37 protein-coding genes and 1 rRNA gene (1 of these 38 only partly in view) are annotated in these 48516 nt (G+C 46.8%); 25 read left to right on the top strand and 13 right to left on the bottom strand.

The features are described from left to right. From rrf to glgP, 11 genes are all read left to right on the top strand, one after another. Positions 1–111: ribosomal RNA gene (rrf, locus tag WB308_RS10065) — 5S ribosomal RNA — on the top strand; the annotation flags it as partial. Between the two features lie 148 nt (positions 112–259). Beyond that, complete coding sequence (locus WB308_RS10060) at positions 260–943, top strand: tRNA-uridine aminocarboxypropyltransferase (protein WP_424191120.1); 684 nt, start codon at positions 260–262, stop codon at positions 941–943. A 115-nt stretch (positions 944–1058) separates the two neighbouring features. Continuing rightward, a complete protein-coding gene (locus tag WB308_RS10055; protein ID WP_424191119.1) occupies positions 1059–3566 on the top strand; it encodes a sugar phosphate nucleotidyltransferase in 2508 nt (835 codons plus the stop codon). Further along, positions 3551–5590 carry a glycoside hydrolase gene (locus tag WB308_RS10050; protein WP_424191118.1) on the top strand — a complete coding sequence of 680 codons (2040 nt, stop codon included), beginning with the start codon at positions 3551–3553 and terminating at the stop codon, positions 5588–5590. Before WB308_RS10055 ends, WB308_RS10050 begins: the two co-directional genes overlap by 16 nt. A gap of 10 nt (positions 5591–5600) precedes the next feature. Further along, complete coding sequence (locus WB308_RS10045) at positions 5601–7640, top strand: alpha-amylase/4-alpha-glucanotransferase domain-containing protein (protein ID WP_424191117.1); 2040 nt, start codon at positions 5601–5603, stop codon at positions 7638–7640. Continuing rightward, entirely contained in the window at positions 7633–8655 is a 1023-nt protein-coding gene (locus WB308_RS10040) for a galactose-1-phosphate uridylyltransferase (protein ID WP_424191116.1), read from the top strand. The genes WB308_RS10045 and WB308_RS10040 overlap by 8 nt, the downstream gene beginning before the upstream one ends. Then, entirely contained in the window at positions 8648–10072 is a 1425-nt protein-coding gene (locus WB308_RS10035) for a glycogen synthase (RefSeq protein WP_424191115.1), read from the top strand. The genes WB308_RS10040 and WB308_RS10035 overlap by 8 nt, the downstream gene beginning before the upstream one ends. Continuing rightward, on the top strand, positions 10069–10911 hold the full coding sequence (locus WB308_RS10030) for an ROK family protein (protein WP_424191114.1): 843 nt from the start codon (positions 10069–10071) through the stop codon (positions 10909–10911). The genes WB308_RS10035 and WB308_RS10030 overlap by 4 nt, the downstream gene beginning before the upstream one ends. Beyond that, positions 10904–12382 carry a glycogen synthase GlgA gene (gene glgA / locus WB308_RS10025; RefSeq protein ID WP_424191113.1) on the top strand — a complete coding sequence of 493 codons (1479 nt, stop codon included), beginning with the start codon at positions 10904–10906 and terminating at the stop codon, positions 12380–12382. Before WB308_RS10030 ends, glgA begins: the two co-directional genes overlap by 8 nt. After that, entirely contained in the window at positions 12379–14340 is a 1962-nt protein-coding gene (gene glgB, locus WB308_RS10020; RefSeq protein WP_424191112.1) for a 1,4-alpha-glucan branching protein GlgB, read from the top strand. Before glgA ends, glgB begins: the two co-directional genes overlap by 4 nt. A 16-nt stretch (positions 14341–14356) precedes the next feature. Next, positions 14357–16027 (top strand): alpha-glucan family phosphorylase, encoded by a 1671-nt coding sequence (glgP, locus tag WB308_RS10015; RefSeq protein ID WP_424191111.1) that lies wholly within the window; start codon positions 14357–14359, stop codon positions 16025–16027. Here glgP and WB308_RS10010 read toward each other — a convergent pair. From WB308_RS10010 to WB308_RS09990, 5 genes are all read right to left on the bottom strand, one after another. After that, a complete protein-coding gene (locus tag WB308_RS10010; protein ID WP_424191110.1) occupies positions 16016–16519 on the bottom strand; it encodes a SixA phosphatase family protein in 504 nt (167 codons plus the stop codon). The two genes, glgP and WB308_RS10010, sit on opposite strands and share 12 nt — an antisense overlap. A gap of 12 nt (positions 16520–16531) precedes the next feature. Further along, a complete protein-coding gene (locus tag WB308_RS10005; RefSeq protein WP_424191109.1) occupies positions 16532–16942 on the bottom strand; it encodes a rhodanese-like domain-containing protein in 411 nt (136 codons plus the stop codon). Between the two features lie 46 nt (positions 16943–16988). Beyond that, positions 16989–20027: an efflux RND transporter permease subunit gene (locus tag WB308_RS10000; protein WP_424191108.1), complete on the bottom strand. Its 3039-nt coding sequence runs from the start codon at positions 20025–20027 to the stop codon at positions 16989–16991. A 70-nt stretch (positions 20028–20097) separates the two neighbouring features. After that, positions 20098–20835: an efflux RND transporter periplasmic adaptor subunit gene (locus WB308_RS09995; protein WP_424191107.1), complete on the bottom strand. Its 738-nt coding sequence runs from the start codon at positions 20833–20835 to the stop codon at positions 20098–20100. Beyond that, complete coding sequence (locus WB308_RS09990) at positions 20832–22055, bottom strand: TolC family protein (protein WP_424191106.1); 1224 nt, start codon at positions 22053–22055, stop codon at positions 20832–20834. Before WB308_RS09990 ends, WB308_RS09995 begins: the two co-directional genes overlap by 4 nt. A 339-nt stretch (positions 22056–22394) precedes the next feature. Here WB308_RS09990 and WB308_RS09985 point away from each other — a divergent pair, with 339 nt between their 5' ends. From WB308_RS09985 to WB308_RS09960, 6 genes are all read left to right on the top strand, one after another. Then, positions 22395–22826: a MarR family winged helix-turn-helix transcriptional regulator gene (locus WB308_RS09985; protein ID WP_424191105.1), complete on the top strand. Its 432-nt coding sequence runs from the start codon at positions 22395–22397 to the stop codon at positions 22824–22826. After that, positions 22823–24253 (top strand): efflux transporter outer membrane subunit, encoded by a 1431-nt coding sequence (locus WB308_RS09980; RefSeq protein ID WP_424191104.1) that lies wholly within the window; start codon positions 22823–22825, stop codon positions 24251–24253. Before WB308_RS09985 ends, WB308_RS09980 begins: the two co-directional genes overlap by 4 nt. After that, positions 24240–26399 (top strand): FUSC family protein, encoded by a 2160-nt coding sequence (locus tag WB308_RS09975; RefSeq protein WP_424191103.1) that lies wholly within the window; start codon positions 24240–24242, stop codon positions 26397–26399. The genes WB308_RS09980 and WB308_RS09975 overlap by 14 nt, the downstream gene beginning before the upstream one ends. Beyond that, the gene (locus WB308_RS09970) at positions 26390–26590 is read left to right on the top strand and encodes a DUF1656 domain-containing protein (RefSeq protein WP_424191102.1); all 201 of its coding nucleotides are present in this window, start codon (positions 26390–26392) and stop codon (positions 26588–26590) included. Before WB308_RS09975 ends, WB308_RS09970 begins: the two co-directional genes overlap by 10 nt. A gap of 10 nt (positions 26591–26600) precedes the next feature. Beyond that, positions 26601–27512, top strand: coding sequence for an efflux RND transporter periplasmic adaptor subunit (locus tag WB308_RS09965; RefSeq protein WP_424191101.1), 912 nt, complete (start codon positions 26601–26603; stop codon positions 27510–27512). Between the two features lie 111 nt (positions 27513–27623). Then, a complete protein-coding gene (locus tag WB308_RS09960) occupies positions 27624–27920 on the top strand; it encodes a hypothetical protein (protein ID WP_424191100.1) in 297 nt (98 codons plus the stop codon). Positions 27921–27966: 46 nt separating this feature from the next. Here the strand turns inward: WB308_RS09960 and WB308_RS09955 are convergent, their stop codons facing one another. Genes WB308_RS09955 through WB308_RS09945 form a run of 3 tightly spaced genes read right to left on the bottom strand, consistent with a single transcriptional unit; the run spans position 27967 to position 32286 of the window. After that, the gene (locus WB308_RS09955) at positions 27967–30516 is read right to left on the bottom strand and encodes a cation-translocating P-type ATPase (protein ID WP_424191099.1); all 2550 of its coding nucleotides are present in this window, start codon (positions 30514–30516) and stop codon (positions 27967–27969) included. A gap of 14 nt (positions 30517–30530) precedes the next feature. Continuing rightward, a complete protein-coding gene (locus WB308_RS09950; RefSeq protein WP_424191098.1) occupies positions 30531–31676 on the bottom strand; it encodes an iron-containing alcohol dehydrogenase in 1146 nt (381 codons plus the stop codon). A 10-nt stretch (positions 31677–31686) separates the two neighbouring features. Next, on the bottom strand, positions 31687–32286 hold the full coding sequence (locus WB308_RS09945) for an NAD(P)H-dependent oxidoreductase (protein WP_424191097.1): 600 nt from the start codon (positions 32284–32286) through the stop codon (positions 31687–31689). Between the two features lie 206 nt (positions 32287–32492). Here WB308_RS09945 and WB308_RS09940 point away from each other — a divergent pair, with 206 nt between their 5' ends. Continuing rightward, entirely contained in the window at positions 32493–35282 is a 2790-nt protein-coding gene (locus WB308_RS09940) for an EAL domain-containing protein (RefSeq protein ID WP_424191096.1), read from the top strand. An 11-nt stretch (positions 35283–35293) separates the two neighbouring features. Here the strand turns inward: WB308_RS09940 and WB308_RS09935 are convergent, their stop codons facing one another. Next, positions 35294–35524, bottom strand: a complete 231-nt coding sequence (locus WB308_RS09935; RefSeq protein ID WP_424191095.1) for a hypothetical protein — start codon at positions 35522–35524, stop codon at positions 35294–35296. 346 nt (positions 35525–35870) lie between these two features. Between WB308_RS09935 and WB308_RS09930 the strand changes: the two genes are divergently transcribed. From WB308_RS09930 to WB308_RS09910, 5 genes are read left to right on the top strand one after another with little or no spacing between them, the layout of a single operon-like run. Then, a complete protein-coding gene (locus WB308_RS09930; RefSeq protein WP_424191094.1) occupies positions 35871–36596 on the top strand; it encodes an outer membrane lipoprotein-sorting protein in 726 nt (241 codons plus the stop codon). Further along, a complete protein-coding gene (locus WB308_RS09925; protein ID WP_424191093.1) occupies positions 36593–37834 on the top strand; it encodes an ABC transporter permease in 1242 nt (413 codons plus the stop codon). Before WB308_RS09930 ends, WB308_RS09925 begins: the two co-directional genes overlap by 4 nt. Continuing rightward, positions 37827–39068: an ABC transporter permease gene (locus WB308_RS09920; protein WP_424191092.1), complete on the top strand. Its 1242-nt coding sequence runs from the start codon at positions 37827–37829 to the stop codon at positions 39066–39068. Before WB308_RS09925 ends, WB308_RS09920 begins: the two co-directional genes overlap by 8 nt. After that, on the top strand, positions 39065–39757 hold the full coding sequence (locus tag WB308_RS09915; RefSeq protein WP_424191091.1) for an ABC transporter ATP-binding protein: 693 nt from the start codon (positions 39065–39067) through the stop codon (positions 39755–39757). The genes WB308_RS09920 and WB308_RS09915 overlap by 4 nt, the downstream gene beginning before the upstream one ends. Beyond that, positions 39754–40875, top strand: coding sequence for a hypothetical protein (locus WB308_RS09910; protein ID WP_424191090.1), 1122 nt, complete (start codon positions 39754–39756; stop codon positions 40873–40875). The genes WB308_RS09915 and WB308_RS09910 overlap by 4 nt, the downstream gene beginning before the upstream one ends. A 16-nt stretch (positions 40876–40891) precedes the next feature. Here the strand turns inward: WB308_RS09910 and WB308_RS09905 are convergent, their stop codons facing one another. The 4 genes from WB308_RS09905 to WB308_RS09890 all read right to left on the bottom strand — a co-directional run bounded on the left by WB308_RS09905 (position 40892) and on the right by WB308_RS09890 (position 45519). After that, entirely contained in the window at positions 40892–41806 is a 915-nt protein-coding gene (locus tag WB308_RS09905; RefSeq protein ID WP_424191089.1) for a class I SAM-dependent methyltransferase, read from the bottom strand. A gap of 57 nt (positions 41807–41863) precedes the next feature. Continuing rightward, on the bottom strand, positions 41864–42745 hold the full coding sequence (locus WB308_RS09900) for a diguanylate cyclase domain-containing protein (protein ID WP_424191088.1): 882 nt from the start codon (positions 42743–42745) through the stop codon (positions 41864–41866). A gap of 55 nt (positions 42746–42800) precedes the next feature. Further along, positions 42801–43967 carry a Na+/H+ antiporter NhaA gene (nhaA, locus tag WB308_RS09895; RefSeq protein ID WP_424191087.1) on the bottom strand — a complete coding sequence of 389 codons (1167 nt, stop codon included), beginning with the start codon at positions 43965–43967 and terminating at the stop codon, positions 42801–42803. A 190-nt stretch (positions 43968–44157) separates the two neighbouring features. Then, a complete protein-coding gene (locus WB308_RS09890; RefSeq protein ID WP_424191086.1) occupies positions 44158–45519 on the bottom strand; it encodes a TIGR00341 family protein in 1362 nt (453 codons plus the stop codon). Positions 45520–45731: 212 nt separating this feature from the next. Between WB308_RS09890 and WB308_RS09885 the strand changes: the two genes are divergently transcribed. Then, complete coding sequence (locus WB308_RS09885; RefSeq protein WP_424191085.1) at positions 45732–47225, top strand: SulP family inorganic anion transporter; 1494 nt, start codon at positions 45732–45734, stop codon at positions 47223–47225. A gap of 65 nt (positions 47226–47290) precedes the next feature. After that, positions 47291–48516: the beginning of a cation-translocating P-type ATPase gene (locus WB308_RS09880; protein WP_424191084.1), read on the top strand. Its footprint extends 1294 nt past the window's final position; 1226 of the gene's 2520 nt are visible here — the first part of the coding sequence; it begins with the start codon at positions 47291–47293; its stop codon lies off the right edge, out of view.

Raw genomic sequence — 48516 nt, 5'->3', positions numbered from 1 at the left:
TGGCTATAGAGAGGGGGAAACGCCCGGCCCCATTCCGAACCCGGAAGCTAAGACCCTCATCGCTCATAATACTGCATCTTTCAGGTGTGGAAACGTAGGTCGCCGCCTGGCTCTCAGATTTTTACTCCGTCTTCTTCTGATACAACTCTTATTTAATAAAATAATACTTAATTAAACCCTTATATATCGTTATAACTAATACACTTATTTGTAATAAATGATCAAAAAATCGATTAAGAATAAGGAATAAATCAACATAATGAATGATTTTAATGCTAATTCGGATGCAGAAATACGGCAAAAGTGCTACAAATGCTACCGTCCAATCACTTCTTGCATGTGTGCTTATGTTCATCCGATCCATACCAAGACAAAATTTGTTATTTTGATGCACCCCAAAGAGTTTAAAAAGACTAAAAACGGCACTGGGCATCTCACTCATCTTTCCCTTCCCAATTCAGAACTTTACATCGATGTTGATTTCACTGCACACCGTGCTGTGAATGCTTTAATCCATGATAATAATAATCTTTGCTATGTTTTGTATCCCGGAAAAGAGAGTGTGAATCTCAATACTCAACAGATTGACGCGAACAAGAAGCAAGTTGTCATTTTCATTATTGATTCGACGTGGCCATGTTCGGTCAAGATGCTTCGCCTTAGTACCAATCTTCAATCTCTGCCTCGACTCAGTTTTACACACTCCAAATGTTCCCAATTTTCTATCAAAGAGCAGCCGAAAGATTTTTGCCTCTCAACTATTGAATCTACATTGACAATTTTAGAGTTACTTCATAGACAGGGGATGGAGGAGATCGGAGCCGAAGACTTCGAACATTTTCTTGATCCATTTATATCTATGGTCTCATATCAAATAAAGTGTGCCTCATCCTCTGAAAGTAACCCCAGTGCTTCGGTACGTTTTAAAAAGAGAAGAGAATAGGGCATATTTTACCCTTCATGTCGTGAAAACAGCACTACTGAAATGCTTCTGTGATATTTTATGATATTTTTTGGTATAAAGTGTAATATAATTAACTTTTTTCTAAAGGAGTGCAATGAAAGCTGTGGTTATGGCAGGTGGGTTTGGAACACGAATTCAGCCCCTTACTAATTCTATTCCCAAACCTATGTTACCGATTATGAACAAGCCGATGATGGAACACACAATTATGTCTCTCAAAGATTTGGGGATAAAAGAATTCATTGTTCTACTCTATTTTAAACCGGATATTATTAAAAACTATTTTAAAGACGGAAGCCAGTTTGGGATTAATATCACCTATGTAGTCCCCGATGATGACTACGGTACAGCCGGGGCGGTAAAGCTGGCTCAGGATCTGATCGGTAATGAAAATTTTATTGTTATAAGCGGGGACCTGGTTACCGATTTTGACTTTCAAAAGATTTTTGATTACCACGCGCTCAAGCAATCTAAGCTTACAATTACTCTCACATCGGTCGAGAATCCGCTGGAATTTGGGGTTGTCATTGCCAATGCAGAAGGAAGAATCGAAAAATTTCTCGAAAAACCGAGTTGGGGAGAAGTGTTCAGCGATACGATCAATACCGGTATTTATATCATAGAACCGGAGATTTTAAATTATATTCCTAACAATGAAAATTTCGATTTTGCCAAAGATCTTTTTCCTTTGTTGATGCGTAAAGGGATAGAATTGACAGCTGGGTATGCGCAGGGGTATTGGCGTGATGTCGGAAATCCTGAGAGCTATCGTGATGTGTATGAAGATATTTTAAGCGGCAAGATAAAATTTACATTGGGCGGAGAAGCTATCAAATATCCTGATGGTGTTTTGATTGCTGAAGATGATTTTATTATTGACGAAAGTGTTGATATTGTCGGTATTGTTGTGATCGGTAAAAATGTAATCCTCAAAAAAGGGGCAAAACTCTGCAATGTTGTCATCGGGGACAATGTGGTAATCGGCTCTTCTTCGAAAATACGAAATACAGTCATTTGGAATGATGTCGTAATCGGAAAAAATGTGAAATTGGATGGGTGCGTTATCTGTAACGACAATCAGATCAGTAAAAATGTTACCGTAAAAGCGGGACTGATTCTGGCGGAAGGGTGTGAAATCGGTGAGCTGGTAAGCATCGAAAAAGATGTGACAATATGGCCGAATAAAGTGATCGAAGATGCATCGATTGTGAGTCATAGCCTTATACTTGGGAATAAATACAAAAATTCTATTTTAGAAAACGGGATGGTTATCGGACAATCCAATGTTGAACTCTCTTGTGAAATGGCAACCAAACTGGCTGAGGCATTTGGTGCTCAGCTTCCGGTAGGATCGACTGTATTGGTTTCCCGAGATAATGATAAAAGTTCACGGATGCTCAAGCGTGCCTTTCTGGGGGGGCTCCTCTCTTCGGGTATTGATGTTGTCGACTGCAATGCCATCCCTTCTGCGGTAATGCGATGCAGCCTCTCATCGAATGATGAGTATGCGGGGGGTGTTCATTTCCATTTAAAAATTGATGATCCTACCAGTACGGTTATCACCTTCTTTAATCATGAAGCGCTTAGGGTTAACAATGATACGGCCAAAAAAATTGAGAAAGCATTTTTCAAAGAAGCATTCCGGCGTGTCGATTATTCACGAATCGGGCAAATTTATGCATCGGATCATAAAAAAGAGTTCCGTCAATATAAAGAAGGGATGGAATCCGTACTCAAATCTCATATGTTTAAATGTTTGGACTCCCGTATAGCGGTAGATATGATGCATGGGATGGCCTCTGAAGTTTTTCCAGATATCCTGAACGATATGGGTGTCGATAACATTATGTTTAATGCTTATTCGGATGAGCAAAGACTCTCTAATATCAATACATTAATTAAACGTTCCCATGAGGACATGAGTGCGGTGATCAAAGCGCTCAAACTGGATGCGGGATTTATGCTGTATCCTCATGGTCAGCGTCTGGATATCATGTGTGACAAAGGGATGATGCTCTCAAAACAGACCGCTTTGTATGCCGTATTGACACTGTTTAATATGGAAGCGAAAGCCAGCGGAGAGAAAAAGATGGTGTTTTTGCCGACGTGGGCGGCCGATATGGTCTCTTTTGATTCTCTTGATATCGAACATGGTCAGTATGCAAATTTTAAAGCATCACAAATCAAAGGGTATGATTTGGTGGCAACGGGGGAGGGGAATTTCGCCTTTACCGAGTTTTCAACCCATCGTGATTCGATGTACGCTACCTTGAAAATTTTGGAGATGATGGTGAATCACAATGTCAAACTTTCACAACTTATTGATGCGATTCCCCGCTTTTTTTACCACACAATTCAGATTCCGTGTACCCAAGCGCTGAAGGGGAAAATGATGCGTATGTTTCTTGAAGATGCCAAAGGGAAAGAGTCTTCCACCCTTGACGGAGTCAAAATATGGCTGGATAAAAACGACTGGATATTGATGATACCTGATCAATACAGTGACCATCTTAACCTTTATGTTCAAGCTGCAACCATAGAGAGCGGCAATACGATTTGTGAGAGTTACATTGCTAAAATTCAGGAGTGGTCACAATTGTGATGCGTTCTTTATCGCTGAAGCTCTCATTTTTTTGGCATATGCATCAGCCCGATTACCGTCGTAATGACGGGATGATGAGTATGCCATGGGTCTTTTTGCACGCCATAAAAGATTATTACGATATGCCCTGGCTGCTGAGCCTCTATCCTGGGCTGAAGGGGACGTTTAACATTACCCCCTCCTTGATTGAGCAACTTTCCCTCTACCGTGAGCCTCTTCGAAACGATTATTTTCTCTCCCTTTGGGAACGCCATCCTTCAATGCTTGATGAACATCAAAAAGAGTGGGTGATCAAGCTTTGCAAAGCGACGCAGTATGAGACGATGGTCAAAAAAATGGAGCGGTTTGAAGCCCTTTTCCATCGTACAAAATACAGTGATGCCGATTTTATTGATCTCGAAACGGTTTTTATTCTGGCGTGGTGCGGAAACTATCTGCGTCGGGAAAATGATGTGGTCCGAGAACTGATCGATAAAAAATCGGGGTATACCCAACTCGACAAAACCCGTCTTCTCGAGACATTATGCATTTTCATCGAAACGATTTTGCCATTTTATGCATCGTTGCAGGATCAGGGGATCATATCCGTATCGACAACCCCATACTACCATCCGATTATGCCGTTACTGATTGACATGAAAAATGCGATCCGTGCCAATGATAACACGTCTCTTCCGGAGAGGATATTTTCTTTGAAAGAAGATGCGCTGCTACATGTTGAACGTTCCATTGAACTCTATACAAAAACATTCGGCAAGATTCCGAGCGGGTTTTGGCCGGCTGAGGGGGCGGTCGACGAAGCAAGCCTAAAAATCTATAAAGAGCGCGGGATCAAATGGATTGCTACCGATGAAGCGGTACTGTTCCACTCCCATCCGGATTTGGAACGCAAGGATCTTTATCAATCGTATCTTTATGATGGGGTGACCATCGGATTTCGGGATCATGAGTTGAGTGATTTGATTGGATTTACCTACCGATTTAAACCTCCGCGCGACGCTGCAGAACATTTTATCCGGATGGTGGAGAAAATCGGTGCGGAACAGAACGATCCTACGATATTTGTGATCGTAGACGGTGAGAACGCTTGGGAGTTTTTTGAAGGGAACGGATTTGATTTTTTTAGCGCTCTCTACACAGATTTGACCGACTCTTCTTGGTGCCATACGGTTACCTTCGATGAGGTGAGTCTCTTCCCCTCCCGTCCTCTGAAGAGTATCCTTCCGGGGAGCTGGATTAACGGTAATTTTGACACCTGGGTCGGTCATTCTCAGAAAAATCGTGCCTGGGAACTGATTTATCAAACCCATAGAGACGTTGAGAATTTTTCCGGAAAGATCAGTGAGGAGGCGGCACAAAAAATAGACGACCATTTTCTAAAAGCCGAATGCAGCGACTGGTTTTGGTGGTACGGGGATGATCATCCGACCGAATTCGGGTATGAGTTCGATCTCCTTTTCCGGGAAAATCTGATCGCCATATACCGTTTTTTGGAGATGCCACCCCCTTCAAATCTGTTTGAATCGATCATTGTCCGCCGGAACCTCACCCCTTTCTGGGTTAAACCTCAAAATGCCATCTCCCCGGTCATTGACGGTCAATACCGCTCTTTTTTTGAATGGGCCGGGTGCGGAAGCATCAATGAACAGATCATCTATTCAACGATGGAAGGGATGCGCGGACCGATCGAGATGATTTTGTACGGGTATGATGAGAAGAGACTGTATCTGGCATTCGACGGAGATTTCTCGAACCGATCGGAACTGGCATTGGTTATGATCATCGAAGAGATAGGAGAGCAGTTCACGTTTTCATTGGAGGATCCCGACAGCACGGAAGAGATGCAAATCGCACTGGATGAACGGTTGGAGATCGGGCTCTCACGCCTCTATTTTAAGACCTATACAGCGGTCCATCTCCGATTTGAACTGATACGGGGTGAACGGATCATTCAAACGATGCCCGGAAGTGGTCCCCTTTTGGTCGATTTGGACGAGAATTACGCAGGCAACTGGTTTATTTAGAGGAGATACGATGGAGAAAACAGCACTTTTATTCGGTATCCATATGCATCAGCCTGTTGATAATTTTGGGTGGGTGGTCGATCATGCGATTGATGTGTGTTATCGCCCTTTTTTTGAGGTGATGAGCCGATATCCTGAATTTCGCTTTAGCCTTCATTGCAGCGGGTGGCTGATGGAGCAGATCGAGGAGCGTTCCCCGGGGCTCTACCGTCAGATTGAGGAAATGGCTGAGCGTGGAACCCTTGAGCTCTTCAGTGCCGGCTATTATGAACCGGTTCTAAGCGCGATTCCATCACAAGACCGGATCGAACAGATCGAGAAACTGAACCGATCGATCGTGTCACGCTTTAATCAAACCCCCAAAGGACTTTGGCTCACCGAACGGGTCTGGGAATCTTCCCTGATTCCTGATTTGAACCGATGCAAGATCCGTTATACCGTTATGGATGACTATCATTTCCAGTGTGCAGGGTTTGATGAAGCGGGGTTGGACGGGTATTACCTGAGTGAAGAGGGGGGAGAGACGATTGCCCTGTTTCCGATCAGTAAAAAGCTCCGCTATGCTTTGCCGTTTTTCACCGTCAAGGACGCTATTGACGCCGTCAAATCGTATCATCGAGAAAGTGACTCGGCAGCCATTATTTTTGACGATGCCGAGAAATTCGGCATGTGGCCGGGGACGTATGCGTGGGTTTATGAGAAAGGATGGCTTGAAGAATTTGTTCAGGCAGTTTTGGCTGATAGTTCGATCGAGACGCTCCAGTATGGCGAGTATCTGGCACGAAACCGCTCTCGGGGGATCGCCTATCTTCCGAATGTTTCGTATTTTGAAATGGGGGAGTGGAGCCTGCGCGCCGACGATGCCCTTGCTCTGGAACGGCTTAAGGAAGAGATGGGGGATGAGCGGTTTGATTTGGAGGGGATCAAGTTTCTAAAGGGGGGGATATGGAAAAACTTTTTCGTCAAATATCCCGAAAGCAACCGTATCCATAAACGGATGATGGAGCTCTCTTTGGTACGTTACCGTCTTGCCGATCCGGTATTCGATACCGCTTTTTTCAAATTGCAGACGAATGATCCCCTCTGGCATGGGGTCTTCGGCGGACTTTACCTGCCGAATCTGAGGGACAACGCATATCGGTATTTGATTGAGTGCGAAAACCTTCGCTACAAGGAGGAGAGTCGAGTCGTATCCGATCAAAACGAGCTTGATGGCTATGATAAGATAAAAGGGGTCACTCCGTCGTTGATTTTTCGGTTTGATTCGGCATGCGGCGGACAAATGGTCGAATTTGACCTGCGTGAGAGATGCTTTAACTGGCAAAATACCCTCACACGTCGAAAAGAAGCTTACCATCAAAAACTGTTTGAGATACGGGAACCTCAGCTCCAAACAGAAGAGAAAAAGGGAATCGATACGATCCATGCCGCCGTTGTACATGTTGATGAAACGTTGAGTGATGCGATCGTGTATGACTGGTATCTGAAAAACTCGTTTATTGATCATATCAGCGACGCATCGTTTTCTTTGGAGCAGTTTATTCGATGCAGCTTCAGGGAATATGGTGATTTCGCCAATCAGCCGTTTTCGTCGGCGGTTAATGGAAAAAAAATCGTTTTTAGCCGCGAAGGGGGGCTTTATTTTCCGGATAAATCGGAGGCATTTTTGGAAAAAGGATACCTCCCCTCTGAGGGGGAAATGACGTTTGATATCACCTTCAGGACCGAAGCGGAAGGGGAATTCTGGTATATTCTCGAACACAACTTCCATTTTGCCGATTATGACAAAGTCTTGGTGAACGGACGGGCGTTGGAGGAGAGGGGAGAGGAGGGTCGGAGCAATACTCTGGAAATCATCGACCTTTATCTGAAAAAGCGGATGGTATTTCAGCTGGATCGGCCGTTTGAACTCTTTTATTTTCAGCTTAAAACCCTTTCTCAAAGTGAAAAAGGGTTTGAGCTGACAACACAGGGGGTTAGTTTGGCGATGGCTCTGCCGTTTCAAAAAGAGTTGATGATCAAAGGGAGATTAGAGGTGAGCGATGTCTGAGATCCGGTATGACAAACTCCACGATACGCATGTCATTATTGCACCTGAGCGACTTCGCCGACCCGATTGTAATCTGGGACATGATCCTCTCCATACGCAGAGAACATGCCCGTTTTGCGAAGGGAACGAAGGGATAACCCCGCCTGAAATTTTTGCGATTCGCTCTGTACCCAGCACGGAAAATACTCCAGGATGGCAAACACGGGTGGTCCCGAATCTGTACAAGGCTGTCCAGATTGAGACACCCGATACCCACCATCTTGGGATTTTCGAATATTGGGAGGGATTCGGCGCACATGAGATCATCATCGATACCCCTTCCCACCATACGTCGATGGTCGAATGGAGTCTTGCGGATACGGTTGCGTGGCTGAAAACACTGCGTCAGCGTATCGGCGACTTGCGACGCGACAACCGGATCGCCTATATCTCTTTGTTCAAGAACGAAGGGTTTCAGGCAGGATCGACGCAGTCCCATTCGCATACCCAGCTGATCGGTTTGCCGATCATCCCCCGGGTGCAAGAGGAGCGGTACCGCCGTACCTTGCACCATTTTTTGACGACTCAGCAGGCGTTGGTGGAAACGGTTTTGACCCATGAAACCGATGCATCGGTTCGGATTGTTGCCCGAGAGGGGGATTTTACCGCTTTTTGTCCGTATGCCAGCGGATATCCTTTTGAAGTGATGATTACCTCTTCTAAAGCGATTGGGCAGATCGATACCCTTCAAGAGGGGGCAATCAATGATTTGTCAATCCTGCTGATGGTAATCCTCCAAAAACTCAAACGGCAGCTTGGGTGCCTCCATTTTAATCTCTGGATCGATACGCCGCCGCTTTATCCCGTTATGTGGGACGGGCGGGTGATCGAAGTGGACGCGGCGTACCGCTTTTCGATACGGATCATGCCGCGTGTTTTTCGTTCCGGCGGATTTGAGAGCGGGACGGGGATGATGATCAACCCGGTTTTACCCGAATTGGCGGCTAAATTATTACGGGGAGGGGAGAATGGTTAAAGAGTCTGTATTGTTCGCATCGAGCGAAGTTTATCCGTTTGCCAAAAGTGGCGGGCTTGCGGATGTTTCCCATTCGCTTCCCTGCGCGTTGGCAGAGGAGTGCGACGTCTGCGTTGTGATGCCGCTGTACCGTTTTATCGATCGGGAGAAATTCGGAATCAAACCTTCCGGAAAAGCGTTTGAAATCCTCATAGGATCAACGGAGTATCCTATCCAATGGTATGAGTGCAGGATGGAGGGGATGAGGTACCGATTTGTCTATTCGCCCCTGCTGTGTGAAAAAGAGTATCTCTATGGCCCCCCTGAAGCGGGATATGAAGACAATGCGATCCGATTCGGGATATTCAATTATGCGATTATAGAACTCCTCAAGAAAGAGAGGTTCTCTATTGCCCACCTGAATGATTGGCAGTGCGCATTGGTTCCGCTTTTGATCCAATCGGATCCCTCGATACGAACAAAAACCCTTTATACGATTCATAATCTGGCTTATCAGGGGACATTTGAACCCTCGGTTTTGGAACTTCTGGGTCTGGATAAGGGGTGTTATACTCTGGATGGAATTGAGTTTTACGGACAGGTTAGTTTTATGAAAGCGGGGATTGCCTATAGCGATCGCATCAATACGGTAAGCCCGACCTACGCCAAAGAGATAGTGACTCCGGAGTTCGGATGCGGGCTGGAAGGTTTTTTGCAGCTACACCGTGACAAATTGAGCGGTATCGTCAACGGGATTGATACGGACCATTTCTCTCCGGCCAACGACGATACCTTGAAGGTTCCCTATAGCGACCTAAAAGGGAAACGGGCGAATAAAAGCGGCTATCTCAAGGAGAACAGACTCAAGGGGATCGATAAAGCGTTGGTTGTTTTTATCGGCCGTTTGACATGGCAAAAAGGGATGGATCTGTTGATTTCGATCCTCCCTGAATTGGCTCAGCTGGAGTGTAATGTCGCCGTGTTGGGAGAGGGGGAAAGTCGCTACATTGAGTCGCTCGAATCGATAGCGTCGGAGTATCCCAACCTCCGGTTGCATTGCGGCTATGACGAAACTCTCGCACATCGTCTGTACTCTGCCGCTGATTTTGTATTCATCCCCTCCTTGTTTGAACCGTGCGGGCTGAACCAGCTGATCGCGTTTAGCTACGGCGCTCTTCCGGTCGTTCGTAAGGTGGGAGGACTGGCAGATACGGTTCAGCCGATTGATGCGTTTGATCCAAAATCCGACGGAGGATTCGGAATAACCTTTGAGGGTTCGGATGAGCGGGAAGTTTTGAATGCCATCCACCGCGCATTCGAACTGTACGCTCATAAAAGAGTCTTGAACCCAATCCTCCGTCACAATATGGGGTGTGATTTTTCCTGGAAGGAAAGTGCGAAAGGGTATCTGAACCTCTACCGGATGTGCCGCGAATGAGCAAGCTCTTTATCGATATCGGCGGAACCCATCTGCGCAGCGTCCTTGAGACCCGTATGGGTCCCTCATCCGAGAAACACGCCTCACAGGGGATCGGTTTGTTCGCGTACATTGAACGACAAATGGCGGAACACAGCGATATTTCTTTCATAGGCATCTCTTATGCAGGGCAGGTTGATAACGGATACATCCTTTCGTCTCCGAACATCGATGTGGACGAACATGCGATTAAAACGGCGGTTGAACAGCGATACGGAATCCGGCTCGAGATCGATAACGATCTCAATTGCGCGGCACGGGCCGAAGCGGCCTATTGGAATTCGACACATCTGGCGTCACTGTATGTGGGGACGGGGATCGGTGCTGCTGTAATCGAGAACGCCCGTCTGATTCGGGGAAGCCGAAATTTGTCGTATGAGATCGGTCATATCCCTTACCGCAATGCCCCGTTTGTGTGCGGATGCGGCCGATCCAATTGTCTGGAACTGTACGCATCGGGTTCGGGAATGGCAAAATGGCTGGAGTATCACGGCAAGGGGGGAAAGGTGGATTTGAACCGGTTCCGCTATTCGGAAAACCCATTCGAACAGACGATCGTACAGGAGTTTGAAGCTGCGTTGATGCAAGGGGCCGGTACCCTTGTAACGTTGTCAAATCCTCAGATTTTGGTCCTCGGAGGCGGTATCATACGGGAAAATCCGTATCTGGTCCGATTGGTGAAAGAGAAGATCGAAAAGTTCGCTTTGCAAGGATCGGTCGATGGATTGCGCATTGTGACGAGCAGACTGGAAAACGGCTCCATGGAAGGGGCGAAACTATTGGAGAAAATGGATGGATAAATTGAAACTACTTATGGCTGCTTCAGAGGTTGTCCCTTTCGCTAAAAGCGGCGGATTGGCGGATGTTACGGGAGCTTTGCCCAAAGCACTCCGTGCGTTGGGGCATGATGTCCGAATCGTTATGCCGCGCTACTACATCGTAGATCGTGAGAAATACGCTTTGAAAGTATTGGAGGGGGGGCTCGGCGTTCCGATGGGCTCTATGGGTGAAGTGTGGGCCGGTGTCTATGAGGGGGTGCTGCCCGGAACGGACATTCCTGTCTATTTCATCGATCACGAGGGATTTTTCGGACGCGGCGGATTGTATGAGGAAAACGGGTTTAGCTACATCGACAACGACAGCCGATTTATCTTTTTTTCCCGAGCCGTCATGCAATTGGCTAAAAAACTCCGTTTTAACCCCGATGTGATCCATGCCAACGACTGGCATACGGCCGCGATCCCGATGATGCTGAATACCCATTATGCCTATGATGGCGATTTCGCCTATACCGGATCGCTTTTGACGATTCACAATCTGCAACATCAAGGGCATTTTAACAAAGGGGCTATGGAGCTTCTCGATATCGGATGGGACCATTTCAATGCCGATGAGATCGAAGAGTATGACGGAATCAATCTTCTCAAAGGGGGGATTGTCCATGCCGATGCCATCAGTACGGTGAGCCGTAAATATGCTCAGGAGATACGGACGGCAGAGTTCGGATGGGGATTGGAGAGATTGATTGATATTAACTCATATAAGCTTCATGGAATCCTTAACGGGGTCGATTATGATGAGTGGAGCCCCGCAAGCGATCCGTTTATCGCCCAAACTTTCGATAGTGAGTCGATGGAGGGGAAAAAAATCTGTAAAAAAGCGCTCCAAAGCACCTTTGGGCTTCCCGAACGCGACGATATCCCTGTGATCGGTCTGGTGGGAAGGCTGGTAGAGCAAAAGGGGATCGAGCTTATTGTCCATGCGATCCATGCGCTGATGCATATGGAACTTCAAATCGTCTTGCTGGGTGCGGGGGAAAAATGGGCGGAGTTGTTTTTCAGCGATATCGCCGGGCGCTATCCGGAAAAATTCCGCTGTTACATCGGGTATCGCAACGATCTGGCACACCAAATCGAGGCGGGGAGCGATCTGTTTTTGATGCCCTCGCTGTTTGAACCGTGCGGGTTGAACCAAATTTATTCTCTCCGTTACGGGACACTTCCGATCGTCCGTGCTACGGGAGGGTTGGATGATACGATTGAAAATTATGCCAATGACTCGGTGCACGGTACCGGATTCAAATTCTACGATGCAACCCCGGATGCTCTGATCAATACGGTCGGGTGGGCACTCTATACGTGGTACAATGATACCAAAGGGTTTCAACAAATGCAGCGTAATGCAATGGAGCGGCGGTTTGATTGGAACCAAGCGGCAAAAGAGTATGAAGCACTCTACTATCAGATTAAAAGAGGGAGAAGAGGAGAATGAATATCCAACAGTATCCCATAACGTATACACTCTCACGACTGAGCGAACTGGATGTCTATTTGTTCAAACAAGGGAACCATACTAAACTTTACGATAAGCTCGGTTCGCATGCAATGGTGTATGAAGGAAATGCCGGGGTCTATTTTGCTCTTTGGGCACCCAATGCGGCCTACGTGAGCGTCCGGGGAGATTTCAACGATTATCACAGCGAGTCTCACCCTCTGAAGCTCCGCGAGGATGAATCGGGGATATGGGAGGGGTTTATTGCAGGGGTGGAGGAGGGAATTACCTACAAATACCATATCAGGTCCAAATTTCATAATATCGTTCATGATAAAAGTGATCCGTTTGGATTTTATGCGGAAGTACCTCCGAAATCAGCATCACGTGTATGGCATTTGGAAAACTACGAGTGGGGTGATCGCAGTTGGATGGATGAACGTCACCGCCATAACGCCCATGACGCGCCGATCAGTGTTTATGAGATGCATTTGGGCTCATGGCGCCGTAAAGTCGAGGAAGGGGACCGATTTCTCACCTACCGCGAACTGGCAGAAGAGCTCGCTATGTATCTGAAAGAGATGAACTACACCCATGTCGAATTTATGCCTCTGACCGAGTATCCGTTTTTCGGCTCATGGGGATATCAGGTTGTGGGATATTTCGCCGCCACGGCACGTTTCGGTACGCCGCAGGATCTGATGTACTTGATCGATGTACTGCATCAAAACAAGATCGGGGTGATCATGGACTGGGTCCCTTCTCATTTTGCTGTCGATATGCACGGGTTGATCAATTTTGACGGCACTGCTTTATATGAGCATAATGACCCGCGTCAGGGGTTTCATCCGGAGTGGGGGAGTATCATCTTCAACTACGGACGCAACGAAGTACAGTCCTTTTTAATCAGTTCGGCAATGTTCTGGGTGGATAAATACCATATCGACGGTATCCGTGTCGATGCGGTTGCCTCGATGCTTTATCTCAATTATGCCCGTAAAGAGGGGGAATGGATACCCAATAAATACGGCAGTAATGAGAACCTCGAAGCGATTGAGTTTTTGAAAAAACTCAATATCAGTCTTTACGGCGAATTCTCCGACATTGTGATGATTGCGGAAGAGTCGACAGCCTATCCGATGGTAACCCGTCCGGTCGATGTCGGTGGTTTGGGTTTTGGGTTTAAATGGAATATGGGCTGGATGCACGATTCACTGAAATACATGAGTTACGATCCGATCCATAGAGAGCATCACCACCATCAGCTTACGTTTAGTATGTGGTACGGGTTTGATGAAAATTTCATGCTTCCGCTGAGTCATGATGAGGTCGTTCACATGAAAGGATCTTTGATTAACAAAATGCTGGGAGATACGAACCAAAAGTTTGCCCATTTACGAACACTTTATGCGTATATGATGGCCCATCCGGGTAAAAAACTTCTTTTTATGGGGGGAGAAATCGCCCAATATGCGGAGTGGAATTTTGAGCGCTCACTCGATTGGCATCTGTTGGAATTTCCTTTGCATTCCGGATTGCAAAAGATGGTATCGGATTTAAACCGTTTTTACAGAGAGGAACGCTCTTTGCATCAGTACGATGAGAAGCGGGAGGGGTTTGAGTGGATCGATGATCGTGATTACAGCCATAACTGCATCAGCTTTGTCCGCAAGAGCGATAATCCGGCGGAAAATATCTATGTCGTGTGTAACTTTGCCGATGCAACACGGGAAAATTACCGGATGGGTGTATTGGATAAAGGTGAATATGTCGAGATTTTCAATTCGCAATCCCCTCTGTATTCGGGATGGAATATCGGAAACGAAGGAACGGTACCGGCCATTAAAGAATCGATGCACGGACGAGACTATTCAATCACGTTAACACTCCCTCCGTTGGGGGTTGTATACTTAAAACGTAAACCAGCCGATAACGCGGTACAATTATCCAAGAAATGACTCTAAAGGAGAGAATATGGTTCTCCATGAATATGAATTTGATTCGAAATATACGACCAGTGTAGCCTATTTTTCGATGGAGTTTGGCATCCATCAAGCGCTCAAAATTTATTCGGGCGGCTTAGGGTTTTTGGCGGGTTCGCATATGCGAAGTGCTTACGATCTGCATCAAAATATTGTCGGTGTAAGCATCTTATGGAGTTATGGATATTACGATCAAGCCCGCAATGAGGACCGGAGTCTGAAAGCGGAATTTATCCGCAAACATTACTATTTTCTTGAAGATTTGGGAATTCAGGCGACGGTGTGTATCCATTCGCAGGATGTCCATATCAAAGCATTCTACCTTCCCCCGAAGGTGTTCGGCTCTGCTCCGATTATCCTTCTCTCGACCGATATTCCCGAAAACGATTTTTTGGCCCGTACCATTACCCATAAGCTCTATGATGCGAACGAAGAGACCCGTATATCTCAAGAAATTGTCCTGGGAATCGGAGGGATCAAAGTACTCGATGCTCTCAAACAAAAGATCGATGTGTATCATATGAACGAAGGGCATGCGCTTCCCTTGGTGTATATGCTCTATGCTAAATACCGTGATATGGAAGAGGTGAAAAGGAGGGTGGTATTTACGACCCATACCCCTGAAGATGCCGGTAATGAGCACCATAATATCAACCTGCTCCATAAATTCGGTTTTTTTAACGGTTTGGATATAGAGACGGTACGCACCATCATGAGGATGAATCCGAATGATGACACCTTTAATCTGACGGTCGGTGCACTGCGCTCCGTTAAAATCACCAACGCTGTCTCAAAAATACACGGTGAAGTGGCAAACCGTATGTGGAAAGAGTGTGAGGGGCGATCCGAAATTATTTACATCACCAATGCTCAAAGCCGTCGTTTCTGGACCGACAAAGGGATGCTCTCCGCTTTGGATGAGCATGAAGATTATACCCTTGTCGGGCGTAAAAAACATCTGAAGCGGGCGTTGTTCAACATCGTTGCCGATCAGACGGGAAAAATGTTTGATCCTGATATTTTGACTATCGTCTGGGCGCGCCGTTTTACCGAATACAAACGTCCCGGGCTCCTTAAACACGATTTTATCCGCTTCAAACGCCTTTTGGAACGTACCGAAAAACCGATTCAGGTGATTTGGTCGGGGAAACCGTATCCTTCGGATTCGAATGCGATTAATGCTTTTAATGAGTTGATTCATATCAGTCACGGGATCCGGAATATGGCCGTATTGGTCGGGTATGAGCTTGAACTCTCTCGGAGATTGAAAAAAGGGGCGGATGTGTGGCTCAATACCCCCCGTATCGGACGCGAAGCGAGCGGTACCAGCGGGATGACGGCGAGCATGAACGGCTCCATCCACTTCTCGACAAATGACGGTTGGCATCCTGAGTTTGCAAAACACACCATCAATGCCTTCACCATTCCGCCGATCGACCATAGCCAGCCGATTGAAGCTCAAGACGATGAAGACAATAAGAACATGATGGATATGTTGGAAAATGAGATCATACCGATGTACTATGACCATCCTGAACAGTGGACGCAGATGATGAAAGCGGCGATGTCGGATGTGATTCCCGCATTTGATTCAGGACGTATGGTGCATGAATACTATACTAAAATGTACAATTGTGAAAGCGGCAGTGATTTATGGGGGTGACCCGTGTTGTTTTGGAGTATCAAAAAAAAGTAATTCGGCAGCGTTAAAACCGATACGCTTCCATTGCCCCTCTCTCAGCCGCATCGCTACGACTCCGCAGGTGGGGATGTTTTCGATCTCGGTTCCGCAGATCGCATTCGTGCATTCGGTCAATTCGGGGTTGTGCCCGAATACAAAGAGGGTATCGATACTCTCCGGCGTATTTCGAATAACAAAGAGGATCCGTTCCACATCGCTGGCATACAGCAAGGGTTCATAGCCGATGGCGTCGAGCGGATAGGAAAGTTTTTGGGCGATGAAGCCAGCCGTCGTTTTGGCGCGGAAGGCCGGGCTGGAGAGAATCAGATCCGGATGTATCCCTTTTTTTAAAAGTACCTCTCCCATGAACGGAGCGGCTTTTTTTCCCCGAGTATTCAACGGTCGATCAAAATCGCTTAAGAATGGATTGCTCCAGTCTGATTTAGCATGACGGATGAGGCAGAGAAGTTTCATCGATCGTCTCCCTTACCGGCTAACGCTTAGCCCCTCGCTCTTCCATCCGCTGATACCCCCTTTGACATTGAAGGGGATAAATCCGTTTTGGACGAGAATACGCGAAGCCGCAACACTTCGGTTTCCGCTGTGACAATAGACGATGATTTTTCCCCCTTTGGCACGTTGAAGTTTGGAGAGGTTTTCAGTCAAAACCTGTACGGGAATCAGGATCGCCCCCTCGATGTGTCCTTCTGCAAATTCTTCCGGTGTTCGGACATCCAGAAGGGTGATATTTTTATCGTGTTGCAAAAGAGAATAGGCTTGCTGAGGAGATATGGATTCAAAATCAGCCAGTATCCAACCTTTCGAATAGGCGAAGTAGAGGCCGATAGCGGCGATTACGATTGCATAGAGGAGGTTGATGATTTGTTTTTTTCTCATAGAAGGCTCCTTTTTTTCGGTATTTTAACACTTTTGTATGGCGTTGTCAGCTCAAATGCCGCCGTTCGTATACTCTTCGCAACGCGGCATCGAGCGGATACATCATCCGATAAAGGACCGGTACAATGAAGAGTGCGAGGAGAGTGGAACTGATTAATCCTCCGATGACCGCAATAGCCATCGGCGCATTGCTCTCATGTCCGGCTCCCCCTCCGAGCGCCAGCGGAAGCATGGCAAATATCATCGCAAAGGTCGTCATTAAAATCGGGCGGAGCCGTTTTTCTCCCGCGTCGAGAAGGGCATCATTGACATCTTTTCCCTCTTTGATCGCATTGTTGGCAAAATCGACAACCAAGACGGCATTTTTTCCTACCATTCCCAACAATAAGATGATCCCGATCATAACAAAAATACTGAACGGGTTACCCGTGAGGTAAAGGGCCAGAATGACACCGGTAAAACTGAGCGGCATCGCAACCATAATGATAATCGGCTGAATCAATGATTCATAGAGTGCGGCGAGGATCAGGTAGATTAAGACGACGGCGAGAAGCACCGTAAAACCGAACGCTTCCATCGTTTCTTGCATCCGCTCAATGTCACCGGTATAGCGGTAGTGATACCCTTCACCCAACAAAGCGGGGAGCTCCTCATCGATCTTGCTGACCAATGCATCCAGCGGTGCGCCATCAAGATTCGACGTCACCAAAATTTTTCGTTCACGATCGAAACGATTGATTGAAGCGGCCCCTTCGGAACGGCTCAGTTCAATCAAGCCATCGAGCATGACCATCTCTCCTGAGGGGGTCTGAATCTGCATTTTTTTAAGATCATTCAGCACAAAACGGTACTCATCCGCAAATCGGAGCGTTATATCAAACTGACGGCCGTTTTGTTCAAAATTGGAAATGGCACTGTCGCTGGAATAGGCTGAACTGATAGCACCGGCGATTTGGTGTGCCGTAATACCCAGACGCTGCGCGCTCTCACGGTTGAGGCTAATGCGTACTTCCGGTTTGCCCGGTTCAAAATCGGTATCGATGTCGATCGTCCCTTTGCTCTCTTTGAGGAGTTTAACCAAAGCAAGCGATTTTGTTTCGAGTGTCGCCAAATCGGCTCCCGTCAATACGACTTGAATGGGGGCATTGCTCTCACCGGTATCGATCGGAGGGACATCTTCGACGCTGATGGTCAGATGGGAATAGGATCTGAATTTTTCCCGATATGATTGAATAATCGATTCGAGCCCTTCACGTTTTCCCACAGGGATAAGCTTTGCATAAATCATCGCTTTATGGGCTTCTTCAGCCGCGTTGTATCCGATGGAGAGGACAACGGCTTCGATCCGTTTATCCGCTTGCATCGTTTTAACGAGCGGAGCCATCTCTTTTTTCATCGCCTCAAGAGAGATCCCCACCGGTCCTTTGATCATGACCCGCATTTCGCTCATATCTTCCATCGGGACAAAAGTACCGCCGACTTTTCCTGCCAGTGAAAAAGAGGCGATTAATACCGCCACTACCGCAACGATCGTCAGCACTTTGTAGTGAAGGAGTGTGGAGAGGATACGGCGGTAGAGGAGGTCGAGTTTTTGAAAAAGGGGTTCGGTTTTGTGCCAAAAACGGCTTTCGGTTCCCCGTAAAAGACGCGCTCCCACGGTGGGAATAAACATGATTGCCACGAAATAAGAGATCAAAACTCCCGATGCAACGGTCATGGCAAAGGAGTTGAAGAATTTTCCGACGATTCCCCCCATAAACGCGACAGGGATAAATACCGCCAAAAGCATGGATGAGATGGCCAGAATCGAAAACGCTATCTCCTTGACCCCTTGGAAAGAGGCTTCCAGCGGTTCCATACCGTGCTCCATCTTTTTAGAGATGTTTTCGATGACGACAATGGCATCATCGATAAAAATCCCGATCGCAAGGGTGAGACCGATGAGGGTAAGACGGTTCAGGTCGTATCCCAGCATATCGATCAGTCCGAAGGTTCCGATAATCGAGGTGGGGATAGCGAGGGCGGAGACAATCGTGGCCGTGAGATTGCGCAAAAAGAAAAAGACGATCAATACCGCCAACATAGAGCCGTAAATGAGGTCAAATTTGACGTTGTCTATATTGGTGAGAATTTTTTCCGACTGGTCTTCAATCAACTGCAAGGTGTACGCTTTCCCCGCAAGCGATGCAATATCGGGCATGGCCTCTTTTACCCCTTCAATCACCTCTAAATCGTTTCTCCCGGAAATCTTTTGAACTTCCAGCAAGACCCCTTCTCGTCCGTTGAGAGAGGAGTAGCTTTTAGGATCTTTGAGACCGTCTTCAACCTGTGCGATGTCACGCAGCCGAACCCCGGGACGGATGATAATATCTTTGAGCTGATCGATGCTCTGCGCATCGGCGCGGGTTTTAAGGATCAGTTCATTGTGTGCCGAGATCAGTTTTCCCCCGCCGGAACGGACATTTTCACGCGCTATCCGAGATTGGAGTTCATCGGCGGAGATGGCGTATTTGTTGAGGAGAAACGGATCGGCAAAAATCCGTATTTCACGGTCACGGTAACCGACAATGTCGATTTTCGCAACCCCTTGGATACGCTGAAGACGGGGTTTTATTTTTTCATCGGCCAAACGCATCAGTGTGATAGGATCTTCTGATGTGGTGCTGATAAACAGTTTGATCGATGCCGCACCCGAAGCGCTCACTTTTTGAACGGAGGGGGATTCGACCTCCTTATCGAGGTTCAGGGTTCCGATTTTATCACGGACATCGTTGGCGGCTTCTTCGATGTCTTTGGTAAGTTCGAACTGTACTGTCACGACACTGAGCCCTTCATAGCTGGTGGAACTCAGTTTGTCGATCCCGTCGATTCCCGAGATCGCTTCTTCGATTTTATCGGTTACTTTGGATTCGACGCTTTCGGGATCGGCACCGGGACAGGCGGTTTGGATCGTGACAATCGGAAAATCGATATTGGGAAAGAGGGCCACCGGCATAGCACGAAAGGAGAGCATCCCGAAGACGATCAGTGTTACCACCAGCATCAATGTGGTAATGGGGCGGTTAATGGCAAATTTGTACATCATTTATTCCTTAATGCCGAGAAGCAAAGCTCCTGCGACTGCATTGAAAGTGTATTTGACTGAAAGCAGACGGTTAGTTTCCAATGATATACGCTTCGCCGAAGAGACCCGGTGCAATATTGCTGGTCAGTACTTCAGCCGTTGCTTTTCTGCTTTTCGGATCAACGGTGGGATAGACTTTTGAAATCACTCCTACCGCTTCGCTTTTTTGACCATCCACACGGTAACGTACTTTTGATCCCCGCTTGATCGAGTGGAGGTATTTTTCATCAAAATTCAAAATCAATTTCACCTCCGACGAACTGATAAGGCGCAAAAGGGGAACTCCTCCTCCGACACTGTCTCCCAGTTCAATATCACGGCTGGCGATAACTCCGTTGAAGGGTGCGCGAAGACGGGTTTTTTCGAGCAGGGTCTCTTTGTAGCGTAACGATGCTTTGGCTTCCGAAGAGGCTGCGGAGGCTTTTTGATAGATGAGGGTGTGCTGATCCATCAACTCCGCTTCGATAACGTTTTCGACCTGACGGTAGCGATCATACGTTTGGCGGGCAAACTTCTCTTCTATTTTTGCTTTTTTGAGGGTTTCTCTGGCCAGTTCGACACCGGCAAGGAGATCATCATTGTCAATTTCAAGGAGAATATCCCCTTTTTTGACACGGCTTCCGACATCAACATTCAGCCGTTTGACGATACCGGGTGTTGTCAGGTTCAAATTGGCTTCTTTTCGGGCTACAACATCGAAGGTGGCATAAATATCATCGGCCATCCCGGATAGACTCAGCAAAATCGTGATCAATAGTGTTTTTATCATCGTACAAACTCCTTGGGATCAAGTCCCGAATAATAATAGTAAGCCGCATAGGCATAGTACAGTGTCCGTTTTGCACGGTTAAGCTGATTGGTCGCATCTCTGAGTGTGTGTAATGCGTCCAGATAGGTGACATAATCGATGATCCGCGCTTCGTATTTCTTTTTGACTGCATCGAACGTTTTAGCAGCCGCATCAAACGTGCTGTGTGAAGCATCGATAAGAATGCGGGAACGTTCGATGTAGCGTTTTGCCAAAAGGAGGTTCTGGTCAGCCTCTTTGGCGGCATACGCCAGTTCGCTGCTTTTCGCCTGCGCTTGCGCCATCAACGATTGTTTTGCCATGGATGCGGAAGAAAAATCGATCAGATTCATGCTAAGCGATGCGATGAATTTGTTTTGGCGATCAACACGCATTTGGGGGATCGGATCATTGTAATAGTCGTTAAACGTGTAGTGATCTTCCAGTTTCAGGGTGGGGAGGTTGGTTGCATCTTTTTGCTCTGCCTCATGAATCTTGGCATCACGGGAATAGCGGAGGGCACTTAGGGTATCCAATTCTTGGGGTGAAATCTCTTTTGGTTCAACGATATCCGAAGAGGTGAGATGAGCGATCGATTGGTTGGTAATGGTTTCGAGTTCTGTTTTTTGACGTTCGGCTCGGTAGTGCAGATCTTCTATCTGGTAGTGTACATTGGAAAGTTCGGAATGCATCCGCATCAAGGCATCGTCACTCGCAAGTCCTGCAGCTTTAAATTTATCCAGTCGTACGAGCTGCGCTTCGAGTTGAGTGCGCATCGCCGTAAAGGTGTCGATTTCATCGTGTGTATTCTGGAGGTCGAAATAGCGTTGAATAACGTCCAGAGAGATCTCTTTTTTGGCGGCATGGAGGGTGTGCTCAGCTGAGTGTTCGAGCGCTTTGTTTTGATTCAGAAGATTTTCGCGCTTGAAACCGTCAAAAACAATGAGCTCCCCTTTGACCCCCGCTGCATAGGTTTGTTTGGCTTCGAATCCTCCCGTCTTATCGACGTAGGTAGCACTTCCAAACCCGTCAACGCGAGGAAAGTACGAGCGTTTGGCGGATTCATATCCCAATGTTGCTGCTGTTGTTTGTTGGATATAACTTTCAATGCGTCCATTGTTCTGTGCGGACTCGATCAGGGAGGGGAGTGTCGTTTGTGCGTGCAGGGCATATGCCGCAACAAAAAAGTACAGTATGCGCACCGTTATTCCTTTGTCCATATGAAGATTATTTTTAAAACGAATCCAGAAGTATAGAAGTCATCGGGTTAAAGATTGCCAATGCCTCCGATACGTGCTGCGGTTTATTTTCTTCGTAGCGTTGAATTGATTGTAGCAAAATAATCCTCAAAAGGGGCTCCGAATCTTGGATTTTTCACCCCTAGTAGGGTGCTTCGTTTTCTCCTGATATCACTCCATTAATGAGGATGAGGAACCACGTTGTGTCGGTAAAAATATAATATTATAACTATAATAGTTATTATAATAAGTATTTAAGGTGTATCGCTCTAGAATTTCGCAATTTTAAATCAAGGGGTTATTATGAGTTTCGAATCGGATACGTCGATCGCCTTTTTGATCGCCAAAACACGCAACATCCTGAAAAACGAACTGGAAAAAGAGCTCAAACCTCATGGACTGACCTACGCTCAGCGGGTTATCCTCATCCGATTGTGCGAAAAAGACGGTCTGACACAAAAAGAGCTGGCGCAGGATACCTATTTCGAACAGTCAAATATGACACTGATGCTCGATAAGCTGGAACTCAAAGGTCTCATCAAACGGATTCCAAAAGAAAATGACCGAAGAGCCTATCTTGTCAAGATCACCCCACAAGGGAGAGAACTGCGTGGTCTTCTTATCAAAATGGGAGACCATGTGATCGAAAGAGCTTTTAGAGGCGTCAGTGAGCAGCAAAAAGAAGAGCTTTCCCATCTCCTAAAAACTCTCTATGAAAATCTCCAAAATTCATGAATTCCAAACCCTTTTTGGTCGCTGCTCTTGGACTTTTGCTCCTCAGCGGATGCGTCCCAAAGATCGAAAAGGCCATTGCGATTCACGAAACGGCAGTACAAGGAGAGTTGGAAAAAACGTGTGCTGAATTCAACGATACGAAGTTCGTAAGAGAGTGGTGGAGAAGATATGGTGATGAACAGCTGGATCGGATCATAGAGGAGGCATTGGCCACTTCACCGACGCTGAAGAGTATCGAAGCCAGATACGCACAGGCCAACACTATTATAGAATCGGTACAATCGCGCAATCTGCCCCATCTCTCTGCGAATACAAGCCTTGTCCGCGAACGTTTCAGTGAAAATCATATTTTCCCGCCGCCGCTTGGAGGAGGCACCTATACTCAGTACCAGAGCCTATTGACCCTTGATTACGATTTTGATTTTTGGAACGCACGTAGCTCACATATTCAGGCGGCAAAAAACGGGGCTTTGGCGCAAAAAGCCTCGATAGAAGCTTCGAAAGTGGCTTTAGCCAGCGCAATCTGCGAAACGTATGTGTCATGGAATTATGATGAACGCAAACTTTTCGTGTTAAGCGCAATGGAACAAACGGCACGTGAAGAGCTTATGATCGTTGAAAAACAGTACCGATTGGGATTGATCGACGCTATCGCAATCCATGAGAAAAAAAGTGCTCTTTCCCGGATGGCACAGCGGATCACGGAATTAAAACGGACCATTGAGGGGAAAAAAGAGTCGATCTGTGTTTTGGGTGGATTTCTCCCCTCGTACGTGGATACGTTGAACTCCCCCCGTATCCGTGATACATCGAACGTTCCGTTACCGAAAGAGATTATGCTGAATCTGCTCGCACACCGTCCTGACGTTGCCGTTGCGAAATATACGGCACTGAGTAAAAGTCATACCGTCGAGCAGAGAAAAGCGCAGTTTTATCCCGATATCAGCCTTTCCGGGCTGATCGGTTTTACCTCATTTAGCTGGACAAAACTCATCGATCACTCATCTTATTCCCCCGCTACGGGGATCGCGCTGTCTCTTCCGCTGCTGGACTGGGGGGAGAGAAATGCCAATTTGCAAAACAGTGTCAGCGATTACAATAGTTCAGTCTATGAGTATAATCAGGCCGTGATCAAAGGGGCGAATGAGGTTGTCGTTATACTCAAACAATCCAAACTGATCGAGGCTCAACGACAACAGCACGATGAGGAGTTGCACGCTCTTAATGCCAATGCAGCGATCACGCGTAAAAAACTTGTTCAAGGGCTGAGTAACAAACTTCCCTACCTGAGCGCACAACAATCCGTATTTGAGGGAGAGATCGCAGCGTTATCCCTGATGGAGACCAAGGCGTTAATCCAGATTGATCTGATCAAAGCATTGGGGGGAGGATACATCGATAAAGGGGAGAATAATGGGCACGAATAACGCACTTCTCCCCCTAAAAACATTTCCGTGGCAGCGGACACTGCACGAATGGGTTACCCTCGATGCCCCGGTTCTCATCTATATGGCAAAAGTGATTATGGCGGCTTTGACAGCCCTATGGATTGCCATGACGTTAAATCTCCCCGATCCCCGCACGGCTATTTTTACGGTGTTCATCGTGATGCATCCGCAAAGCGGGCTGGTGTTTTCGAAAAGCTATTATCGCGTTTTGGGAACGATTGCCGGGGTGGGGATTTCACTTCTCATCACGGGAATGTTTTCGCAAGATCCGCTCTGGTTTATCGCTTTTTTTGCCCTCTGGATCGGTTTGACTACTGCGGCGGGGTTCAAATACCGCAATTTCCAATTTTATGGGTTTGTTTTGGCCGGATACACCCTTTGTATCGTTGCCCTTCCGGTGATTGAAACGCCTCTCTCTGTTTTTGACATCGCCGTTTCACGCTTTTCAGAAGTCGTCATCGGCATCATGGCGGCGGCGTTGGTAAGCGATATTGTTTTCCCCCGTCGTCTTTTGGACACATTGATCGCAAGTGAGCAGGAACGTTTTCATAACGTTCTTGCTGCCTTATCTGATCCGCAATCTGTTTTCGCAACATTCGATGAGAGTGAACCGTCGGTTAGACAATTTTCAAACGGGGCCGTCGGACTGGATGCCGTTCGGATAAACAGCAGTTTTGAGAGCGGAGCCGATCGGCGGGAACGGCAGCACTATCAGTATCTAAACCAAGAATACATGAATTTGTCCACGACATTTCATTCGCTAAAAAGCATTGTATCCGCGATAAGGGAGAGAGAAGACACAAACGTGCTGACTGCGCTGGAACGTCTTTATGCTCCGATAGCCTCCGTATTAAAAACACTCCCCTACACCCTGTTGAGCCCGGAAGATTTGAATACGGTTATTCGAGAACTTTTAGAGATCAAAAACAGATTTCATGAACATTCAAAATGCGAATATGAATATTTTAGAGGATCAGCGCGCATGGAAAGGGAAGATGAATTCCTATCGGCATCCTATCTGATTGAGCGTCTTTTACATGAGCTGCACAACCACTGCGCGACATACCTCTCCTTGCTCAAGCACCGATTATCGGGCAATTCATCCTTTGAACTAAGCCGGGTGGTGCGGTTTTCGACCCATACCGATAATATATTGGTAGGACTTGCCGCCTTGCGGGGAAGCGGTGTATTGCTTTTGACGATGCTGTTTTGGATCTGGACTGCATGGCCTTATGCAACATTAACGATCACCCTTGCCGTTGTCATCGGATTGTTGCTCGGGACACTGCCCAGTCCGCTGGAGGGGGTCAAAGATTTTTTCAAAGGGTCGGTTGTTGCGCTTATCTTTGCCGCCGTTTATGATTTTTATCTCATACCATCGTACACGTCGGACTTTTTAACCCTTGGATTGCTCCTGGCGCCGACGTTAGCCTTTATCGGATGGATGACAACCCAACCGAAATTGCCTGTGTTTACGTTTGGGTTTGTTTTCATGTTTATGAACCAGTGTGCCCTTGACCCTTATTACAAAATCGAACCGACCAAGTTTTTAGAGAGTTCGCTGGCTTCTTTGATCGGAATACTTTTTGGAGGTCTTGCTTATGTGCTGGTTAATTTCTGGTCGTGTTCACTTACCCAAAAGAGGGTAGCGAAGGTATTGCGCCGTCAAATTGTGAGATTATGCGATGGTGCATTGAATATTGAGAGAAGTGCGTTGGAGAGTACCGGACGCGATCTCGTTCAGCAGTTTTCGACGCAGGGGAGGCTGAATATCCGTTCCAGCCGTCTCGTTTATGAGTGGCTTCTCTCGACTCTTGAAATCGGCCGAGCCATATTGAGCATTCGGCGGAGCCTTCAGAGACTCTATCCGCAGTACCATCATCCCAGTATCGATGCGGCACTGGAATCGATCAAAGGGTATTTCGAAGCATCGGAAGTATCGGGTCGGGAGAAACTGCTCACTGCCTTACAGAGGTCTCTACAAGAACTCCATTCATCGCAAATCCCTTCTGAAAAAGGGCAGTCCAAACGTCTTCAGAGAGTGATCGTTGAGCTCGCCCTCATACGCACCGTATTGCGCAATTCAGAGACATTTCCGTTCGTAAAGGAGGATTCATGCCGTTAGACATAACTTTGTTCGGGATTCAGATGCCGACGTTGCTTCCTATTTTTGTGACGGTTGCCGTTGTGCAGATTTTTGTGGACCGTGCGATGTCGGACAGCGGCATTTATAACCATGTTTGGCATCCCGGGCTGTTTCGAACGGCGGTATTCGTTTGTTTGTTTACGATCCCGTGTTTGCTCATTTATCGCTAAGGAGATACCCATGAAAAAAAATATCAAACTGTCCAAATTCTTACGTTTTGCGGCCACCTTCTCGATCGTCTTTCTGGCCGTTTTTCTGGGACTGATGCTGTGGGACAACTATATGAACACCGCATGGACGCGTGATGGGCGTGTGCGTGCCGATGTCGTCATGGTCGCACCCGATGTCGGGGGGCTGGTCCGTCACGTTGCCGTGTTGGACAATCAGTTTGTCCATAAAGGGGACCTTCTGTATCAAATCGATGCCGTCCGTTTTGAACACGCATTGCACGAAGCCCAGGCAGTCGCCATGACCCGCAAAGCCGAATATGAGATGAAAAAACGCCAATCGCAGAGACGAAACGCGGCAGAGGATGAGGTTGTTTCCGCAGAAGAACGTGACGATGCCCTTTATGATGCCCAAATTGCCCATGCAAAGTACGAAGAGGCGCTGACGCAGGTCGAAACGGCCAAACTCAATCTCGAACGCTCTTCCGTCCGTGCGCCTACCGATGGATGGGTTTCCAACCTCCTGTTGCGAAAAGGGGACTATATCGATGCCGGTGAAAAGCACATGGCTCTCATTACCAGCGGCTCGTTCTGGGTATATGGCTATTTTGAGGAGCACAAACTTTCCTTGATTCATGTCGGTGACGAAGCTGAGATGAGAATATTGGGGACCAAATTTATTCTCAAAGGACATGTCGAGAGTATCGCGAGAGGAATTTCTGATCGTGACAACGTGACGGACGGGCGTCTTTTGGCCAACGTTAATCCGATCTTTACCTGGGTTAGATTGGCGCAGCGGATTCCCGTTCGTATCCATATCGATGAAGTGCCGGAGGGGTTGACCCTCTCCGCGGGGATGACGTGCTCCGTAAGTATTGTTAAGGCCAACCCAGATCAAAGGAGTGCCCAATTCAAATCAATTTAAAATTTCACGCCAACAGGCAATCGCTTTGGCTTCGCTAGCCACTAGGACATGGAAACTTGCCTCGTTTGAGGAAGAAAAAGAAAATGAACAGATAAAAAAGGAAACAAAAGAATGAAAAAAATAGCGGGATTGGTCATAGCCGGAGTTGCGTCAGCGTGTTTTGCTGACATGATGGGTGAAGGGAAACTGGCGCTTGAAAAGAAAAACTATTCCGAGGCTGCAAATGCTTTTCGTATATCGTGTGAGAGCGGAAATGGCAAAGGGTGTTATGAACTGGGAATGATGTATGAAAACGGGATCGGAATGGCACAAAACAAATACAAAGCTTCAAATCTATATGCACAAGCCTGTCGTGCACAAGAAGCGCTGGGGTGCAGTAATATGGCGCTCTCTTTCGACACCCCTTAATAAGGGTTCTTTTTTCAAGCTTCTACGGAAAAATGAATTTTTAGGGTTATAAATGGAGCCATCGGCCCCCTGCAAATCGCAGCAGAAGCAGCCATAAAGCAGATGAAAACAGGAGTATTCCCGAGATAATGATTGAGGAAAACGTGACAGACGCAAAGCCCAATATATTACGTAAAAAGGGGATAAACAGCACCGCAAGAAGCATCAGGGTAACGGTGCCGAACATAGAGAACATCCACGGGTTGGCTGTTCGTGTGCGCAGGGATGCCGAAGGGGTAAAATGGGTATTAGCAAGAACGAGAAGAAACAGGGCAAGAACCAGTGCCGTGAATACGCCGATTTGAATATCGTCTAAGCTCCATCCCATGTGCTGCAATTGGGAATATCCGATTAACAAGATGAGTGCAATACCGGCTCCCTGAAGCAAGGCAAAACCAATATTGCTAAGGGTAAAAGGGCTAGCCGTGAGATTGCGCGGTGGACGCTTCATACTGTTAGCATCAGCAGGTTCGGCTTCAAAAACAATGGCACAGGCCGGATCGATTAAAAGTTGAAGCAATACGATATGAACCGGTTGCAGCATTACCGGCCAGTGGAGTAATGCCGGTACAAGGGTCAAAGCGATAATAGGAAGGTGGACGGCAAATATAAAACGGGTCGCTTTGGTAATGTTATCGTAAATATTTCTCCCCTGACGGATTGCGGCGGCGATGCTTGCAAAACTGTCGTCCAGAAGGACGATGTCGGCAGATTCACGTGCCACATCGGTACCGCGTTCTCCCATCGCGATCCCTACATCGGCAGCTTTGAGAGCGGGAGCATCATTGACGCCGTCTCCGGTCATGGCCACGACATTGCCGCTTTGCTGCAGCAGCTGTACGAGGCGAAGTTTTTGCTCAGGCTGTATTCGTGCACAAATATGGACACTCCGTAGTCGGGTGAGCAAAACATCATTATCCAGTTGGGCGATTTCATCGCCCGTGATGATATCCGTGTACTCGGTTAGGCCTACTTGCTTTGCGATTGCGATTGCGGTAGCCGGATGATCACCGGTGAGCATAAGAACCCGTATCCCGGCGCTTCGGCATTCAGCGATTGCGGCAGGAACTTCGGAACGAGGCGGGTCCATAAATCCTATCAGCCCCAGAAAGGTAAAATCAAAATCATGTTGGCTTTCCGGCCAAACCGGATTATTTTTATCCGTTTGATATTCTCCTCTAGCCACCCCTAAGACCCGTAATCCGCGTGCGGCCATAGCCTCAACCTGAAGCCCTATCTCATAGCGCCGTGTCTCGGAGAGATGGCACAAATCGGCGACGGCTTCGGGTGCACCCTTCGTTGCAAGGAGATGCAAGGAAGGGTTGATGTCCGAAAAGATTTGGGTCATGGCGAGGATGTCTGACGAGAGCTCGTAGGAAAAGGAAGGGGTGGATGCATCATGCAGATGTTCCGTATCTTTTAGCCGTGCATGTCCAAAAGATTGGATCGCTTTTTCCATCGGGTCAAAGGGGTCGGCAGGGGTGGCCAACATGCCAAATTCAACCAAAGAATGAAAAATTTCGGGTAATTCATCCTCTTGGGTTGCGATAAATCTCCTATTCTCTACCGAGAGTTCGGCAACTTGCATGCGGTTTTGGGTCAGTGTTCCTGTCTTGTCGACCGCTAGGACCGTGATGGCACCCAACGCTTCTACGGCACTGATCCGACGGGTAAGTACCTTTATTTTCGTAATGCGCCAGGCGCCCAGAGCCAAAAATACGGTCAGAATGACCGGAATTTCTTCCGGCAAGGTTGCCATTGCCAGAGCAATACCCGAGAGCAGGCTTTCCATGAAGGAGCGTTCATTGAATATCCAATTCACAAGAACCAATCCCATTGCCAGACCGACAGCGATCATGCTGACCGTGCGAATCAAGGTACGTGAAGAGCGTTGCAGGCCGGATTGGACCTCTTGGGTTGTTGCCAAGGATTGACTGATATGTCCGACGGCGGTATCGGTTGCAATCGATTTGATTACGGCGAATCCCACCCCTTTGGTGATTACAGTACTGGCAAACAGTGAGGGGAGACTGTCAGAACCGGGCGTTTGCATAGCGGTGATCTGGGGGTTCGGTATTTTGGTGACCGGTACCGCTTCGCCGGTTAAAAGGGACTCGTCTACCGATAGCCGCCCTTGGAGGAGCAGCGCATCGGCTGCGATCCGATCCCCTTCGTGCAGAACAAGGAGGTCGCCGACAACCACTTCACATCCCGGGATACGAATCTCTCTCTCATCCCGTATGACCAGTGCCCGAGGTGCGGAGAGATCGCGTAACGATTCCAGCGCCCGTTGCGTTTTGTGCTCCTGAACAAGCGTCATGCCGATGACCATGAAGACAAATACCAGTAAAAACAGCGCTTCGGCACGATCCCCCAGGGCAAGATAAATCGTACCGGCTACCAACAACATTAAAAACATCGGTTCGCGCAGTACACTCAACACGATGGAAAAGAGTGTTTTTGGCTGGCTTCCCGGAAGGAGATTAGGACCGTCATGCTTCAGCCTCGATGCCGCTTCGGTGCTGCTTAATCCGGCTAAGCTGTTTTCATTCTTCATTCGGAATCGAATCGTTAACCGTTCTGAAGTATCCGTGCAATCGTTTCACTGGGGTACTCTTCACCCATTCCCCACAAAACGGCCAATCCATGCGCATTTTCGGCAATTTCATCAATACGGTCTCGAGGAATATGGGCTTCCTCCAGAGTGACCGGTGTACCGATGGAACTAAACCAGTTTTCCAGGGCGCTAATCCCTTCTTCTGCGGTGTGCAAACCGAAAACTTCTTTGGCAAACCGTTCGAACTGAGGACGATTTTTATCTTTATACCATTTCATCCATGCCGGAATAACGATGGATAGGCCTGCCCCGTGGGCGATGTTAAAGAGTGCCGAGAGAGCGTGTTCGATCATGTGATTCGGGAAACTCCCCCCACCCGTACCGGAACCGGTCAAGCCGTTCAACGCTTGGGTAGATGCCCATGCGAATTCTCCCCTTGCATCGTAATCAAGAGGATTTTTGAGGAGGATTTCGGTCGTTTCGATGACGGTTTTTATGATCGATTCGACAAGTCTCGATTGAAAATTTGGATGATCGGTTGCCGTGAAATAGACTTCGATCGTATGGGCGATGATGTCCGCCGCCGAATAGGCTAAATACGCATTCGTGACCGTAGCCATCAAATCGGGGTTGATGATCGATATTTTCGGATTGAGCAGGACCGATGCAATCGAGTATTTCTGTTTTGTAGCGTCATTCATGACGACCGAGTTTCCGTTCATCTCACTGGCGGTTGCCGCGAGCGTCATAACGGCATAGACGGGTAAGGCTTCGGTGATGGGTGCTTTGTTGATAAAAAAGTCCCATACCTCCCCCTCATACAATGCCCCTGCCGCAATCGCTTTGGCCGAATCGACCACCGATCCGCCGCCGACCCCCAGAACTGCTTGAAGGCCATGGGATTTTACGAGATCGATACCGTCTTGGACGCGGGAGAGGAGGGGATTACTGACAACCCCGTCCAGCTCTTCGTACGCGATACCGGCTGTTTTTAAACTTTTTATCACACGATCGTATAAACCGTTTTTCTTGATTGAACCGGTTCCGTATACGAGGAGGAGCCGTTCGACCCCTTGTTCGGCAATCATTTTCCCGATATTGTTTTCTTTGTCGCGCCCGAATTCGATCCGGGTGGGATTATAATAGGTAAATGGGGTCATTTTTTTCCTTTTAAAATGATGGTAAAAAGTTTTGTTCGAGCGAACGGCGTAAACCGCTTAGCGCATCCTCAATGACAAATTCGGATTTGTAGACATCATGGACGGCGTAGCTTGGATAGGGGGTGGCACCGCAGAATTGGAACGTTTTATGAAGGGCTACATTGGCCTCATCCAGACTCATCCCTTCGAAAAATCCTTCAGGGTTATTGAATTCGCTCTGTGGGCAGTTATAGGTGAAACTGAGCATATACCGTTTCTCTGCCATCAATCCGCCGCTCCCGTAAGTTTTGGAGGGGTCATGACGGCTGCGTCCGTCACTGGCGTAGGTAACCGTATTGAAGCCTGCTGAGAAAATATCATCGATGTATTTTTTACCGAGCCACGGCAATCCCATCCAGTAGACGGGAGACTGAACGAAAAAAAGGTCAGCCCATTGGAATTTTTCCAGTTCTTGGGCTGTGTCATACCCATCATCGATATGTGTCTCTTTCGCTTCATAGCCATTTTCAAGAAAAAACTTTTTTGCTTCGCCGAGCAGCTCTTTGGTGAGATTGCCATTGGCAATACCTTCATATTTTTGGTGGAGATTGAGCAATAATACATGTTTCATGGAGGTTCCTCTTGTGGTAATGAAATGTAAAGAACGATTTTATCCAACTGTTTGTTTACTAATATTCGCGATTTTTAAATCCTTAGGATCTTTTAGGGTGAATCTGATGGTTTAGAATGTCAGATGCATAAAGTAAAGTGTCAGAATGAAGAAATTCAGTAGTATTCTATTAAAATAGAACATTATGATTTAAATGCGGAGTGCAGATGCGGTTAATAAACCATCGGTATGAGAATCCAAAAGCCCTGAAAAGCTTTATTGCCAATACGATTACGGATAAGGGCAATGTTTTTGTACAGCTGTTCTGCGGCAGAATGGATACCTCATTGATTCAGTCGGTATTGGATCAGCTTGCCTTGGCATTGCCGAATGCGTCTATCATCGGTGCAACGACCGCAGGTGAAATTATGAATGGAGAAATGAGTTCGGAAGAAATCATTCTCGCTTTCTCCCTCTTTGAAGCTACCGAAATCACAACCCACTATTTTTTTCCTGTCGATTATGCTCAGGGGGTTGATGCCGCCCATGCGATTGTGAACGATCGAACCAAATTATGTATCGCTTTCAGTGAAGGGATCAGCGGTGATTCAGAGTCTTTTCTAAACGGATTCACCTCGGTACACAACGAGGTCATGGTTGCCGGAGGGAATGCGGGAGATGATTTGAGTTTTGAAAATACCCGTATTATCAAAGGGACGACACTCTACCGACAAGGGATCGTTATCGCCGTATTGGACAGCGACGTGTTGAACGTGCATAATGCTTTTTCCCTCCATTGGGCGCAGATCGGCAAAGAAATGACCGTGACGAGGGCGGATAAAAACATCATCTATGAAATCGACGGCAGAAAGGTTGAGGAACTCTACACCTATTATCTGGGGGCGGAAACCGTAGCCAATATACCGGCAAGCGCTATCGAATTTCCTCTTATTAAAATGGAAGACGGGGTTCAGGTCGCCCGTTCGATCGTTGCGCAGCGCGAAGAGGGGGGATTCGTCTATGCCGGCCATTTCAAAAACGGAGACAAAGTCCGTTTCGCAATCGGCAATGTCGAAGATATCCTCAATCATGCCACAGAGGTACAAAAAGAGATAGCGCTCGCCCAGCCCGAAGCGACCTATATCTACTCATGCTCGGTCCGAAAACTTTTTTTGAAAGAGCAGCTGGAATATGAGTTCGGATTGATCAACGAGATAGCACCTACGGCCGGTTTTTTTACCTACGGGGAGTTTTTCCACTCTCCGCACAGAAATCAACTCCTTAACATTACAACTACGACCGTTTCGCTAAGCGAGTCGCCACAAGACACTACACCGAAAGGAGTGATCCAAAAGAGGAGTTATCACCATACGATGCTCAAATCATTGACCCATCTGGTCAATGTGACACAGCATGAACTCAATGAGAATATCAAAATTATTGACCAGTACAAAATGGTGCTGGATGAGAGTTCTATCGTCTCAAAAACCGATAAAAGAGGGATTATTACCTACGCAAACGATGCATTTTGTACCATTTCAGGGTATTCGCGCGAAGAATTGATCGGAAACAGTCATAACATCGGACGTCATCCGGATACCCCGAAGGAACTCTTTAAAGATTTGTGGAAAACAATCAAATCGGGCAAAGTGTGGAAAGATACCTTTAAAAATCTGACCAAGGATGGACGGGATTATTATGTCAAATCGGTGATCGCCCCCATCTTTGACGAAGAGGGAAATATCATCGAATACATATCAGCACGGGCAGACGTTACCGAATTGATGACCAAGGATCAGATTATTCGACGTCAGCTGATAGATACTTTAAGCGGGTTAAAGAATCGTACGGCATTGTTGAGTGATTTGGAGGACGGAGACTCCATGATGACTTTAATATTGCTTAATATTGATATGTTTTCAACCGTTAACGACTATTTTGGTTACGAGATCGGAGATCAGTTGCTCGAATCGTTTGCTAAGCGGCTCAGAGAAATTGTCGAGCATGAGTATCTCTACCGTATCAGCGGGGATGAGTTTGCGATCATCTGTGTCAATCGGCAATTTGACGACGCATTGAGAGACCACGTCGTGGATTACATCAACAAACTTGAAAACGTCAAATATCAGGTTGGGGGGCATGATATTTCGTTGAGTGTTTCCGGAGGGATCGCCCATTCGCTCTATTCGGATGTTTATAATCTCGCACACATGGCGCTCAAAGAGGCGAAGGAACAACGGGCTAAACTGATTTTTTTCAATGAAAACACCTCATTGGCTGAAAAAACACGCAATAATATTTGGATGATTGATAAAATAAAATCGGCCATTGAAGAGGACCGCATCGTCCCCTATTTTCAAGGGATTGCCGATAATCAGACCAAACAGATCGTCAAATATGAGTCTTTAATCCGTTTGATTGAGAGGGATGGAACGGTATTGAACCCGTTTTGGTTTTTGGATCATGCTAAAAAATCAAAACTCTACGATAAATTGACGCGGATCATGATTGCCAAAACGTTTGCGGTATTTGAAAAGTGTGACTGCGAGTTTTCTTTAAACTTAACCTTGCCGGATATTATTTCCGATGAGACACGTACCTTTTTATATGATATTCTCGAACACTCATCCGCATCCAAACGGCTTATTTTTGAAATTGTTGAGTCGGAGGGGATAGAGAGCTTTGATGAAGTTGCAGATTTTATCAAAACCGTCAAACAATACGGGTGTAAAATAGCGATCGATGATTTTGGAACCGGTTATTCAAATTTCAGCTATCTGAGCAAACTCGATGTCGATTACATCAAGATCGACGGATCGTTGATTAAAAATATCCATTTGGATGATGACCATCTTTTTACCGTGGAGAGCATCCTCTTTTTTGCCCGGAAAAAAGGGATTCAAACGATTGCCGAATTTGTTGAAGATGAAGTTGTTTTTGAGAAAGTACGCGAACTCGGTATCGACTACTCCCAAGGGTATCTGTTTTCAAAACCTTCACCGAAAATTCTTCCGTAAGGTTTCGGCTTTTACTCTTTCTCTTCGTTTTCAAACGCTTCAAAAAGACCGGATGCATCGATAATTTCCTGATCCATTGCCTTGAATGCTTCCGCTTCCTCAACTTTTGCATGCGTTTCTTCGACATATTCTATAAAGGTTTCAAGATCCTGATCGGGATGGTAAAATTGCGCATAGCTCAAAGCAATCTCTACAAATTCCGGCCCGCATCCAAAATCAATTAATTGTTGGTTTAAATCCATGGGTTACCTCTTATTTTAATGCGTGACATTATAACTGACCTTATGCGCTTAACTAAAAAAAGTGCGAAAAGGGAGTTTTTCTCCCATATCCGAAAGATATGGGTAGCTTCAGGGGGTTGTAGGGACATTTGTCCCTGCCACTTTACGGGCTTTGCCCAGAAAGTGCGTGACATTATAAGTAAGAATACTTGATCTATCGAATGGGTGCAGGTTTTATACGCAAAATTGCCCAATTTTGCAGGGTATGGTGTTCTGGTGTATGGAGATGTACCGAGTCCGGAAAAAAAATGACGCTAAAAATAATAAATTCGGTTAAAATTATTTACTCCAACAAAAAAGTAATCACATGTATTTATTCTCTCTTCTTCTGCTTTTTGTTCTTCCTTTGTATGCAATCACGGCCAAAGATATCATAAAAAATGCCGAGCGTAATATCCTAAGTGACAGCGGCTACTCCAAGATAACGATGACGGTAACGACGGCGAGGGGAGAGCGGACGATGAAGATGGAGAGCTGGAATCGGGGAAATGACACAAGCTTTATCAAAATTCTCTATCCCAAACAAGATCGCGGGATCACTTTTTTGAAGATTGATACGACAATGTGGCAGTATGTCCCTAAAATCGAGAAAACGATTAAAATTCCCAGTTCGATGATGATGCAAAGCTGGATGGGGAGTGATTTTACCAACGACGATATGGCCAAGGAGAGCTCCATTGTCGAAGATTACAATCCGCAGCTCACGGCTGAAGATGCGAAGAAGTACACGCTGACCCTTTTGCCCAAAGAGGATGCCCCTGTCGTATGGGGAAAGATCGTTATGGAGGTGGAAAAGGAGCACTTCATACCGCTTCGGGCGATCTATTATAATGAGGAGGGAGGAGTGGAACGTATCCTGACCTACAGCGGGGTAAAAGTGTACGGAAGCCGCTATTTGCCGACGGTAATGACGTTGATCCCGCAGGATAAAAAAAGCAATAAGACGGTCGTAACGATGGATGAAGTCGATTTCGATGCACTCATCGACGATTCACGATTTACTAAAAACGCGTTGATACGGTACAGTCGATGATCCTTTTCAAGATGGCGGTTCGGGAATTGTTGACCCACAAGAAACGCTCCATCGTCACTTTGGCTCTGAATACTTTTTCCACGGCCCTTTTTATCTTTGCCAATGCCCTCAATAACGGGAGTCACAATCAGATGATCCGCTCCAGCGTCGAGATCTATCCCGGCTATATGCAGGTGAGCAACCGTGCGTTTGAAGACAATCCGAGTTATGAGCATTTGATCTTCGATGCGGCAGAGATCAAAAACCGTTTAATGAGGGTTGAGGGGATCGGCGTGAGTGCGGCACGTTTTGAAGCGTATGCCCTCTATTCGACCGATAAACAGTCGATCGGGGGGATGTTTACCGCGATTGAGCCTGAAAATGAGGCGAACGTTTCTCGGCTTAAAAAATCACTGGTTGAGGGGGAATATCTCAGCCGCGATGACACCAACGCTTTGTATCTTGGTGTCGAACTGGCCAAACGTCTTGGCGTAGGGGTGGGAGATAAACTCTCGTTTATCTCTACGGGTGCAGATTACTCTTTTGCCGCTGATAATCTCGTAGTCAAGGGGCTGTTTAAAACAAAGCTTTATGAATTCGACAACACTGCGGGTTTTGTCAGCAAACGCTATTTTGACGAGGTGATGCACAGTGAGAATATGGCTACCCAAATCATCATCAATCCGTTCGACGTACAGCAGATCGACTCTCTGACGCAGAGAGTCCAAAAAGTGCTGGGAGAAGAGGTAAAAGTTAAAAACTACAAAACGACGCTGGAAGATCTGATTCTGGCGATGGAGATCGATACGATTTTCGGCTACATCACGCTGGGGATTTTCTTTATCGTCATTTTTTTTGTCATCGGAATTTTTGCGTTTCTCTCTGTCTATGCCCGTATTCGACAAATCGGCATACTGCGGGCTATCGGGACGACACCCGCGCAAGTGATCGGGATGCTGCTGATCGAAGCGCTGATTTTAGGGACACTCAGTGTCGGAGCGGGAGGGGCTGTCGGGGGGTATGCCAGCTGCCACTATGAAAAAAATCCGATTCAAATCAGCTCTTTGGTCGATCTGGACACGGAAGAGTATGCCAAACAGTACAACATGGTCGCCGATATGAACCTTCCTGCCGAGTATAATCTAACGAATATTATCCTCGAAATGGCGATTATGATGTTTCTCAATCTACTGAGTGTCGTCTATCCCATTGTGATGATCAACCGTTTTACCCCCACAGAGGCGATACGCTATGTCTAGTACGGCCGAATTTCTCTATTTCAAGATGGCACTGCTGCACATCGGCCGCCGAAAAGGGCGAGCGGTATTGATCTCTTTGATGATTGCCGTATCGCTGATCGGATTACTGCTGATGGAGGGGATGTACGAGGGGATGATGGTACAGATTACCCAAAACACGTTAAAGACGGGAAGCGGAGCCGTATCGATCCAGCACAAAGAGTTTCGTGCCGACAACAATATCAAATATCGTATTGAAAATCCGCAGAAGATTGCGGCGATACTGGGTACACAGCCGGGAATCCGCAGCTATGCGATCCGTTTAAGCCAGCGCGGTTTGATCGCCACAGCCGGATATTCTCAGGGCGTTACTGTGACCGGGATCATTCCGGAACGCGAAGCCTTCCATTCCGGGATGGATAACTTTATCATCAAAGGGAGATACAGTTTTGAGAAACGGAAGCGAGGAGCGATTATCGGCTACCGTTTGGCGAGGAAACTCAAGGTAGATCTCGGCAAAAAGGTTATTGTGACGATTCAGGATACGAACAATGAAGTCGTTTCCGTAGCCCTCAAAATAGAGGGGATTATCAAAACGAACAATATGGCGATCGACAGCAACGGCATTTTAATGGATATCGGTACCCTTCGCAGTTTGATCGGAACCGAAGGCTCAACGGAGATTGCGGTTTTACTCGATGAGCAAGAAGATGAGAATGTAGTGAAACGCGCTGTTGCATCCCGACTCGATGATCCCGCTATGGCTCTTTACACCTATAAAGAGCTCTACCCCTCTTTGCATGAGGGGGAAGCGATGATGCAGACCTACAGCCGTATCAGCTCGGCTTTTATCTTTATTGTTGCGACCTTGGGAATATTCGGGGTTGTCCTCGTCTCCGTACTGGAACGGGTCCGGGAATTCGGTATCATGATGGCAATCGGAACACCGTTTCGTGATATCGCCCGTCTTATCATCTACGAGTCGTTGGTTATTACAATGAGCGGCTATATCGCAGGGGCGATGATCGGCGGAGTTCTGCTGTGGTATTTCAAACAATACGGTCTCGATTTATCGGGTTTCAGCGATGCTTTTGCCATCTTCGGAATGGATTCAAGCATTCATGCGATTGTTAGAACCGAATATTTTACCGGCTCTTTTGTGAGCGTATTGATCGCGACGCTCTCCGCAACGATCATTCCGATCCGCACCCTCAAAAATCGCAATCCCATCCAATCCATTAATGAGCAGAAATGATGAATTTTTTAACCCTCAAACATATTACAAAAGTATTCAACCCTCTCAGCGAAAGCGAATCCACTGCCCTGAGAGGGATTGATCTCTCCATAGGAAAAGAGGAGTTCATCGTCATCTCCGGACCCAGCGGAAGCGGCAAGAGCACGCTGCTTAATATTATCGGAGGGCTTGATACTCCGAGTGAAGGATCTGTTGAACTGGAGGGGACCGCAATTACGGAGCTGGGAGAAAATGATTTGGCTCGGTTTCGTCGTGAGAATATCGGGTTTGTCTTTCAGGCCTACAATCTGATCCCCGTCTTAACCGTCAAAGAGAACATTGAATATGTAATGCGCCTCATGGGGATGCCGCAGAGCCAATGTGACGCGCGGGTATTGGAGGTGGCGCGAGAGCTTGATATCGACGCCTATCTGAACAAACTCCCCGATCATCTCAGCGGCGGTCAGCAGCAGCGTGTTGCGGTAGCGCGCGCCGTAGCAAGCAAGCCTAAACTGATCCTTGCCGATGAACCGACCGCCAATCTTGATACCCTTAACGGGGAGAAGCTGATGGAGTTGATGCGTCGATTGAATGAGGAAGAGAAGGTGACCATTATCTTTTCTTCTCACGATCCGCTGGTAATCCAAAAAGCACGTCGCTCCATTGTCCTGCGTGACGGTGAGATCATTGAGGATATTACACGCCGATGATACGGGGATTGCTGGTCGCGACAGCACTAACGCTCTCATCGAGTGCGGCAGAATTTGAAACGACGTTTGAGAACAGCAATTTTACCCTCAGCATGCCGATAAACGGTACCGGTGAACACAAATTCTACAACGCCAACCGCTTTCGCCTTAGCGAACATATCCGCGAAAACAACTGGTTTCTGACGGCGATCGGGGATATCCAAAACCATTGGGGATACGATATCCTACGCAGCGACGCGTTTAAAGCGGCCGATGCGCTCCGTGCCGATATCCCCTTTGAGATTCGAAGCGGAACGTTTGATTATTCGGAAGGGGAGATGTACGCTCGTCTTTACCGCCTCTACGGAGGATATGCTGACGAAAGACACCGCATCAGTTTGGGAGTGCAAAAGGTGAGTATGGGGGTAGGGCGCATTTGGAACCCGACCGATTTGTTCAATCCGAAAAATCCTCTGGCCCTGGAACCTGATGAGGTGGAGGGGGTTTTGGCCCTGGCCTATACCTACTCTCCCAGCAGCCTGAGTCAGATGAGTGTCGTATCGGCAATCCGTGAGGACAATAGCTTCAAACATGCGGGGCGGATCAAAGGCTATCTCGCAGTTGCCGATGCAGCTCTCAATGTGATACACGCGGAGGATGTAACCATGATCGGCTATGAACTCGAGGGGGAACTGATGAAGACGGGAATAGAACTCCGTTCAGAGGGGGGATGGTTCAAGGACAAACTTTTGGATAGCACGTTTTTTCAGGGATTGGTGGGTGCGGATTATGCGTTTGAAAACTCTTTGGCGATTGCGTTGGAGTGGCTTCATACGTCTCGAACATTCGAGAGGGCACTGCTGCTTGGAATCCCTTCGGGTGCACCGAATAATTTGGTACGATCGCACGATTACGCAGGGATCGGCGGCAGCTATGAATTAGATCCGCTCCTTTACGGTGCACTGAGCACTATTATCAGCGCAGAGGATGGGAGTTTTTATCTGAGTCCCTCGGTGCGGTATTCGCTCGATGATGATATGACGTTGGGGGTGGGCGCTTTGTTGCATGGAGGCGAACCTGAGAGTGAGTTTGGAAGCTACGGCCAAACGTACTATCTCAATTTCAAAGTGACATTTTAGGGCACTTTTTCCTTTCTTAAGCCCCTTTTTTAAAAATGAGATTTTTAAGACTTCGTTCATCATCATTGGTAGGAAAACTTTTCGGATTCTCCAGTCTCTCGACATAACGAAACTCCGGGGCATTTTCCCGGAAAAGTGTTTTGATAAACCCTGTATCCAGCTCGGGAGCATTGAGTGCTGCTAAGACGGTGCACTCTTCTGCCGCAAATTCATGGAGCCTGCGAATGATCTTCTCATAGTCGGAAGTTGCCGCAAAAGAGCCTTTTTGAAAGCTGGGCGGATCGATAATGATGAGATCATACGGCCCGGCCTTGCGGATTCGGCTCCACGATTTTAGGATATTGTAGGGCATGAATTGGACGTTTTGGGTGGCGAGTCCGTTTATGCGGTGGTTCTCGCGTCCGAGGGAGAGGACATTTTTGTTCATATCGACGTTGACGACCATTTCAGCGCCCCCTGCAACCGCTGCGACGGAGAAAGAGCAGGTATAGGAAAAGAGATTTAAGATCTTCTTTCCCTTCGCATGAGCGCGTACAAACGATCGCCCTTCTTTCATATCGGGGAAAAAACCGATATTTTGGGCGTTGAGGAAGTTGACGTGATATTTGAGACCGTTTTCAACGGCATGGCACTCCTGCAAAAGCTCACCGGCAGCCACAGTTGAGGGTGAGCGCTCGAGGTAGCGTTGCTGGACAATCAGGGCCTCCCATTTTCCCTCACTTTGATAAATGGAACGCAACATCCCCACAATCGATTCTTCTTCATCGTCAGCGTCAAACAAAACGGCAAAAAGGACTCTATTCACACTGTCTACGCTAAGGAAACGGTACCCCTCATACGCATTACCCCGCCCGTGAAAGAGACGGGCGTACTCTGCGGTTGTGTTACGTGCATTGGTCATTAAAAGTTGGTGTAAATCATCTAAGTTCATGCACTCTCTTTAGGTAAAGTGGTGCAATTATAGCAGGAGTATTGGGAGTCATTTGGATTACAAAACCGTGACTTGGGAGTCTCCGGATTGTTGGAGCGCCTTTTGTGCTCGCTCAAGGATCGCTGGGAGTTCTTCTTTCTGGTTTTGTACCGCCGTACCCAAGCGCATATGGATCGTATGTAAATTTTCAAAAGGCTCTTCACGCATAACGCTCAGCAATTTTCGGCTAAATTTCATCGCATTCTCGGCTGTATCGACGAGATAGGCCAAAAGAAAAGTTTTTTTCCCCCACCGAACGAGCATATCGCTTTGACGGATATTGGATTTGATGCTTGAACTGAAGTCATGCAAATATTTTTCTCCTTCGGGGTCGGAGGAGATCAATTCGATCAGGGTAATGCCGATTGATTTTTTGTTGAAGAGTGCCGCATCGTGAAAACTTTTCGAGGTATGGAGAAAATAGTTCTTATCGTATGCGCCGCTCTCTTTATCGATACTGACATCATTTTCGATCATGATCCGTTTGATAAGATCTTCGGAAATATCGGTAAACGTGACGAGGGTGTAGTCCTTTGCGGGCGATTGAGCCGCTACCGAAAAAGCATGAGGCTCGATACGGGAGTTAAGCATGCTGATAATCCGGTCATGTTCAGGAAGCTTCATAATCGTTGAAACCCACTCATCCGGATGATCCGCCTTCCCCGCGTGAAAGTAACTGTCGTGCGGGACAAAACGGTTTGGAAGGGAACCGAACTCACGGAGAAACTCTTTTGCAGAAGAGACATCGGCAAAATCCATAAACGGCTGGTTAAAGAGAATGGGGATATTGTTATGCAGCAGAACAATGAGATTTTTTTGTCCGTTCATCAATGAGAGAAAAAGGTCTCTGTATACATGCTCGTCATGTACCCTATACGACTCTTTGTGTGCTATTTCCATACATGAACCTTCAAGCTATATCGTGCAATCATAACATAAGAAATAAAAATAGTATTTACCCTTTTTTTAAAAAGAACCGTAGGACAATGTATCCGATCAGGCCGGATATCATCGATCCCATCAAAATCCCCAAACGCTCATCGGTTAAGATCATGCCACTCGCTCTGGCATCTTCAAATGCGAGTGAACCGATAAATAATGACATCGTAAAGCCGATTCCGCTGAGAATTGAAACGCCGTAAAGCAGCTTCCAGTTGACACCCTGCGGCAATTTGCCAAATCCCATCCACACCGCCAAAACACTGAAAAGAAATACTCCCACCTGTTTTCCGAGGAAAAGTCCTAAGGAAATACCAAGAGTGACATTGTCATAAAAATCTTTTGCCGATATATTGGAAAATCCGATCCCCGTATTGACGAATGCAAATAAAGGGAGAATGACATAGTTGACGGGAGCGTGCAGCGAATGTTCGAGTGCGTGAAAAGGGGCTTTGTTGTTTTTAAGGGGAATCAGCAGTCCGAGGATAACCCCCGCCAAGGTTGCGTGAACCCCTGATTTTAAAACCGCTGTCCACAAGACAATCCCGACTAGGATATAGGCCGTATGATTGACAACCCCTCGAATGTTCATCAGGGTTAAAAGTGCAATCATTGATGCTGCGATAGTGAGTGATGTCGTCGAAAGATCAGCGGTATAAAAAAGGGCAATGATGATAATTGCACCCAAGTCATCGATGATTGCCAGTGTCAGTAAAAAGAGTTTGAGTCCTTTGGGGACGCGATCGCCTAAGAGTGTCAAAATTCCTAAGGCAAATGCGATATCGGTGGCTGAGGGGATAGCCCAGCCTTGAACGGCAACCGGATTATTCCAGTTGAATCCTGCGTAGATCATCGCGGGGACAAGCATCCCGCCTAATGCTGCAAAAGCCGGAACGGCGATCGCTTTGGGGTCACGCAATGAGCCTTCGATCACCTCACGTTTAACTTCGAGACCAATCATAAAAAAGAAAACGGCCATCAAACCATCGTTAATCCACAGTAAGAGAGGTTTTGCAATCACGAGTGATCCGAAGCTGACGACAACCGGAATAGACGTAAGCGAAGCATAAAACGGCTGTAAAGAAGTATTCGCCAAGAGCATGGCTAAAAGAGTAGCAACCACCAATAATATCCCGGTTGCCGATTCAAGCTTAAAAAAATTCAAGAGTGAGTATTTGACCATATTTTTCCTTTTGAAGCAAAAAACTTTGTTTTTGATTGGGGAGAGGACGAAAGACAAACCACTCTTTTTCTGCTAAAAAGTGATTCGTATTTAAGGAGTTTACAAATGAAAAAATTTAATGTTTGGCTGCTAACATCAAACTGAACACCGATTGTATTAATATTTAGTAAACAGATGGAAAACGTTTTGTTTAAAAAAAGAGTTCTACCTGATTGTTTTGAGTCCGTATTTTGAGCCACTTTTCAATCATTTCCCGCTCGTTTTGCGTCAATTTTCCTTTGGTTTCAATGTTAAGAATCAGACGTTTTGTACTCATATTCTGATCCGTTACGTTCGGAAGATAGGTTTCGGAAAGGAGACATTTGGTTATTTTTGGAAATAACGTCTGAAGCTCATCGGGAATGGCTTTGTGAAGTTCTCTATGGATAGAGGTTGCTTGGATTTGATCTTTTAATTGTGAAATTTCTTTTTCTTTCAATTCAAGTTTGAGTTGAGCATTTTTATACAAATCCGTCACAATATCCGCTTTTAGGGTGGATATATCGACATCGTCACGTTCGCCGTTTTGATACACTTTTAGCTGAGCATTCATTAATCCGGCATTGGACATGCGGACGCTGATATTATTGAGTGTATCTTCAGAGATATGCTCTCCGATTAAAAAGACTTTGATTTCATACGTTTTTGGATTGATTTTTACCTGAGCAACGTTAGTTTTGGCGAAATTAAGATTATCGTTCACAAAGGCTGACGCTTTGGATTTGAATACTTCTTCGCCCACTAGTTGATAGGCCAGATAAGAACTGGGAAGCATCGTTGCGATAGCGACTGCGATGATATAGCGCTGCGCACGTTTTGCGACAGCGGGATCAACGTATTTTTTCTCTGCAATATGAAAAGCACGAACGATGACAAACGACGATAGGGCAATAAATACAAAATTGATGGTATAGAGATAAAATGCACCGAAAAAATAGTTCCAATGCCCTGTAGCGAGACCGAATCCTGCGGTACATAAGGGAGGCATGAGTGCTGTTGCGATTGCAACCCCTGGGATAACATTGGTTTTTTCTTTTCGTGTGACGGCGAGAATTCCGGCTAATCCGCCGAAAAGCCCTATTAGTACATCCCATACGGTAGGCGTTGTCCGTGATAATAATTCGGATTGAGCCGTATCGAGAGGCGAGACAAAAAAATAAAGGGTGGAAGTGAGAAGCCCGATTAAGGTGGCAATAGCTAAATTTTTAAATGCACGGCGCAGTAAAGCGAAGTCGTTAATACCTGCTCCATACCCGATCCCTATAATAGGCCCCATAAGCGGAGAGATCAACATCGCACCTATGATGACGGCCGTAGAGTTTACATTTAAACCGATGGATGCGATAAAAATGGCAAACATCAAAATCCAGAGATTCGATCCTTTCATATGGATGTCGCCACGAATCCGTTCATCAATCACATCATCATCTGCTTTATCTTCTGCTATATGGAGACGATCCCTTAGTACCTCTTTGAGGCGAAGCCAAACACGATGCTCTTCAAGATTGGTCATAATGAATAATCCTTTATTTGATATTTTATTATAACCAAACGAAAGCTAATGGGTATATAAGTCCTTTTTCAGTAAAATTTTCTCACTTACCGTAAAAACTTTCTTTTACCTGCCGCACTTTCCGAAATCCTTTTTTCGTATTAAAAGCACTTTGCTTCGTGTCACTTTGAGCGGTAATTGCATGGTACACAAAAACATTACAAGGAGCTTGTATGCTGATTTTATCCCCTAAACAAGAGTGGTTCGGGAACATTCGAGGTGATATCCTCGCCGGAATTGTTGTTGCTCTCGCCCTCATCCCTGAATCGATCGCCTTTTCGATCATCGCGGGGGTTGATCCGAAGGTGGGATTGTATGCCTCGTTTTGTATTGCGGCGGTGATCGCGTTTGTCGGCGGACGTGCGGGGATGATCTCAGCGGCTACGGGTTCGATGGCGCTTCTTATGGTGACACTGGTTAAAGATCATGGTTTGCAATACCTTCTCGCCGCTACTCTTTTGACAGGGGTATTACAAGTACTGGCAGGGTATTTGAGACTCGGCGTTCTGATGAGTTTCGTCTCCCGCACCGTCGTGATCGGATTTGTGAATGCACTGGCGATTTTGATCTTTATGGCGCAACTTCCCGAACTCACCAATGTCACGTGGCACGTCTATGCCCTGACGGCGGCAGGCCTTGGGATCATCTATCTCTTTCCGTACGTTCCCAAGCTCGGTTCCTTGATCCCCTCACCGCTCGTGACGATTGTCGTCCTTACCGCAGTCGTGACGGCTATGGGGATCGATGTACGTACCGTCGGGGATATGGGACAACTTCCCGATACGCTTCCTATCTTTTTGTGGCCTGAAGTACCTTTCAATTTTGAGACGCTGGCGATTATATTTCCTTACTCGGCCGCATTGGCGGCAGTGGGGCTGTTGGAGTCGTTTATGACGGCAACAATCGTCGATGATATGACCGATACCGACAGCGATAAAAACCGTGAAGCCAAAGGGCAGGGGATCGCCAACATCGCCAGTGGATGTATGGGGGGGATGGCCGGATGTGCGATGATCGGTCAATCGGTCATCAATATCAAATCAGGAGGACGAGGGCGATTATCCACACTGATAGCAGGGGTATTGCTCCTCATTATGGTCGTTTTTATGTCGGAGTTGATCTCCATCATCCCGATGGCGGCACTGGTTGCGGTCATGATCATGGTTTCGATCGGGACGTTTAACTGGGCTTCGATCAAAGGGTTGAAAACATTACCCCTCTCGACCAATATTGTCATGCTCTCAACCGTTTTTGTAGTGGTAGGAACCCATAACCTCGCATGGGGTGTTTTTATGGGAGTTTTGCTTGCTTCACTCTTCTTTGCCAACAAAATTAGTCATTTGATGTATTGGGATAAATCATACGAAGAGTCAAGCGATACCCGCATCTATAAATTTGTAGGGCAAATCTTTTTTAATTCTGCCGATCGTTTTGCCGACGCGTTTGATTACAAAGAAGAGGTGAAAAACGTCGTGATCGATGTAACCCGTGCCCATTTTTGGGATATATCGGCGGTTCATGCTCTCGATAAAGCGGTGATAAAATTGCGTAAAATGGGCAAAGAGGTCGAGGTTGTAGGGCAGAATGAAGCGACGAAAACCATCATCGACCGTTTCGGTATCCACGATAAGCCCGCAGAAATCGAAAAAATGATGGGCGGGCATTAAACAAAATTTCTTTTTGTTGATTAATACCTGCTAGAATAGGTTGAGTCCAAGAAAAAGAGATAAAAATGCTCCTCCCTCAATCCCCATGGTCTCAAAAGAGTGAAGATGTACTGATAGAACTGCAAAGCGGCCCGGATGGCTTGGATATGGTGAGTGTTCAAAAGCGGTATGACGCGTTCGGTCCCAACGCCCTGCGCGAAGAGGAACACTCAAAAATAGCGATTTTTTTAAACCAATTTACCAGTCCTATCGTCCTTATTTTGATTGCAGCAGCGATTATCAGCATGATAATGGGACATACCAAAGATACGATTATTATCGGTGCCATTCTCTTCATGAATGCTATGCTAGGGTTTTACCAAGAGTTCAAAGCAGAAACCTCTATTCGATCGCTTCAAAAACTCACGGAGAGTCATTCACACGTTTTACGCAACGGTATAGAAAGACTTCTTCCTTCGCGAGAACTCGTTCCGGGCGATATCGTCATAATGGGGGAGGGGGATATCATCCCAGCCGATATCCGTTTACTGAAATCATTTGCTTTACAGGTAGATGAAGCGATATTGACGGGAGAATCACTGGCGTGCGGTAAAGCAGCAGATACGGTTTTAGATGAATCTGCTTTACTGTATGAACAGAGCAACTGCGTATTTTCCGGAACATCAGTGATACGGGGAAAAGGGATTGGTGTCATCTTTTCGACGGGTGAATCAACGGTTATGGCTCGCATAGCGCAAGCGGCCCGGAAAGATTCTCCACACACTCCCCTCACACGCGCTATGCGCCGTCTATCGAGACTCTTATTAGGAACCGTCGTCACCATCCTTTTTGTTCTGGGGATCATTTCGCTTATTCAGGGACGCAGTATCGAAGAGACGATTATGATTATACTCGCACAACTTGTCTCTGCCGTTCCGGAAGGATTGCCGATCGTTATCACGGTTATTTTGGCGATCGGAGCCTATCGTCTTAGCCGCCATAAAATTTTAGTACGACATCTCCCTTCTGTCGAATCATTAGGCAGTGCAACCCTCATCGCAGCCGATAAAACGGGAACCATTACCGAGGGGGTATTATCGGTAAAAGAGCCGTTTGCTTTGCAAATGAGTGAACTGCGTCGATGCGCGGCATTGTGTAATGATGCACGCAACCATCAAGGAGATAGCGTCGATGTCGCTTTGGCCCGATGGCTTGGGGATGATTTTGAAATCATTGGTAGTCTTTTTGAACGTGTTTTTGATCACCCTTTTGATCCGGTATCACGAATGATGGCGACGGTAAATAGAATGGA

The sequence above is a fragment of the Sulfuricurvum sp. genome (genome assembly GCF_049587615.1).
GTDB lineage: Bacteria > Campylobacterota > Campylobacteria > Campylobacterales > Sulfurimonadaceae > Sulfuricurvum.
The sequence above is the reverse complement of the archived record's forward strand: the minus strand, read 5'-3'. Positions and strand labels throughout refer to the sequence as shown.

What these genes read in the sequence shown, in the direction of transcription:
- WB308_RS09920 (WP_424191092.1), top strand. Translation starts at nt 37,827, where the DNA reads ATGTCTAGTACGGCCGAATTTCTCTATTTCAAGATGGCACTGCTGCAC.
- WB308_RS09995 (WP_424191107.1), bottom strand. Translation starts at nt 20,835, where the DNA reads ATGATAAAAACACTATTGATCACGATTTTGCTGAGTCTATCCGGGATG.
- WB308_RS09985 (WP_424191105.1), top strand. Translation starts at nt 22,395, where the DNA reads ATGAGTTTCGAATCGGATACGTCGATCGCCTTTTTGATCGCCAAAACA.
- glgB (WP_424191112.1), top strand. Translation starts at nt 12,379, where the DNA reads ATGAATATCCAACAGTATCCCATAACGTATACACTCTCACGACTGAGC.
- WB308_RS10040 (WP_424191116.1), top strand. Translation starts at nt 7,633, where the DNA reads ATGTCTGAGATCCGGTATGACAAACTCCACGATACGCATGTCATTATT.
- WB308_RS09950 (WP_424191098.1), bottom strand. Translation starts at nt 31,676, where the DNA reads ATGACCCCATTTACCTATTATAATCCCACCCGGATCGAATTCGGGCGC.
- glgP (WP_424191111.1), top strand. Translation starts at nt 14,357, where the DNA reads ATGGTTCTCCATGAATATGAATTTGATTCGAAATATACGACCAGTGTA.
- WB308_RS10045 (WP_424191117.1), top strand. Translation starts at nt 5,601, where the DNA reads ATGGAGAAAACAGCACTTTTATTCGGTATCCATATGCATCAGCCTGTT.
- glgA (WP_424191113.1), top strand. Translation starts at nt 10,904, where the DNA reads ATGGATAAATTGAAACTACTTATGGCTGCTTCAGAGGTTGTCCCTTTC.
- WB308_RS09900 (WP_424191088.1), bottom strand. Translation starts at nt 42,745, where the DNA reads ATGGAAATAGCACACAAAGAGTCGTATAGGGTACATGACGAGCATGTA.
- WB308_RS09890 (WP_424191086.1), bottom strand. Translation starts at nt 45,519, where the DNA reads ATGACCAATCTTGAAGAGCATCGTGTTTGGCTTCGCCTCAAAGAGGTA.
- WB308_RS10010 (WP_424191110.1), bottom strand. Translation starts at nt 16,519, where the DNA reads ATGAAACTTCTCTGCCTCATCCGTCATGCTAAATCAGACTGGAGCAAT.
- WB308_RS09915 (WP_424191091.1), top strand. Translation starts at nt 39,065, where the DNA reads ATGATGAATTTTTTAACCCTCAAACATATTACAAAAGTATTCAACCCT.
- WB308_RS10055 (WP_424191119.1), top strand. Translation starts at nt 1,059, where the DNA reads ATGAAAGCTGTGGTTATGGCAGGTGGGTTTGGAACACGAATTCAGCCC.
- WB308_RS09935 (WP_424191095.1), bottom strand. Translation starts at nt 35,524, where the DNA reads ATGGATTTAAACCAACAATTAATTGATTTTGGATGCGGGCCGGAATTT.
- WB308_RS10005 (WP_424191109.1), bottom strand. Translation starts at nt 16,942, where the DNA reads ATGAGAAAAAAACAAATCATCAACCTCCTCTATGCAATCGTAATCGCC.
- WB308_RS09905 (WP_424191089.1), bottom strand. Translation starts at nt 41,806, where the DNA reads ATGAACTTAGATGATTTACACCAACTTTTAATGACCAATGCACGTAAC.
- WB308_RS09975 (WP_424191103.1), top strand. Translation starts at nt 24,240, where the DNA reads ATGGGCACGAATAACGCACTTCTCCCCCTAAAAACATTTCCGTGGCAG.
- WB308_RS09965 (WP_424191101.1), top strand. Translation starts at nt 26,601, where the DNA reads ATGAAAAAAAATATCAAACTGTCCAAATTCTTACGTTTTGCGGCCACC.
- WB308_RS09940 (WP_424191096.1), top strand. Translation starts at nt 32,493, where the DNA reads ATGCGGTTAATAAACCATCGGTATGAGAATCCAAAAGCCCTGAAAAGC.
- WB308_RS09970 (WP_424191102.1), top strand. Translation starts at nt 26,390, where the DNA reads ATGCCGTTAGACATAACTTTGTTCGGGATTCAGATGCCGACGTTGCTT.
- WB308_RS10030 (WP_424191114.1), top strand. Translation starts at nt 10,069, where the DNA reads ATGAGCAAGCTCTTTATCGATATCGGCGGAACCCATCTGCGCAGCGTC.
- WB308_RS09960 (WP_424191100.1), top strand. Translation starts at nt 27,624, where the DNA reads ATGAAAAAAATAGCGGGATTGGTCATAGCCGGAGTTGCGTCAGCGTGT.
- WB308_RS09930 (WP_424191094.1), top strand. Translation starts at nt 35,871, where the DNA reads ATGTATTTATTCTCTCTTCTTCTGCTTTTTGTTCTTCCTTTGTATGCA.
- WB308_RS10060 (WP_424191120.1), top strand. Translation starts at nt 260, where the DNA reads ATGAATGATTTTAATGCTAATTCGGATGCAGAAATACGGCAAAAGTGC.
- WB308_RS09980 (WP_424191104.1), top strand. Translation starts at nt 22,823, where the DNA reads ATGAATTCCAAACCCTTTTTGGTCGCTGCTCTTGGACTTTTGCTCCTC.
- WB308_RS10035 (WP_424191115.1), top strand. Translation starts at nt 8,648, where the DNA reads ATGGTTAAAGAGTCTGTATTGTTCGCATCGAGCGAAGTTTATCCGTTT.
- WB308_RS09910 (WP_424191090.1), top strand. Translation starts at nt 39,754, where the DNA reads ATGATACGGGGATTGCTGGTCGCGACAGCACTAACGCTCTCATCGAGT.
- WB308_RS09925 (WP_424191093.1), top strand. Translation starts at nt 36,593, where the DNA reads ATGATCCTTTTCAAGATGGCGGTTCGGGAATTGTTGACCCACAAGAAA.
- nhaA (WP_424191087.1), bottom strand. Translation starts at nt 43,967, where the DNA reads ATGGTCAAATACTCACTCTTGAATTTTTTTAAGCTTGAATCGGCAACC.
- WB308_RS09945 (WP_424191097.1), bottom strand. Translation starts at nt 32,286, where the DNA reads ATGAAACATGTATTATTGCTCAATCTCCACCAAAAATATGAAGGTATT.
- WB308_RS09955 (WP_424191099.1), bottom strand. Translation starts at nt 30,516, where the DNA reads ATGAAGAATGAAAACAGCTTAGCCGGATTAAGCAGCACCGAAGCGGCA.
- WB308_RS09885 (WP_424191085.1), top strand. Translation starts at nt 45,732, where the DNA reads ATGCTGATTTTATCCCCTAAACAAGAGTGGTTCGGGAACATTCGAGGT.
- WB308_RS10000 (WP_424191108.1), bottom strand. Translation starts at nt 20,027, where the DNA reads ATGATGTACAAATTTGCCATTAACCGCCCCATTACCACATTGATGCTG.